General features: G+C 58.7%; 33 protein-coding genes. 26 read left to right on the forward strand and 7 right to left on the reverse strand.

Translation table 11 applies throughout. The features are described from left to right. From Q0J60_RS07665 to Q0J60_RS07695, 7 genes are all read left to right on the forward strand, one after another. The coding region (locus tag Q0J60_RS07665) for a ferrous iron transporter B (protein WP_294440232.1) at positions 1–2,323 on the forward strand (2,323 nt) is incomplete at its 5' end. A 148-nt stretch (positions 2,324–2,471) separates the two neighbouring features. Then, positions 2,472–2,681, forward strand: a complete 210-nt coding sequence (locus Q0J60_RS07670) for a FeoB-associated Cys-rich membrane protein (RefSeq protein ID WP_294440235.1) — start codon at positions 2,472–2,474, stop codon at positions 2,679–2,681. Positions 2,682–2,986: 305 nt separating this feature from the next. Continuing rightward, positions 2,987–3,418, forward strand: coding sequence for a metal-dependent transcriptional regulator (locus Q0J60_RS07675; protein WP_294440236.1), 432 nt, complete (start codon positions 2,987–2,989; stop codon positions 3,416–3,418). A gap of 339 nt (positions 3,419–3,757) precedes the next feature. Next, positions 3,758–4,438 (forward strand): FAD-dependent thymidylate synthase, encoded by a 681-nt coding sequence (gene thyX, locus Q0J60_RS07680; RefSeq protein WP_294440238.1) that lies wholly within the window; start codon positions 3,758–3,760, stop codon positions 4,436–4,438. Beyond that, positions 4,438–5,718, forward strand: a complete 1,281-nt coding sequence (locus Q0J60_RS07685; protein ID WP_294440241.1) for a DUF1385 domain-containing protein — start codon at positions 4,438–4,440, stop codon at positions 5,716–5,718. Before thyX ends, Q0J60_RS07685 begins: the two co-directional genes overlap by 1 nt. 541 nt (positions 5,719–6,259) lie before the next feature. Further along, on the forward strand, positions 6,260–8,254 hold the full coding sequence (locus tag Q0J60_RS07690) for a type IIA DNA topoisomerase subunit B (protein WP_294440244.1): 1,995 nt from the start codon (positions 6,260–6,262) through the stop codon (positions 8,252–8,254). Between the two features lie 91 nt (positions 8,255–8,345). After that, positions 8,346–10,592, forward strand: a complete 2,247-nt coding sequence (locus Q0J60_RS07695; protein ID WP_294440247.1) for a DNA gyrase subunit A — start codon at positions 8,346–8,348, stop codon at positions 10,590–10,592. 294 nt (positions 10,593–10,886) lie between these two features. Here the strand turns inward: Q0J60_RS07695 and Q0J60_RS07700 are convergent, their stop codons facing one another. Further along, positions 10,887–11,438 carry an N-acetyltransferase gene (locus Q0J60_RS07700; protein ID WP_294440249.1) on the reverse strand — a complete coding sequence of 184 codons (552 nt, stop codon included), beginning with the start codon at positions 11,436–11,438 and terminating at the stop codon, positions 10,887–10,889. Between the two features lie 93 nt (positions 11,439–11,531). Then, the gene (locus Q0J60_RS07705; protein WP_294440250.1) at positions 11,532–12,617 is read right to left on the reverse strand and encodes a hypothetical protein; all 1,086 of its coding nucleotides are present in this window, start codon (positions 12,615–12,617) and stop codon (positions 11,532–11,534) included. A 176-nt stretch (positions 12,618–12,793) separates the two neighbouring features. Between Q0J60_RS07705 and Q0J60_RS07710 the strand changes: the two genes are divergently transcribed. After that, entirely contained in the window at positions 12,794–13,189 is a 396-nt protein-coding gene (locus Q0J60_RS07710; protein WP_294440252.1) for a Fur family transcriptional regulator, read from the forward strand. 39 nt (positions 13,190–13,228) lie between these two features. Here Q0J60_RS07710 and Q0J60_RS07715 read toward each other — a convergent pair whose 3' ends face one another. After that, positions 13,229–13,993 carry a mechanosensitive ion channel family protein gene (locus Q0J60_RS07715; RefSeq protein ID WP_294440255.1) on the reverse strand — a complete coding sequence of 255 codons (765 nt, stop codon included), beginning with the start codon at positions 13,991–13,993 and terminating at the stop codon, positions 13,229–13,231. 162 nt (positions 13,994–14,155) lie between these two features. On the opposite strand from Q0J60_RS07715, the gene Q0J60_RS07720 reads away from it, so the two are divergent. From Q0J60_RS07720 to rpsA, 5 genes are all read left to right on the forward strand, one after another. Continuing rightward, positions 14,156–14,638, forward strand: coding sequence for a DUF523 domain-containing protein (locus Q0J60_RS07720; RefSeq protein WP_294440259.1), 483 nt, complete (start codon positions 14,156–14,158; stop codon positions 14,636–14,638). 125 nt (positions 14,639–14,763) lie between these two features. After that, the gene (locus Q0J60_RS07725) at positions 14,764–15,357 is read left to right on the forward strand and encodes a hypothetical protein (RefSeq protein ID WP_294440261.1); all 594 of its coding nucleotides are present in this window, start codon (positions 14,764–14,766) and stop codon (positions 15,355–15,357) included. 183 nt (positions 15,358–15,540) lie between these two features. Further along, positions 15,541–16,212, forward strand: coding sequence for a response regulator transcription factor (locus tag Q0J60_RS07730; protein WP_294440263.1), 672 nt, complete (start codon positions 15,541–15,543; stop codon positions 16,210–16,212). A gap of 66 nt (positions 16,213–16,278) precedes the next feature. Beyond that, complete coding sequence (locus Q0J60_RS07735; protein ID WP_294440265.1) at positions 16,279–18,168, forward strand: HAMP domain-containing sensor histidine kinase; 1,890 nt, start codon at positions 16,279–16,281, stop codon at positions 18,166–18,168. A gap of 268 nt (positions 18,169–18,436) precedes the next feature. Next, positions 18,437–19,636, forward strand: coding sequence for a 30S ribosomal protein S1 (rpsA, locus tag Q0J60_RS07740; protein ID WP_294440267.1), 1,200 nt, complete (start codon positions 18,437–18,439; stop codon positions 19,634–19,636). Between the two features lie 1,085 nt (positions 19,637–20,721). Here rpsA and Q0J60_RS07745 read toward each other — a convergent pair. After that, entirely contained in the window at positions 20,722–21,708 is a 987-nt protein-coding gene (locus tag Q0J60_RS07745; protein WP_294440269.1) for a TetR/AcrR family transcriptional regulator, read from the reverse strand. 295 nt (positions 21,709–22,003) lie between these two features. Here Q0J60_RS07745 and Q0J60_RS07750 point away from each other — a divergent pair, with 295 nt between their 5' ends. The 7 genes from Q0J60_RS07750 to pflA all read left to right on the forward strand — a co-directional run bounded on the left by Q0J60_RS07750 (position 22,004) and on the right by pflA (position 30,329). Beyond that, positions 22,004–24,007: an FAD-binding protein gene (locus Q0J60_RS07750; RefSeq protein ID WP_294440272.1), complete on the forward strand. Its 2,004-nt coding sequence runs from the start codon at positions 22,004–22,006 to the stop codon at positions 24,005–24,007. Positions 24,008–24,228: 221 nt separating this feature from the next. Further along, positions 24,229–25,488: a tRNA 2-thiouridine(34) synthase MnmA gene (gene mnmA, locus Q0J60_RS07755; RefSeq protein ID WP_294440274.1), complete on the forward strand. Its 1,260-nt coding sequence runs from the start codon at positions 24,229–24,231 to the stop codon at positions 25,486–25,488. Positions 25,489–25,503: 15 nt separating this feature from the next. Continuing rightward, on the forward strand, positions 25,504–26,094 hold the full coding sequence (gene coaE / locus Q0J60_RS07760) for a dephospho-CoA kinase (RefSeq protein WP_294440276.1): 591 nt from the start codon (positions 25,504–25,506) through the stop codon (positions 26,092–26,094). A gap of 17 nt (positions 26,095–26,111) precedes the next feature. After that, the gene (locus Q0J60_RS07765) at positions 26,112–26,684 is read left to right on the forward strand and encodes a hypothetical protein (RefSeq protein WP_294440278.1); all 573 of its coding nucleotides are present in this window, start codon (positions 26,112–26,114) and stop codon (positions 26,682–26,684) included. A gap of 411 nt (positions 26,685–27,095) precedes the next feature. Further along, positions 27,096–29,261 carry a formate C-acetyltransferase gene (gene pflB / locus Q0J60_RS07770; RefSeq protein WP_294440279.1) on the forward strand — a complete coding sequence of 722 codons (2,166 nt, stop codon included), beginning with the start codon at positions 27,096–27,098 and terminating at the stop codon, positions 29,259–29,261. Positions 29,262–29,275: 14 nt separating this feature from the next. Next, positions 29,276–29,527: an autonomous glycyl radical cofactor GrcA3 gene (gene grcA3 / locus Q0J60_RS07775; RefSeq protein WP_294440281.1), complete on the forward strand. Its 252-nt coding sequence runs from the start codon at positions 29,276–29,278 to the stop codon at positions 29,525–29,527. Further along, entirely contained in the window at positions 29,514–30,329 is an 816-nt protein-coding gene (gene pflA, locus Q0J60_RS07780) for a pyruvate formate-lyase-activating protein (RefSeq protein ID WP_294440282.1), read from the forward strand. The genes grcA3 and pflA overlap by 14 nt, the downstream gene beginning before the upstream one ends. A gap of 47 nt (positions 30,330–30,376) precedes the next feature. Here pflA and Q0J60_RS07785 read toward each other — a convergent pair whose 3' ends face one another. Continuing rightward, positions 30,377–31,075 carry a Crp/Fnr family transcriptional regulator gene (locus tag Q0J60_RS07785; protein ID WP_294440284.1) on the reverse strand — a complete coding sequence of 233 codons (699 nt, stop codon included), beginning with the start codon at positions 31,073–31,075 and terminating at the stop codon, positions 30,377–30,379. Between the two features lie 16 nt (positions 31,076–31,091). Continuing rightward, complete coding sequence (locus Q0J60_RS07790; protein ID WP_294440287.1) at positions 31,092–32,282, reverse strand: MFS transporter; 1,191 nt, start codon at positions 32,280–32,282, stop codon at positions 31,092–31,094. Positions 32,283–32,510: 228 nt separating this feature from the next. Here Q0J60_RS07790 and Q0J60_RS07795 point away from each other — a divergent pair, with 228 nt between their 5' ends. The 4 genes from Q0J60_RS07795 (at position 32,511) to tnpA (ending at position 37,131) form a co-directional block, all read left to right on the forward strand. Further along, a complete protein-coding gene (locus Q0J60_RS07795; protein WP_294440288.1) occupies positions 32,511–35,048 on the forward strand; it encodes a molybdopterin-dependent oxidoreductase in 2,538 nt (845 codons plus the stop codon). Positions 35,049–35,067: 19 nt separating this feature from the next. Next, positions 35,068–35,637, forward strand: coding sequence for a 4Fe-4S dicluster domain-containing protein (locus Q0J60_RS07800; protein WP_294440290.1), 570 nt, complete (start codon positions 35,068–35,070; stop codon positions 35,635–35,637). A gap of 15 nt (positions 35,638–35,652) precedes the next feature. Continuing rightward, complete coding sequence (locus Q0J60_RS07805) at positions 35,653–36,441, forward strand: DmsC/YnfH family molybdoenzyme membrane anchor subunit (RefSeq protein WP_294440292.1); 789 nt, start codon at positions 35,653–35,655, stop codon at positions 36,439–36,441. Between the two features lie 231 nt (positions 36,442–36,672). Continuing rightward, complete coding sequence (tnpA, locus tag Q0J60_RS07810) at positions 36,673–37,131, forward strand: IS200/IS605 family transposase (RefSeq protein ID WP_294440293.1); 459 nt, start codon at positions 36,673–36,675, stop codon at positions 37,129–37,131. Positions 37,132–37,293: 162 nt separating this feature from the next. Here tnpA and Q0J60_RS07815 read toward each other — a convergent pair whose 3' ends face one another. Continuing rightward, positions 37,294–38,427 carry a DUF697 domain-containing protein gene (locus Q0J60_RS07815; RefSeq protein ID WP_294440295.1) on the reverse strand — a complete coding sequence of 378 codons (1,134 nt, stop codon included), beginning with the start codon at positions 38,425–38,427 and terminating at the stop codon, positions 37,294–37,296. 344 nt (positions 38,428–38,771) lie between these two features. Between Q0J60_RS07815 and Q0J60_RS07820 the strand changes: the two genes are divergently transcribed. Both Q0J60_RS07820 and Q0J60_RS07825 read left to right on the forward strand, forming a co-directional pair. Beyond that, a complete protein-coding gene (locus Q0J60_RS07820) occupies positions 38,772–40,238 on the forward strand; it encodes an RNA-binding domain-containing protein (protein WP_294440299.1) in 1,467 nt (488 codons plus the stop codon). 63 nt (positions 40,239–40,301) lie between these two features. Beyond that, a partial coding sequence (locus Q0J60_RS07825; protein ID WP_294440297.1) for a DEAD/DEAH box helicase family protein occupies positions 40,302–40,756 on the forward strand: 455 nt, incomplete at its 3' end.

Genomic DNA, 40,756 nt, shown 5'->3' on the forward strand with positions numbered 1-40,756 from the left:
CGGCAATCCGAACTGCGGCAAGACCACGTTGTTCAACAGTCTCACCGGCGCATCGCAGTACGTGGGCAACTGGCCCGGCGTGACCGTCGAGAAAAAAGAAGGTAAATATGTACGCGACAAGAGCGTGACCCTCACGGACTTGCCGGGTATCTATTCGCTTTCGCCCTATTCGCCCGAGGAAATCGTCAGCCGCGACTACCTGATCGACGACCGCCCCGATGCCGTCATCAACCTGGTGGACGCCACCAACCTCGAGCGCAACCTGTATCTCACCACGCAGATTGTCAACCTGGGTCTGCCCGTGGTGGTGGCCCTCAACATGGCCGATCTGGTGAAGAAGAATGGCGACAGGATCAACGTCGCCAAGCTGTCCGATCAGCTGGGTTGCCCCGTGGTGGAGATCAGCGCCCTCAAGAACACCGGCATCGATGAGTTGATGCAGGAAGCCGTGAAGGTTGCCACCGCAAAGACCGCCGCCGATCCTAAGATTCGCTTCGATGCCGCGGTGGAAGACGTAATCGGCCAGGTGGAGAAGCTCGTCGAAAACGTGCCTGCGCACCTGACGCGCTGGTACGCCATCAAGCTTCTGGAAGGCGAGCAGCGCACGATCGACTCCATCAAGCCTTCCGCGGCCGTGCTGGACAAGGTCGCCAACCTGCGCAGCGGCCTGGAGCAGCAGTTCGACGACGACGCCGAAAGCATCGTGACCGCCGAACGCTACGACGCCATCGCCCACGTGGTCGACGAAACCGTCAAGCGCTCCGGCAAGCACCTGACCACCACCCAGAAGATCGACCGCGTGGTCACCAATCGCTGGCTCGGCCTGCCCATCTTCGTGGTCGTCATGTTCTTCGTGTACTACATCGCCGTCACGCTGGGCGGCGGCGTGGTCACCGACTGGGCGAACGACGGCATCTCGGGCGACGGCTGGCTCTATACCGGCACCGAGGCCTACGACACCGCCGTCGCCGACTGGGAAGACCAGGTGGCCGCGGCTGAAGAGGCGGGCGACGAGGCACTCCTTGCGCAGCTTGCCGAGGAAGAGCCCGACCCGTCCGATGGCTCCTATGGCTTGTGGATTCCGGGCCTGACGCCCATCATCTCCGGCGCGCTCGAATCCGCCGGTGTGGCTGCATGGCTGCAAAGCCTGATCGTCGACGGCATCGTCGCCGGCGTGGGCGCCGTCATCGGCTTCATCCCGCAGATGATTCTGCTGTTCCTGATGCTGTCGTTCCTGGAGGGCTGCGGCTATATGGCACGCGTCGCCTTTATCATGGACCGCATCTTCCGCAAGTTCGGCCTTTCGGGCAAAAGCTTCATCCCCATGCTCATCGCGTCCGGCTGCGGCGTGCCCGCGGTCATGGCCACCAAGACCATCGAGAACGAACGCGACCGCCGCATGACCATCATGACCACCACGATGATTCCCTGTGGTGCCAAGCTGCCCATCATCGCGTTGGTGTTCGGCGCGCTGGCCGGTCAGGTGTCCGATGACGTGTGGTACGTGGGCCCGATGTTCTACTTCATGGGCGTCGCCGCCATCATCATCTCCGGCATCATGCTGCGCAAGACCAAGATGTTCGCGGGCGAGGCCACGCCGTTCATCATGGAGCTGCCGCAGTACCACGTGCCCACCGTGCGTTCGGTGCTCATGGCCACGTGGGAGCGCGTGCGCAGCTACATCATCAAAGCCGGTACGATCATCTTCCTGTCCACGATCGTGATCTGGTTCCTGATGAACTTCGGGTTCTACGAGGGCTCCTTCGGCCTACTTGATACCGAGATGCCCGATTACATCCAGTACAGCCTGATGGCTGGCCTGGGCTCCATCATCGCCCCCATCTTCGCGCCGCTGGGCTTCGGCGACTGGCAGGCGACCGTGACCTCCATCACCGGCCTGGTGGCCAAGGAGAACGTCGTCGCCACCGTGGGCATCCTCACCAGCCTGGATGCCAGCGAGACCGACCCCACCACCTGGACCGCCTTCGCCGCCATGATGGGCGGAAGCGCGCCGGCGATCATGGCCTTCTGCGCCTTCAACCTGCTGTGCGCTCCGTGCTTTGCTGCCATCGGCACCATTCGTCGCCAGATGGCCTCGGCCAAGTGGACCTGGTTCGCCATCGGCTACATGACCGTGTTCGCCTATGCGGTCGCGCTCATGATCTACCAGTTCGGCACGCTGCTTGCTGGTGGCGGGTTCGGCATCGGAACCGCGTTTGCACTCGTGGTGCTGGCCGCCATCCTGTTCCAGCTGTTCCGCCCCATGCCCAAGTACGGCGAGAAGGAATCTTCCGTTCCTGCCGGCGCTGTCGAGGCGGCGTAACCCCTGATGATTCGGGCCCGTCCATCGGGCGGGCCCCACTTTCGCCCTCGGCATTATGCTCAACCAGGGCCGCCGCCTGCGCCGCGGCTCTGCTTGAACAAAATGCCGCGTACGCCCAAGGCGTGCGCGCCCGAACCAAGGAGGTTCCATGCTTACCATGAATTTCGCTACGGCCGTGGTTCTTGCCATCGTGGTCGCCCTCGTGTGCTTGTCTATCCGCACGCTTCGCAAGAAGGGCACGTGCGGCTACAAGAAGCATTGCGGCGGTTGCTCGGGGTCGTGCTCGGAATGCCCCACGTGTTCGGCCGCCGACTCGCTTGCCGACGAAGTGCGCCGACGTCTTGCGGCTGCGCGCTGACGGCTGGTTTCTTGGGCGTCTTCCGCTTGAACCTTTTGTTTACCCATTGGGCCCGGAGCCGAATCACCTTCGGCGTACCAGCACACCCCCTTGCTGAGGCACTGACACACCTTCGACGCTTGTCGATATCGCCGATCGGTTCGCGAGGCCCCTCTGAGATATACGTCCGGCTGTTTCTGCGGCCGGACGTTTTCATTCGGGTGTGGTAAAGTTGAACGATTGAATTATCGCGCATGCGACAACGGGCGGGCGTTCGCGCGCCACCTGGCGGCATACCCGACGGTCGGGAGAAAGAGGGTACCCAGATGACCGATTTGCAGACCGGAACCATGCTTGAATCGCGCCATGAGCCCCTGAGCCATTCGCTCGAGGACTACCTGGAGGCCATCGTCGATTTGTCTGGCGGCGTGAACAATCCCGTGCGCGCGGTGGACGTGGCGAACAAGCTCGACGTGTCCAAGGCGTCGGTGTCCAAAGCAATGTCCACGCTGAAGGAGCGCGGGTACGCCGAGCAGCCCTATTACGGCGATATCACCCTGACCCAGAAGGGCTTCGAATACGGTTCGGCCATCTGGCATAAGCACAACCTGCTGTTCCGTTTCCTCACCGAGGTCGTGGGTATCGACCCCGAGACCGCCAACTACGAAGCCTGCCAGATGGAGCATGGCATCAGCGCCGAATCCTTCAAAAAATGGGAGGCGTATCTCGCCGGAATGGGCATCACGAGCGATAAATAGGCTTTTTGCACGTGTGCCTGAGCCAACCCCTTCGTTTGTTATGGTTTTTTTGTAGGCAGGCCGAGTGCCGTAGAATCGGGCGCGCCGCTGAGTTAAGAAACGATTTCTTAGAATCGGTCATTCGGTAAATTCCTGCAAAACCGCAGCAAACGAAGGGGTTTTGCATTTCGCAGAACGATTCGGGGGAGGGGGTCAGCGCCCCCCCCCTCTTTTTGCGCATGATGTTGCGTTCGCATTCTGGTTTGCATCTGAAATATGTGTTGCTGATCGCCACGCCAGCGCGTTAAGGCAAACGCGTCGGGTATGATTGCGTGAACGAAAACGTAAAAGGGGGAACCCATGCATGTAGAACTTCTGTACCACACTCCCGATCCCGAGCGCGCGATCGCCACGGCGGCGCGCCTGTGCTATGCGCCCGTCGGTGCGTCCGAGTTGATGGAAACCATGTCCGAGGACCGTGTGAAAAGCGTGCTGTCCACCATCATGAAGAGCGGTCATTTCTCCACGCTTGAGCACGCAAGCTACACGTTTGCCGTGGACGGCGTGTCGCGTGCGCTGACCCATCAGCTAGTGCGCCATCGCCTGGCGAGCTTCAACCAGCAGTCGCAGCGCTATGTGAAGTTCAAGAACGGCGTAGACGTGGTCAAGCCTGAGAGCATCGCGCAGAACGAAGAGGCGAGCGTCCTGTTCGACCAGGCCATCGACGCTGCTGTGGAGGCGTACAAGAAGTTGCTCGAAGCCGGCGTTCCGGCCGAGGACGCGCGTTATCTGCTGCCCAATGCGGCCGAGACCAAGATTGTTATCACGATGAACGTGCGCGAGCTGCTGCACTTCTTCGAGCTGCGCTGCTGCAACCGCGCGCAGTGGGAGATTCGCGAGCTGGCGTGGAAGATGCTGGAACTGGTGCGCCCCACCGCTCCGTTCGTCTTTCTGGATGCCGGTCCGTCGTGCGTGCGCGGCACCTGTCCCGAAGGTAAGATGACCTGCGGCAACCCGTACCCGAAAGTGGTGCGTGACTAGTGCCTGGGCAAAGCGACCTCAAGCGCGCGTTCGCTGAAGACGGCGCGCTGAAGACCCATGTGGGCGGCCAGGCGCTTATCGAAGGCGTGATGATGCGCGGCAAGTTCAACTGGGCTGCCGCCGTACGCGAACCCAGCGGAAACATCTATATCGAGGAGCACGACCTCGCCAGCGGCAAAAAGAAGAATGGCTGGCTGTATTGGCCCGTCATCCGCGGCTGCCGCGCGTTCGTGGAAAGCCTCGTCTTGGGATATAAGGCGCTAGAGATTGCCGCGCTCCACGCATATGCTGAGGTGAGTTCCGACGATTCGCCGAACGCTGGAGAAGCCCCCGTTAACTCTTCGACGACCCGCGAAATGTCGACGCACAGTGCGAGTGAGCCAGAATCCACTTCTGAAAAGCGTGCGTTTTCCTGGAAGGATGACTTTGGCAATCCCGATGAGGTAATCGACGCGTTGGGCGCGCAGCGCACGCTCGAAGTGGTGTGCGAACCTGCGCCTGAAGGCGAAACCGCCGACGAAAGTGATCGGGTCGACGCCATTTCGTCGTTTTCGAACGCTGCTTCTGAGGAGTCGCCGGTTGCTGCTTCTGAACCCGAGGAAGAAGAAACTGTTGAATTCGGCAAGAAGGAAATGGCGATTTCCATGGCGCTCGGTTTGGTGCTGGGCGTGGTGCTGTTCATCGTGGCGCCGGCGTTCATCGCCAACCTCCTGGTGGGCGAGTATGACGCGCATACGCTTGCGTGGAACATCGTGGACGGCATCGTGCGCGTGGCTATCTTCGTGTTCTACATCTGGCTGATCGGCCGCATGCAGGACATCAAACGCATGTTTGGCTACCACGGAGCCGAGCACAAGACCATCCACTGCTACGAGCACGGTCTGCCTCTCACGCCCGAGAACGCCCGCAGCTTCCCGCGTCTGCACGTGCGTTGCGGCACGGCGTTTCTGATCATGGTGATGATCATCGCCATCTTCGTGTACACCATCACGCCGCTCAACGCGCTCATCGCCGCGTGGGGTGTGCCCGATGGGTTCGCTAAACTGGCGTTGGTCATCGTGGTACGCATTCTACTTATGCCCGTGATTGCCGGTATCAGCTACGAAATCACGGTGAAGTGGGCGGGCAGCCATCCCGAGAACCCACTGGTCAAAGTTATTCTTTGGCCCGGCATGCAGATGCAGAAGCTCACAACGCGCGAGCCCGATGATGACCAGATCGAATGCGCGATTGCGGCCATGCAGAAGGTGCTTGAGCGAGAAGAGCGAGAGGCCGCGTAGCAAAGGGGGAAGGGGAAGGGGAAGGGGAAGGGATGCATTCCCTTCCCCTTCCCCCTTTGGAACCCGCCGCGCTCTCGCGCGCAGAGATCGGGAACTAAACACGCCACTGGCGTGTTTACTCCTCGTGCCAGCGCGCATGGGACACCGGATGATTGAGGCTTCATTGCCCACAAAGCGGGCATCGCTTCGCTCGCCCGCGGCTCGAGAGCGCGGTTGAGGCTGGGGCACCACCAAGTGCCCCGGGCTCTCTCGGTTCGCGCTTCGCGCGGTGGGCTTCGCTTCGCTCGCCCGCGGTAGTTTGCTTCGTTAGCCTCTGGGGTATCGTTCTAATTTACGAACGCATGTCCGATGCTTTTGTGGTGGTGTTGTTTTGGTCGGCCTGGTGTTGTGGTAAAGTTTCAGGCTTGAACACACTACCCGTTCACGCGGTCTTCTGTCACAGCGCTGTCGCATGGCGCATGCTGGTGACGTCCGCGCGCGGGTTGCGCCGCCTAAGAGGGCGCTGATTTCCACACGAAACACGATTATCGAAAGAGCGAGCATGGCAAAAACCACGGCCAATTACGGCAACGACAGCATTCGTCAGCTGAAAGACGAGGAACGAGTACGCCTGCGCCCCGCCGTCATCTTCGGATCCGACGGCTTGGACGGCTGTGCGCACGCCGTGTTCGAAATCCTGTCGAACTCGGTGGACGAGGCTCGTCAGGGCTATGGCAACCTCATCACGCTCACCGCATTCGCCGACGGCTCCATCCAGGTGGAGGACAACGGCCGCGGCTGCCCGCTTGACTGGAACCCCACCGAGAAGCGCTTCAACTGGGAGCTCGTGTTCTGCGAGCTGTACGCGGGCGGCAAATACAACAACAACGCCGGCGGCGACTACGATTTCTCGCTGGGCACCAACGGGTTGGGTTCCTGCGCCACGCAGTATGCCTCCGAGTACATGGATGTCACCGTTTGGCGCGACGGCAACAAGTACCAGCTGCACTTCAAAAAGGGCAAGGTGGTCGGCGCCAAAAAGAAGGCCCTGCAGGTTGAGCCCACCGATGAGGCCCGCACGGGCACAACCATCAAATGGCGCCCTGACCTGGAGGTGTTCACCTCCATCGATATCCCGCACGAGTGGTACCGCGAAACCATGCGCCGTCAGGCCGTCGTCAACGCCAACGTCACGTTCCGCCTGCGCCTTGAGGGCCCCGACGGCTTCACCGAGGAGGAGTTCTGCTACCCCAAGGGTATTGAAGACTATGTTTTGGAGAAGGTGGGCGCCAATTACCTGACCGAGCCCTTCTTCATCCAGGCCGACCGCCGCGGCCGCGACCGCGACGACCTGCCCGACTACAACGTGAAGATCACGGCGTGCCTGTGCTTCTCCCGCACCTTTCAGATGCAGGAGTACTATCACAACTCGTCGTGGCTGGAAAACGGCGGCTCGCCCGAGAAGGCCGCGCGCAGCGCTCTGACCAGCGCCATCGACGCGTACATCAAGCAGCAGGGCAAATACAACAAAAATGAGAGCGCCATCAAGTGGCAGGACGTGCAGGACTGCCTGGTGCTTGTGACCAACTGCTTCTCAACGCAGACCTCCTACGAGAACCAGACGAAGAAGGCCATCAACAACCGCTTCATCCAGCAGGCGATGACCACATTCTTCAAGGAGCAGCTGGGCACCTACCTCATCGAGAACAAGGCCGCTGCTGACAAAATTGTGGAGCAGGTGCTCATCAACAAGCGCTCGCGCGAAAACGCTGAGAAAACGCGCCAGAGCATCAAGACCAACCTGCAGCAGAAGACCGATATGGCCAACCGCGTGCAGAAGTTCATCGACTGCCGCTCGAAGGATAAAACCCGCCGCGAGGTCTACATCGTGGAGGGCGACTCGGCGGCGGGCGCCATTCGCACGTCGCGCGACGCCGAGTTCCAGGGCGTAATGCCGGTGCGCGGCAAGATCCTCAACTGCCTGAAGGAGGATTACGCGCGTATCTTCAAGTCGGACATCATCATGGACCTGCTGCGCGTGCTCGGCTGCGGCGTGGAGGTCAACGACCGCCGCATGAAGAACCTCGGCACGTTCGATCTGGACAGCCTGAACTGGAGCAAGGTCATCATCTGCACCGACGCCGACGTGGACGGCTACCATATTCGTACGCTGATCCTTACGATGCTCTATCGACTCGTGCCCACGCTCATCAACGAGGGCTACGTCTACATCGCCGAATCGCCGCTGTACGAGATCAACTGCAAAGAGAAGACATATTTCGCCTACACCGAGCTTGAGAAGAACAACATCCTAAAGGAGATCGACGGGCAGAAATGTTCGATCAACCGCTCCAAAGGTTTGGGTGAGAACGACCCCGACATGATGTGGCTCACCACCATGAATCCCGAAACGCGCCGCCTGATCAAGGTCAAGCCCGAAGAGGTCGCCAAGATGGAGTCGATGTTCAACCTGCTGCTGGGAAACGACGACGAAGGCCGCAAGCGCCACATCGCTGAGCACGGCAAGGAATACCTCGACCAGCTCGACCTGCAGTAACGCGTCTCTAGCTGAGGCGCGCCCCGCGCGAAACCCCGAATCCGCTGTGCGGTTCATAAGATAAGCCCGCCAAACATACCAAGGACGAATCGTGGCCAAGAAGAAGAAAACCGAACCGAAGAAGAAGCACGTAGACAACCCGAACGTGATCGGCCTGCACTCCGAGGTGGTGGAGCAGCCCATCACCGAAACGCTCGAGTCGAACTACATGCCGTATGCGATGAGCACCAACGTCTCGCGCGCGTTCCCCGAGATCGACGGATTCAAGCCGTCGCACCGCAAGCTGCTCTACACCATGTACAAGATGGGCCTGCTCAACGGCGCGCGCCAGAAGAGCGCGAACATCGTCGGCCAGACGATGAAGCTCAACCCGCACGGCGATTCCGCCATCTACGAGACCATGGTGCGCCTGGCCACGGGCAACGAGGCGCTGCTCATGCCGTTCGTGGAATCGAAGGGCAACTTCGGCAAATACTATTCCGGCGACCTGAGCTACGCAGCCTCGCGTTACACCGAGGCCAAACTCTCGCCCATTTGCGCCGAGATTTTCAAGGATATCGACAAGGACCCGGTCGACTTCATGGACAGCTACGACGGCACCATGAAGGAGCCGCGCCTGCTGCCCACTACGTTCCCCAATATCCTGGTGTCGGCGAACAAGGGCATCGGCGTGGCCATGGCGTCGGACATCTGCGGCTTCAACCTCAACGAGGTGTGCGAGGCCACGATGCATTTCCTCGACGACCCCGAATGCGATCTGCATGAATACATGCCTGCGCCCGACTTCTCCACGGGTGGCGAGATCATCTATCGCCGCGAGGAGATGGACCGCATCTACGAAACGGGCACTGGCAGCTTCCAGATTCGCTCGCGCTGGCGCTACCTGCCTGACGAGCGCATCATCGAGGTGTATGAGATTCCCTACACCACGAAGACCGACATCATCATCGACCGCATCGTGAAGCTTTCCAAAGAGAAAAAGCTGCCCGAAATCGCCGATATCCGTGATGAGACCGACCTTTCCGGTCTGCGCATCGCCATCGACGTGAAGAGGGGCACCGATCCTGAGCAGCTTATGGCGAAGCTGTTCCGCAGCACCACGCTGCAGGATTCGTTCTCGTGTAACTTCAATGTGCTCGTTGATGGCTATCCGCGCGTGATGGGCGTGCGCCAGATTCTGCACGAGTGGGTCAACTGGCGCGTGGATTCGACGCGCCGTCGCATTAACTTCGACCTGGGCAAGAAGACCGACAGGCTGCACCTGCTTCACGGTCTTGAGGCGATCCTGCTTGACATCGACAAGGCAATCGAGATCATCCGAAACACCAAACTCGAGGTGGAGGTTGTGCCCAACCTCATGAAGGGCTTCGACATCGACGAGGTGCAGGCCGAATTCGTTGCCGAGATCAAGCTGCGCAACATCAACGAGGAATACATCCTGAACCGCACGAAGGATATCGCCAAGCTCGAGGCCGACATCGCCGAGCTCAAGGATACGTTGGGCAGCGAGAAAAAGATCAAGAAGGTCATTCGCGACGAGCTTGCCGCAGTGAACAAGAAGTACGTCACGCCGCGCAAGACCGGCCTGGTTTCGCCGAGCGAGGTCGTTGAGGTGAACCTTGAGCCCGAGGTCGAAGAGTACCCCGTGACCATCATGGTGTCGCGCGAAGGCTACTTGAAGAAGCTGACCGATCGCGTGCTGCGTGCGGCCACGTCGCTGAAATACAAAGATGGCGACGAGCCGTTCATCGAGTTCGCGTCCTCGAACACGCATGAGCTGCTCGTGTTCACGAACCAATGCCAGGTATATAAGTGCAAGGTGGCGCAGTTCGAGGATACCAAGTCGGCCCAGCTGGGATCGTTCTTGGCCACCGATTTGGAGATGGCGCCCGACGAGAGCGTAATTTGGGTCATCGACCCGGAGGACTACAAGGCCGACGTGCTGTTCGTGTTCGAGAACGGTCGCGTCGCGCGCGTCGCGCTGTCGGGCTACGCCACGAAGACCAACCGCAAGAAGCTGAAGAACGCGATTTACGGCGGCAGCAAGCTCCTGTTTGCCACCGTGCTCAAAGAGGACCGCGACGTGGCCCTCGTATCGAGCGACTATCGCCTGATCAACTTCAACACGTCGCTTCTGAGGACGAAAACGACCAACAACACCCAGGGCGTGCAGGCGCTTACCGCCAAAAACGGCCGTATAGTGACCATGGTCGGCAAAGCAGAAGAATTCATCGGCGGCACAGCGCAGGTCGAAAAATTCCGCGCCGAAAAGCTCCCATCATCCGGCGCCCCCATGAAAGAAACCGACATGAAGAGCCTGTTTGACTTGGAAGACTAGGAAGCTCGCGGCCGAGCGAAAGCGATGGCCGCCCGCGCGAAGCGCGGACCGAGAGAAAATGAGGCACTTGGTGGTGTCTCTTGCTCAACCCTAGCAGCGAACTGCGGGCAAGCGAAAGCGATGCCCACCCCGGTGGGCGATGAAGCGCCGATTGGCCGGTTTCCCATGCGGACTGGGGCAGTAAACACGCCAGTGGCGTGTTTAGTCCCTGACTTCTGCGCGCGAGAGCGCGCCGGGGTTCCAAAGGGGGAAGAGGAGAGGAAACATCCTCTCCTCTTCCCCCTTTGACCAGTTCTAAGCCTTCTTCTCCATGATGTAATCATCCATAATAAACCCTTCGCCAATGTCGGTCTCAACGGAGTCAATCACCTCAAATCCCTTGGCGAAATAAGCACGTGTGCCCAGCTCGTTGTGCTTGTTCACAGTCAGATACATTGCGCGCAGTTCCTCGTCGCGGCAAAGTGCGTCGTAGTGCTCGATGGTGCGGGAGCAATAGCCGTGTCCGCGGGCGCCGGCAAGCAGGTAGATTTTGGAAATGAAGAAACGGTTCGTCTCGGGCTCGGTGTGGCCGCCCGTGTATCCCGCGATGCCGCGTGCGAACCACGGCGCGCAGGCCTCGTCGGCGCCTTCGGCGGTCAGTTCGTCATCCACCACGAACCAGTAGCGGTAGTCGTGCTCGGCCATATCGCGTTTGATGGCTTCGAGCGACTGAAAGTTCTCAATCATGTATTCGGTCTGAGCCTCGCCGATGAGCGCCGGCCAATACTCGCGCCAGATTTGCCCGGCAAGCTTCGCCAGATCTTCGACCTCTTCCGGCGTGGTCACCTGATGAAACGTCACTGCCATAGCGCCTCCTTAACTCTCAATAAGGCTATGGTAAAGCCAAAAGTCTCTCAAATCCGGAATGGCATTCCGGATTTGAGAGAAAATCGAGCCGATTTACGCCAGAATCGCGTCGATCATGCGGTTTTTCAGGCGGTTGACTGCTTCAAGCTTCCAGGCAGGGTAATCCATGCCTGGGTCGGCGTATTCGAAATCTTTGAGCGTGAGCAACTTGGTGCGGATGGCGGGCGTTATCAGCTCGCGCGCAATGGCCACGAAATCCGTACCGATCTTGGGTCCGATTATACTCACGTAGGTGTCGAAATCATCCATTTCCATCATCATGGGCAGGCACGCCATGTTGTGGTCGAACAGCGGAGCCATGTGCAGCACGCGGCCGGTCGCGTTGTCCACGAGGAACCCGTAATTGCCCGCATGACGGTCCACGTTCGCCATCACGGCATCCATGACAATCATCTCGCGGAAGCGCTCCTCGGAATCATGCTGCTGGCAGAAATCGAGCATTGCGCGGACACCAAAGGGCTTGTCAAAGAATCGGTGAGCCGACACGAAGCCTATATCTTCTGATGTGAACAAGGGGCATTTGCTTGCCAGCTTCCCATGGAATCGCACGATGCTATAGGGCACGTGATCGATGTGCGCTGCAGAAAGTAGCTGAGCTGCCAAGACCTCCGAATATGGCTCGAATCCCGTGTTCGCGTAGCCTGTCGAGCCTCGTTTAAGAAGCGAAATCTGGCCGTTCTCTCTGATCCAGCACTTAGCGAATGACCCCGATGTGGCGAACTCCGGCGAGGTGGGGGATGCGGCGCGGCCGTACATGCCGGTGCCGTCGAAAGCGATGCGCGCGATTACGTCATCGAATGGGTTGCGATAGAGCGAGACGTCTTCCCAGTTCAGCTCTTCGTCGGCGCGTTTCATCCAGAAGGTGTCGGTGAGCGAAAGGCAGCGCGCCATGCCTATGAAGTCATGGCGCGTAGTGAGTCCCAGTTCACGCATGAGCTTTTCGATGGACACGCGATGCTTCGCTATTTGGCGTCCGTCAATCCAATCATTGATATCTATAAATCCATGGGGAAGATAAGGGTCAAATCGGTTTACTTCTTCGTAATAGTACTCATCGATGTCTTTATGCTCTTCGTACGTTGCGACGATGACCTCCTTGTTCATCAGCTGATACAGCATGGCACACCTCCTTTCGTGGGTCGTTTTGCTGCTGACCCGCATTATACGCGACAATTATGCGGGTCCCGTTCTTTCGCTGGGCCGTGATGAACGCTGCGTGAAGAATAGGTGCAGGCGGTGCGGGGAGTTTTGCCTGAACTTGACGAAACCGCGGGCGCGCCATACCCTTATCAGTAATGGTTACTAATAAGCGAAATACCGTTCAACGAAGCCTCGTCCTGGACGCGGTGCGCTCCATGCGCAATCATCCCACGTCGGCCGAGGTGTATGAGCGGGTGCGCGAGAAGCACCCGTCGATTTCGCGTGCCACGGTGTACCGCAATCTGGCGGTGCTTGCCGAGGGCGGCGACATCGTGCGCGTGAAGGTACCGAGCGGCGCCGATCATTATGATTTCCGCGAAGACGCTCACTTCCATGCCGTGTGCCGCGAGTGCGGCGCCGTGTGCGACGTTGACGTGCAGCCGGGCGTGGACGCATTCGCACACCTGGATGCCCACGGTTTTCAGGTGGAGGAATGCTCCGTGGTGTTCTCGGGCCTGTGCCCCGCATGCGCAGCGAAAGCCGCGGAATAAGCGCTGGTAGGCGGCTCATCTCCCTGGCGTGCGCTCTTCCTAGCGCGTCTCGTGTGCGATGGCACGCACCACGGCGTCGGTGGCGGCACCGGTCTTATCCGCATCTTCGATACGCATGACAATGGAGCCGCGGAATCCGTACTCAGTGATTTCAGAGAAAAACACAGCGGGCTCTTGCGTAACGGGCGATACTTCCTCGGCGGCAATTTGAGCCGTTTTCTTCAGCGCCTCGGCGATTTCGTCCATCGAGCGGTCGCTGTTGGTGACGGCGAACGGCACCTTGAGCTGCGTGGCGGGCGGCAGCTTCACCAGCGCGGTTTTGGAAATCACGGAATTGGGGATAATCACCGTCTCGCCCAGCTTCGTGCGGATGGTGGTGTGACGCCAGGTGACGTCCTGCACCACGCCCACGTCGCCGCCCACGTCGATGTTGTCGCCCGGCTGCACGATTTTCATGAACGTCATCTGGATGCCGCCGATTAGATTGGACAGCGTGTCTTGGAAGCCCAGCGATATGGCGATACCTCCAACGCCCAAAGCTGTGACCAGCGCGTTCGGATTGATGCCAAAGCAGGAGTCCAAAACGATGGATCCGCCCACGATCCAGATGACCGCACGCACGATGTTGATGATGATGCTGGAGGAGGGCAAGGGATTGTTGTCCCAGTCGAGGAACGTCTTTAGGCCCTTCTTGGCCAGGTGCGATACGAATGCGGTGACGGCGATGATGACGGCGGCCCAGAAAATGTCGCGCACCCATTCCTGGGAAAGCACGGTTTTTATTTGCTCGAAAATGGCTTCCATGCGTTTGCCTTCCGCTTGCGTTCTGCCGCATTGTGTTTCGCGGCATTCAGAGGTGTTCCGATTGTTCAGGTCGAAGCTTATCACGACTGCCGTTGACGCATGGTATTCTTGCGTGCAATCGGCAGATTGAATGCTGAAGGCGTACGTGCGGAAAGGGGGCTCATGGAAGATTGCACAGTCGATAGCGTCACTAAGCCGGCCGTTGCGGTGAGCGCGTGCCTCTTGGGCGAGCGATGCACCTGGCGAGGCGGCGATAACGCGTTGCCTGCGGAAACGCTTGCGCGACTGCGCGAGGCGTGCGCCATCGTTCCCGTGTGCCCCGAGGTTCAGGGCGGGCTTCTCACGCCAAGACAGCCTTCCGAAATAATGGGAGGGCGCGTGGTGTCGAAGGCGGGCGAAGACGTGACAGCCCAGTTTGAGGCGGGCGCCGCCGTGGCGCTCGTCGAGGCGCAGGCGGCGGGATGCCGGTTCGCACTCCTTAAAGAGAAAAGCCCCTCTTGCGGGTTCGGACGCATCTATGACGGCACGTTCTCCGGCGTGCTGGTGCAGGGCAATGGCGTGGCAGCGCGGCTCTTCGCCGATGCGGGCATCGAGGTCTTCGGTGAGTCGCGCGTGGGCGAGTTGCTCGAGCGCAGAGGCGAATAGCGACTTTCCGCCGTTTGTCTCTCAGCTTTCTCTCAGGTTTCTTCTCCATTATATGCAGCGTAGTCAGGAAGGCTCGAACGGGAGCCCGGAAGGCCGGGACCGATGCAGATGGGAGATGAACCACCATGTTGAAGACCGCTAACCTCAAGACCAAAATCGCCCTGGTAGCAGGTGCTGTGATCGTGTGCGTGACGGTATGCACAGGATATGCCGTGGCGGACGGTATGCGCCAGGCCGAGATCCAGAAGCAGGAAGAGGCCAAGATTCAGCAAGAGCAGCTTGCGGCGCAGGAAGAGGCCGAGAAGCAGGCCCAGGAAGAAGCCGAGGCAAAGAAGGCCGCTGAACAGGCCGAGGCCGAAAAGAAGGCAGCGCAAGCGAGCGAAAAGGACGACGACGCCGATGATCGTGGCTCCGCTAAGGCGTCCTCCGCTCCCGCTAAGAGCGCCCCAGCTCCGGCAGCTGCGACGGCGTACAACGATTCTGCCTACGGCGACTCTCCTTACGATGACCGCGACGACGGAGTGAGCGACTACGGCAAGGGAAGCGACTCGCCTTATGACGATCGCGACGATGCCAATTCGCCCTACGACGCTCGCGATGATGCCGCCTCGCCCTACGACGATCGCGACGACGACGGCGATTCCGCTTATGACGACGGCGACTCCGCCTACGACGATGACGATGACGACGACGATGGCGATTCTCGCTACGACGACTAACGACGCCGCGCTCCAGCGAGACATTACACTGACGGCATGACTCGCAATGTAAAACTTCATCCTCGCATGAGGCGGGCTCGCGGAAAGCGAGTCCGCCCACTTTATAATGGAAGTCGACTGGCGCGAGCGTCAAGGGATTCGCGTCATGACGACACCGGCTGGATAACCCGGATGGAGGCCGCCATGCGCATCCTGATCGTAGAAGACGAAAGCACGCTCGTCACATATCTCAAGAAGAGCCTCGAGGCGGAGGGCTATACGGTTGATGCCGCGCTCGACGGCGACACCGGCCTCGAGCTCGCCCTTTCCGGCTCGTACGACGCCATCACGCTCGACATCATGCTTCCGGGCATGAACGGCTATTCCGTGTGCCGCGAAATTCGTAAAGCCGGCATCTCCACCCCTGTGCTCATGCTTACCGCAAAAGACGGGGAATACGACGAGGCGGATGCACTCGACATCGGGGCGGACGATTTTCTTCGCAAGCCGTTTTCGCTGGTGGTGTTAGTTGCCCGCATCAGGGCGCTTGTGCGGCGCGGCGGAGCGGCGCGCGGCTCTGAATTGCGTGTGGGGGATTTGGTGCTCGACCCCGCGAAAAGGTCCGTCTCTCGTGCGGGAACCTCCATCGAGCTCACTCCGCGGGAGTTTGCACTTCTGGAATACCTGATGCACAACGTCGGCCAAGCGCTCTCAAAGGCGCAGATTCTTGACCACGTATGGAGTCCTGGCTTCATGGGCGACGAGAACGTAGCCGAAGTGTACGTGCGCTATCTCAGGAAAAAGATCGACGATCCATTTGGAAATCCGCTGATCAAAACGGTGCGCGGGGTGGGGTATCGAATCGAGGAAGATTAGTTCTCAGCATCGGCAAACGTGCGCAAAGCGGGAAATGGGAACCATGGATGAAAGGAGGATGCTCCTATGAAGTTCGGCCCCCGAAGCATACGAGGCAAAACCGCCTGCATCGCCGTGGGCGTTACCGCTGCAGCAATGGCGTTGACCGTGGCTGCCGTGGCATTTGCGGCTCAGGCGGCGTTCGTAAACTCCGTGTCGGACACGCTTGAATCGCGCGTCGACGAGGTGGTCCGGCAGATTCAGGACGGCTCGCTTTCCTCTTCCATTTCCGCTACGGGGTCGGACCTCGTGCAGGTCATCGACGAGAACGGCCAGGTGGTAAGCGCAAGCGAATGGGCGCAGGGCGTTTCGGCGATGACCCAAGGAGGTGCGCCCGTGGGCGAGACGTCCGCGCACGAGCTGGACGATCTAGAGCTGAAGCGCACGCAAGAGGCGCAGAACGTGACGGTAATCGAGGTGCATATGGACAAGGAGGACGACTCCAAGGGCGATGACGATTCTGCTGCCGAGGACGCTTCCAAGAGCGAACCCGCGTCCGATGATGCCGCGGAGGATGCGCCGGCGGCTGCTCCGCAAAGCGCTCCCGCAAGCCCCGCGCCCGCAAATCCCACTCCTGCCCCTGCAAACCCTGCTCCCGCGCCCGCCTATGATGGCGACTCGGGCTATGGCGACGGCGATTCGGGGTACGGCGATTCCGGCGGCGACTCGGGATACGACTCTGCGGTCGGGGAAGGAATCGCGCATTTCGTAGGAATGCTTTTCCGCGTGGCGTCCGACATCGCGGCGGCAGTTGACGACGTGGAGCTTGGAGTGTCCCGCGCATGGGCGGCTGATGCCGCGGCACAGGATGCCGCGACGGAGGGCGCAGATGCGCAACCAAGTCAGGATGCCGCAGGTAAAACGGCAGATGAAGGAGTCGTTCCTTCCGTCGAGTCGTCGATTCGCGCTACCGATCTATTCGGGAATGCCGGGCCGTTCCTCATGGTCGAGCGCGGCGTCGTCACCGGCGAAGGAACCATGACGGTCGCCGCCATGGCGTCGCTCGCTCCCGCGTATGAGGCTGCCAAAACCGCAGCCGTTTTGCTCGCCACGGCGTTCGCCGTGTTGCTCGTATTTGTGGCGGCTCTTTCATGGATGCTCGCCGCTCGCACGCTGCGTCCGGTGGAGCAGATGAGGGCGGCGGCGGATTCCATCTCGATCGGCGACCTTTCCGAGCGGATTCCCGTTCCCGAGAAGGACGCCGACCTGTCGCGACTCGCTGGGACGTTCAACGCCATGCTTGCCCGCCTGGAGGCTTCGGTGGCGGAGCAGCGTCGATTCGTGTCGGATGCGTCTCATGAGCTCAAAAGCCCTGTTGCCGCCATACGAATCATGCTGGAGACCATGCGTGATCACCCCGACGCGGTGGACGTGAATGAACTTCTTGACGATCTTATGGGCGAAAACGAGCGCGTGAGCGGCATCGTGAGCGACCTTCTGCTGCTAGCGCGCCAAGACGAAGGCGTGTCGCGTTTGAACAAAGAGCCGATCGATATATGCGATTTGCTTTACGAGGAAGCGGCTCTTCTCAAGGGGCGCACGACGAGCGAGGTAGACGTGTCAGACGTGCAGCCCGTGGTATGCTCCGCCGACCATGAGGCGCTCAGCCATGCGGTGCGCAATCTGATGGACAATGCAGCGCGATATGCCAAGACGCGCGTGAAGGTTTCCTGCGCCCAGGCGGGCGATGCCGTGCGCATCACGGTAAGCGATGACGGGAAAGGCATTGCTCCAGAGGACCGCGAACGCGTGTTCGGGCGCTTCGTGCGTCTTGAGGAGGGGCGCTCGCGCAAAGAGGGAAGCACCGGGTTGGGCCTTGCTGTGGTCAAGACGGTCGCTGAGCAGCATGGCGGGACCGCCATGTTCGTCGAGCCGGAGCTCGGAGGCGCTACGGCTGTTCTCGAGATTCCCTCCTAGCGGTGGTCTACAGCCAACGACGTCGCGTCACCTTCGCCCAGTTCGCTGCGCTTATGGATACCCCGTGCAAAATCCGTGTGAAACGCGCCGTCCGCTCGCAGATTGCCGGGGGTATTCGAAGGGGCCTGTGATACAATGCAACAGCTTGTCTGTAACAGGCAGACAGCCCCGTCTCGAATAGGCGAGCGGGTAGGTAACTGTAGGCCCCCGAGACATATTGAACGTAACCAATGTGACGAAGGGTCCCCGTGCTTGAAAGGGGTCCGTTTTGACCGAAATCAAGAACACGTCCGTCATCGACTTCGAGGACATCTCCGACGATCAGATGAACCAGATGATCGATGGCACCCTGACCGAATTCGATGAGGGCGATCTGGTTCAGGGCACTGTCGTGAAGATCGAGCATGACGAGGTTCTGCTCGACATCGGGTTCAAGAGCGAAGGTGTTATTCCTTCCCGCGAACTCTCCATCCGCAAGGATGCTGATCCCTCTGAGATCGTTGCTCTGGGCGACGAGATCGAGGCTCTGGTTCTCCAGAAGGAGGACAAGGACGGTCGTCTGATCCTGTCCAAGAAGCGTGCCGAGTACGAGCGCGCCTGGATTCGCGTCGAAGAGAAGTTCAAGGCCGGCGAGAACGTCACTGGCGAGGTCATCGAGGTTGTCAAGGGCGGCCTGATTCTGGACATCGGTCTGCGTGGCTTCCTGCCTGCTTCCCTGGTCGACCTTCGTCGCGTCAAGGATCTGGACATGTACCTGGGCACCGAGGTCGAGGCCCGCGTCATCGAGATGGATCGCAACCGCAACAACGTCGTTCTGTCCCGCCGCGTGCTGCTGGAGGAGGGCCGCAAGAACGAGCGCGCCGAGATCCTCAGCAAGCTCACCAAGGGCATGCGCCTCAAGGGCACCGTTTCCTCCATCGTGGACTTCGGCGCCTTCGTGGACCTGGGCGGCATCGACGGTCTGGTTCACATCTCCGAGCTCTCTTGGAACCATGTCAACCATCCCTCTGAGGTCGTCAAGGTCGGCGACGAGGTTGAGGTCGAGGTTCTCGACGTTGACCTGCAGCGCGAGCGCATCTCCCTGGGCCTGAAGCAGACCCAGCCCGATCCCTGGCTGAAGCTTGTCGAGAGCTACCCCGTTGGCTCTATCGTGGACGGCAAGGTCACCAAGATCGTTCCCTTCGGCGCTTTCGTCGAGCTGGGCAACTCCATCGAGGGCCTGGTGCACATCTCCGAGATGGCCAACAAGCACATCGACACGCCTGCTCAGGTCGTGAAGGTGGGCCAGGAGGTCAAGGTCAAGGTTATGGACGTCAACTCCGAGCGTCGTCGCATCAGCCTGTCCATGAAGGCCGCCGCTGCTGAGCTGGGCATCGAGATCGAGGTCGACGAGACCATCCAGGCTCCCGAGCCCCGTCAGCCCAAGAAGAAGGCCGAAAAGGCCGAGAAGGCTGCCGACGCCGAATAACTTGGTGCAATAAACGCTGAGCAATTTGGTGCATACGTGCCGAACGATTCGGCGCAATTAACGTCGAACGATTTGGCGCGACGAGCTCATCGTAGGATGCCCCGGCTTCGCCATGAAGCCGGGGCATCTTTACGTTCTGCCCTGCCATCTCCCCTTGGCATCTCGTCGCGACTTTGAATTTCTTTCTTTTCCTCTTGATTCTTGTGCCTTCGGACGTTTGGGTGCTTGCTCGGTATAAAAACCTCCTTATTGGCGAAGAAATGAAGGTCTGAGTCCAAAAATGCGCTTATTTGCGTGGTGAAATGTATCCCTGAATGCCGCTTTGCCGCAAAAGTCTTAATACGTCTGCCTCAAGAATAATAATGATCTCGCAGTATGCTTCTATTTCTTAAAACGTTGGATGATTGGTGCTCCGATTGGTGAACATGCGGTTAGCCAATAAGGCCATTTTTATACCCGGGGTGCTTAAAGTTAGCCAATAAGGCGGTTTTTATGCCGACGGCTTGGAATCTAGGCAGGTGAGTCCTTTTGGCGTTTGCGACGAATGCTGCGACATGCATACCACGAATGTCGCTGCACGCTTGCCGCTAATGCTATGTCGCGCTAATAACGAGTGCTACAAATGCTGCGAATAGTATTAAATTGAGGGTGGCGTGCTAAAAATCTCGAGAATAGTATTCCGAGCACTGCTATCCGCCAGGAATGTGAGTTCTGTGAGTGTATTTATCTAATTTAAGAACAATGTTGAACAGGAAAGATATTTTCTAGCACCATAGATGTGTGCCGAATTTTGCACGCTTGCTTCTTGATGGCAATACTATTCTCGCTGTTTTTAGCCGAGGCATGGCGGAACGATACTATTCTTGCCATTTGTAGCGGCGGAGCACGGGTTGGCGGCGGTGCACGGGTTGGCGGCGATACGCGACTTGTCGGCCGCCGTATGCTGCCCGCATGTCTTTACTCCTCTGGCGTGCCAATCACGGGACGGAAAACGGGTGCTTGCGTGCGAGGGCATCTTGCCTTACCCCTCTGGCATGTCGATCACGGGGCGGAAATCGGGTGCTTGCGTGCGAGGGTATCTTGTCTTACTCCTCTGGCGTGTGCCAGTCGCAGGGATCGGGAGCAGCTAGGTTGCGAATGCCGGCGATGATGATTTCAATGCCGTCGTGAAACGCCTGGTCAGAGTAGGCTTTATCGGCGGTTTCAAACCATGAAGGACGATCTTCAAGGGCTGTTTCGCGATGCTGCTCCATCTCGATGCCGTCTTTGATATCAAAGCCTGAGAGAAATGCGTCGATGATGCGCCAGGCGCGCATGAGGACGTCATCCGGTATTCCCTGATTGTGGTGAAGGCTTTGGATGCGGTTGGTGTGATTGATGAGTCCGGCGTCAAGTGCTGAGGACTGGATCAAGTGCAAGTGCGCACGTGGATGGGCATGAAAGACATTTCGAATCGAAGCGGTTGTGCGGCGAATGGTGTCGTCCCAACGTTCACCTGGAATAGGATCAGCGTCGACCTCTTCGAATGCGAGCGCGAGCACGGCCTGTTTAATCTCGTCAATCGACTCGTAATGACGATAGAGCGCCATGGGCGTTTTGTTGAGCGCCTTTGCCAGTTTACGAATCGTGAGGTTCTCGATGCCATCTTCATCGGCAAGCTCAAGCGCTTTCCTGCGAATGATGTCTCTCGTCAAGCGCTCGGGTGTCTGGACGCTGCGCTCGTCTTTATTGGCGCCGGGGCGATCGGGAGTGGGCATGACGGATTTTTCTGTGGTTTGGGCCGCAAACTGCTGGCTCAGTTGCCCTGTGAACTGCTGATTTGATCGTGCTGCGGTTTGCTGCTTTAAGTCTTGCTGCACTAGCTGTTTTGTAGCTAGCTGCCTGTGCTGCTCTGTAGTTTGCTGCTCAAAATAATGTTCGGCTTGCTGCTCCAACTGCTTTGCGTCCTGGTTTTTTGCCTGTTCCGCGGTTTGTCGTTTCGACTGCGCTTCGGCTTTGTGCGAATTCTGCATGGTTCCTCGATGGTGCTTGGAAATGATGTTTGTCCGAGGATGGTAGCAGGTATTGCCCATCAGTGCCTCGCTTTCGGCCGAACTAGCAAAATTCCTCTTGCGCTCCGAATGTGTACATTGTACACTTTCCGCAACGTGTACATTGTACACAAGGAGGGAATTGCGGAGATCTTACAGCGGGCGATACGGTGAAAGTGCCGCAGGACGGGGCAGAAGACTGGGCGGTCATATGCGTGCTTAAAGCAAAGCATTTTGATGCCATACGTTCTTTGCCTTACATGATCTGCGTTGCTGGCATTGAGGAACTCGTGCAAGCTGTCTTCGCAAGGCAACCAAAGAGAGGGGATGAGTCAGGATGATGAAATCTGACGAAACCAAGTACTCCTTCACGCGCAGGAACTTCATGAAGGGCGCTCTTGCCGCTGCTGCCGCCATGGGTGTGGGCGCGGTCGCCGCCGGTTGCTCGCCTACGGGCGCCAGCGAAGGTGCTGCGGAGGGCGCTGCCGAAGGTGCTGCCGAGGGAGCCGCAGAGGGCGCATCTACCGCCGCCGCTGATTACCAGAACATCTATGCCGACGGCGTGAACCTCATGCCCGGCCGCAAGGCCGCATGCCCCGGCCCTCGCGGCCCCGTGGCGTTTGAGGCGCGCGAGATCGGCGACGACGAGATCCAGCGCGAAGAGGATTTCGAGGTGGTTGTTGTGGGCGCCGGCGTGGGTGGCCTGATCGCTGGCCTCAAGGCCGCCGACATGGGTGCCAACGTGCTCATCCTTGAGAAGATGACCAAGGGCCGCGGCTGCTTCGAGTGCTTCGGCGCCGTGGGCGCGAAGTGCCAGGAGGGCACCAAGATCGACAAGACTGTGCTGCTTGACGAAATCTATCGCGGCGCTTACTACCGCACGCGCCCTGAGCCCGCGCGCACCTACGTCGATCGCTCCGGCGAGGCCACTGACTTCTGGCAGGAGATGCTGGACAAGGGCGCCAATGGCTTCGTCATCACCAAGGTCGAGCAGGCCCCTTCCACCTGCGGCTTCCCCGCGATGACCGACCTCATCGACAGCGAGCTGGGTTTCTACGATTCGCCCGCTCTGCCGCCTGACGCGGGCGTGCGCTCCGGCCTTTCCGGTATCTACGTGTGCCTGGAAATGCAGGACGTGGCCAAGACTGCGTACGACACCATCGACATGCGCTTCTCCACGCCTGCCGTGCAGCTGACCACGGACGATTCTGGCGCCGTGACCGGCGTCATCGCCAAGGATGCTGACGGCTACTTCAAGGTCAACGCTGCTAAGGGCGTCATCATGGCCACCGGCGGCTACGACTGCAACCCCGAGATGATGCAGGCCTGGACGCGTCCCGAGGATTACGCCAACTCCAGCTGGTGGAATCCGGGTTGGGGCACCACGGGCGACGGCCATATGATGGGCCTCAAGATCGGCGCTCAGATGGACCCCATTCCGCAGCCGGTCATGAACTTCCGCTGGGGCACCCCTGACTCCTTCGCCGCTTCCGACACGTGGAGCGCTGTGGGCCTGGGCATCCTGGTGAACGGCCGCGGTAAGCGCTTCGTGCGCGAGGACGCTCCGTTCCAGGTGGTGTCCAACGCCCAGAACGCTCAGCCTGCCTACGGCAAGAACTGCTGGTACATCTTCGACGAAACCATGGCAGCCGACATGGATATCGAGGGCTATGAGGCCAAGAGCTGGCTGTTCGAAGGCTCCACGCTTGAGGAGCTGGCCGAGGCCGCCGGCATCGATCCCGAGGGCCTTGTCGCCGAGGTCGAGCGCTACAACGGCTTCTTCGATGCCAAGAAGGATGAGGACTTCGCTCGCGATCTGAACGCCGCTATGCCTATCACCGGCAAGACGTTCTACGCCTTTACCACCAACAGCAACATCCTCGCTACGGTGGGCGGCCTGTGCATCGACGGCAACTGCAGCGTTCTGGATATGAACGACAACCCCATCAAGGGTCTGTATGCGTGCGGCAATGCGTCCGGTAGCTTCTTCTCGGGCAACTATCCGCGCCACATTCCCGGTACGTCCATCGGTCGCGCCGTCACGTTCGGCTTCGTTGCGGCTGAGAGCGCCGTCAACGGCACGCTGGGCGAAGGCCCCAAGCTCGACGGCAATGCTGCTGCGCTCGCTGTGTACGGCGAGGGCCCCGCAGTGACCGAGGAAGAGATGGCCTCCTATGAGGACATGGGCGATTGGAACCCGTTCAACCCGGTTCATGGCGGCAGCACCCAGTACACGCCTGAGCAGCTGGGCGGCATTCCGGACGCCTGCGACAACTGCCATACCTATGGCGCCGGCGAGCCCACGGTTGCTGACGGCATGACCTGGAAGGCCGAGCAGTAAGCAGCGTACGCTCGACTTACTGAATGGCGCAAGCAGGCGCTAGCGCAATGTTTGGCTGAGCCCTTCGTTTGTCTTATCGACTCAAGCGCGGCCCCTCCCTCCCCATAGCCGCGCTTTGACCGACTAAGAACCGCCCTTCGGGGCGGTTCTTTGCGTATGGGGTGTGAATTGAATAGCGGGCGCATTCCTTGCGCTAGAATGCCCGTATGAATCAAGAATCCATGCATACACAAAAGAGGGCTTCGGCAGGGCGTCGCGTCGTGCTGGGTATGAGCGGCGGGGTGGACTCGTCTGTCGCTGCTGCGCTGCTGCAGCAGGCGGGTTACGAGGTCGTGGGCGTGACATGCCTGTTTGCGGATGACGAATCAAGCCGGGCGGCGGTTGACGATGCCCGTGCTGTGGCGGAGCGTTTGGGCATCCGGCACGCGGTGTATGACGCTCGCGTTTTGTTCGACGAGTGCGTTATCCAGGATTTCGTGGAGGGCTACGCGTGTGGCATGACGCCCAGCCCTTGCGTGGGGTGCAACGCCCGCGTCAAGATTCCGGCGCTTTTTGCCGCCGCCGAGCAGGCGATGGTTTCGGCGACGGCTGACGCGGATGACGGCGCGAACGCCGACATCGCGGATGCTGCGGATAGCGCCCCCGATTTCTTCGTCGCTACTGGCCATTATGCGCGTGTGACACGCCGCCGCAATCGCTTCGCTATCACCTGTGCGGCTGACGCCGCCAAAGACCAGTCATACATGCTTTCCATGCTCTCGCAGGAGCAGCTTTCCCGGCTCCTGCTTCCCCTGGGCGACATCGAAGGCGGCAAGCCCGAGGTTCGTCGCATCGCACAAGATCTGGGGCTTCCCACGGCGTCGAAGTCGGACAGCCAGGATATCTGCTTCATCCCCGACGGCAACCATCTGGCGTTTCTCGAGGCGCACGGCGTGGCGGCAGCACCGGGCGATATCGTGACGCGCGACGGGCGTGTGGTCGGTCAGCACGATGGGCTGTTCCGCTATACCATCGGGCAGCGCAAGGGGCTGGGTATCGGCGGCGCCCCCGAGCCGTATTACGTGGTGGGTAAGGATGCCGCCCGCAATCGCCTGATTGTGGGTTTCGCGCACGAAGCGCTCATCGACCGCGCGTATGTGGCGCGCATGAACTGGCAGTCCATATCGCCGGAAGAGCTGGCTGTCCGCTTTGCAGAGCGAGGGCCGCTCGCGTGTTCGGTAAAGCTGCGCTACCGCCAGCATGCCGTCCCGTGTCGCCTGGTGCCCGCCGGCATGGAGGGCGACATGGGGCTCGCGTTCGTGAACAGCCGCGGCCTGCAGTTCAGGCCGGTTGGCGTCGAGGGCTCGGTTCCGGCGGCAACCGCCTTGCTCGACGAGCCGCAAACGCCCACGGCGCCGGGGCAGTTCGCCGTGTTCTACGATGGCGACGCCGTGCTGGGCGCAGGCGTTATCGAATCTGTGCGGCTGGCGGAACAAGCATAAGGAGGAGTGCATCACATGACGACGGCGGCTTTGATTGGCGGCATCGGATCGGGCAAATCGACCATCTCAAGCATGTTCGCGCAACTGGGTGCGGGCATTATCAGCCTGGATACCATCGGCCATTACGTGCTTACCATGCCGGAGGTCAAGTTCGATTTGGCGCGCACGTTCGGCGCGGGTATTTTCGACGAGAAGGGCGAGGTGGTGCGTCCGCGTCTGGCGCAGGCCGCTTTCGACACGCCCGAGCATACCGAATGGCTCAACGGCATCACGCACCCCGCCATCATGAAGGAGTGCCGCCGTCGCATCAAAGAGCTTTCGCAAATCCATCCCGTGGTGTTGGCCGAGGTCACCTCAGGTGAGATTTCCCACAAGACGCTTCCCTGGGCAGACGTGATTGTTGCGGTGAGCGCTCCGGAGGACATGCGCATCGCACGCGCGGTTGAGCGCGGCGAGCAGACCGAGGCTGACGTGAAGGCGCGCATCGCCTTGCAGCTCACCGACGAGGAGCGCGAGGCGGTGGCCGATTACGTGATTCACAACGACGGCTCGCTTGAAAGCACGCAGGCGCAGGTGCAGGAAGTCTGGCAGGCGCTTACGCGATAACGATAGACGGAGGACGCATGGCTGAATACGGAACGGCCAATTTCATTCGCACCGATTCGTGGCGCCCCGGCTGGGTGCGCTACATGTATGTCGACGTGGAGGAGTATCTGGCAGATTCCATTTTCGAAACCTATGGCGTGAACCCGAAATACGCCAACGGCGAGTATTTCTATCCCGGCACGCCGTACGTGCTCGCCGAGTGCCGCGTGCGGGCCGCCGAGGCGGCGCAGTTCGAGGAATGCATGGGCATGCTTGAGCGAAAGGCCCTGCTCAAAGGCTATGCGGATTATCCCGCCATGTGCAAAGAAATCCTGGGGTTCGGTGCCGAGGAAGAGGCCATGGACGCCTACGAGAGGTCGTCCAGGCAAACCGACCATCTGCGCGCAATCGCCGAGGGCGACATCGAGGATCCCACGTTGACCCACGCCCAGGAGGCGCGCATCAAGGAAGCGTACCGCACGTACGACGAATACGAGTTCGATATCTGGGCCAAGGGCTTCTACGCCGGCGGCTACGCGACGCAGCGCGCCAAAGCGCAGCCGGCGGATGAGGACGAAGCCGACGCCGTCGAAGACGGGCCCAGCCGATAGCCCGCACCGGCTCTTGCCGCCTTTAGCTCGGTTCGGCATGACCCTTTTCGACATACGCATACATATCCCGTCATTTTTACGCTAAAACGCGCCCAAAAACGCAATTTCAACGTCGAAATGACGGGATTTCTAGAAGGTGCGGCTTGCGCAATCGGCTGCTCTGCGATGCGCAGGCTCTCGGTGCGTGGAGACGGCGTGCAGTGCCCCTGCGCCATCTCAACCACCTGTTGATTGTGCTATTCTGCTCTGAAATCATCGGCGAACGGCTGTTTTGCATACGTGAACGGTTTTATGCGACAAAATAGCCCGATTTGTCTCGCATGTTGCTTTCTTGCCTGCGTCTGCCGCAGAGCGGGTTGCGCATGTGCCATCGCACGTTTTTGGCGTGCGCAAGTTGAGGAGTGTGAACGCATGCAGGAACTGCACCAAGCCCAATCGAATGTTGGCGCATGGGATGGATTCGTTGGCGGCATCTGGCAGAACGAAGTGGATGTGCGCGACTTCATCCAGCGCAACTATACGCCGTACGAGGGCGACGAGTCGTTCCTTGTGGGCCCCACGCAGCGCACGACCGACCTTTGGAATGACGTGCTGGCTCTTCTTGAGGAGGAGCGCAAGCGCGGCGGTGCGCTCGACATGGACACCGATGTGGTGACCGGCATCACTTCTCACGGCGCAGGCTATATCGACGCCGCGCACCCCGAGCGCGAGACTATCGTGGGCTTGCAGACCGACGCTCCGCTCAAGCGCGCGCTGCACGTGAACGGCGGCATTCGCATTGCCGTTCAGGCCTGCGACCAGCACGGATACAAGGTGGACCCGCAAATCGTGGACACCTACACCAATCACCGCAAGACGCACAACGCCGGCGTGTTCGACGTGTACACGCCTGAGATGCGTGCCTGCCGCAGCGCCCACATCATCACGGGCCTGCCCGACGGCTACGGTCGCGGCCGCATCATCGGCGACTACCGCCGCGTGGCGCTGTACGGCGTGGACTTCCTCATTCGCGACAAGGAGCGCCAGAAGGCCTCCACGCCCAACGTGATGACCGAGGAGAACATCCGCGATCGCGAGGAGCTTTCCGAGCAGATTCGCGCGCTCAAGGCGCTCATCGAACTGGGCCGTATCTACGGCTTTGACATTTCGCGCCCGGCGGCCAATACCCAGGAGGCTATCCAGTGGATCTACCTGGCGTATCTCGCGGCCACCAAGGAACAGAACGGCGCCGCCATGTCTATGGGCCGCACCACCACGTTCGTGGACATCTACGCCGAGCGCGACCTGGCGCGCGGCACGTTCACCGAGGAACAGATTCAGGAGTTCGTGGACCACTTCATCATGAAGCTGCGCATGATCAAGTTTGCGCGCACGCCCGAATACCAGGAACTGTTCAGCGGCGACCCGCAGTGGGTGACCGAATCCATCGGCGGCATGGGCGTGGACGGCCGCACGCTGGTCACCAAGACCGCGTACCGCTACCTGCATACGCTCGAGAACATGGGCACCAGCCCCGAGCCCAACCTGACCGTGCTGTGGAGCACGCGCCTGCCGCGCGCGTTTAAGGAATTCTGCGCGCGCACGTCCATCGCCACCTCGTCCATCCAATACGAGAACGACGACCTCATGCGCGTGTATCACGGCGACGACTACGCCATCGCCTGCTGCGTGAGCTCCATGCGCATCGGCAAGGAGATGCAGTTCTTCGGCGCCCGCGCCAACCTGGCAAAATGCCTGCTGTACGCGCTCAACGGCGGCGTGGACGAAATCACGAAAAAGCAGGTGGGTCCCAAGTACCGTCCCGTCGAAAGCGACACGCTGGACTACGACGACGTGATGGGCAAATACCTCGACATGATGCAGTGGCTGGCGGGCGTGTATGTGAACTCGCTCAACATCATCCACTACATGCACGACAAATACTGCTACGAGGCCATGCAGATGGCGCTGCACGACGCGCACGTGCACCGCTGGTTCGCTACCGGCATCGCCGGCCTTTCCGTGGTTGCCGATTCGCTGAGCGCCATCAAGTACGCGAAGGTCCATCCCGTGCGCGACGAGGACGGCGTGATCGTCGACTTCGAGATCGAGGGCGATTTCCCCAAATACGGCAACGACGACGACCGCGTGGACCTGATTGCGCGCGACGTGGTGCATCGTTTCATGGGATTCATCCGCATGAACGATACGTACCGCAATTCGGTGCCCACCACGAGTGTGCTCACCATCACGTCCAACGTGGTGTACGGCAAAAAGACCGGCTCGACGCCTGACGGCCGCAAGCGCGGCGAGGCGTTTGCGCCGGGCGCCAACCCCATGCATCATCGCGATTCGCATGGCGCCATCGCGTCGTTGGCCAGCGTTTCCAAGCTGCCGTTCCGCGATGCGCAGGACGGCATTTCCAACACGTTCTCCATCGTGCCGGGGGCGTTGGGCAAAGAGGACCAGATTTTCTTCGGCGATTTGGATTTGGACGATGTGGACTGGGCGAACGATGTGACGTTCGAGAACGCCACGTGCGGTGCGTGCTGCGATGACCCCAGCGCACCTGAAGGCGCAATCGACGGTGACCGATAGGGAAGAGGGCAACAATGAAGATCGAAGAGGTTTCGCAGGCGCAGACCGACAATCTGGTGAGCATGCTGGACGCGTATGCCGAAAAGGGCGGCCATCACCTGAACGTGAATGTGTTCAACCGTGAGACGCTGTTGGACGCTCAGGCGCACCCCGAGAAGTATCCGCAGCTCACCGTGCGTGTGAGCGGCTACGCCGTGAACTTCAACAACCTGACGAAAGAGCAGCAGGACGAGGTGATTTCGCGCACCTTCCATGAGGGCATGTAGCGGAAATATACACTCAATCGAGACCTTCGGAACGGTTGATGGGCCGGGGGTTCGGTTCGTTGTGTTCGTGCAGGGCTGCCCTATGCGGTGCGCGTATTGCCACAATCCCGACACGTGGAAGATGGGCGAGGGGCGCGAAGCAAGCGTCGCACAGCTGGTGGACGAATTCGAGCGTAATCGGGCGTTCTACCGCAACGGTGGCATCACAGTGACGGGCGGCGAGCCTTTGCTGCAGCCGCAGTTCGTGGGCGAGCTGTTCGCCGCCATGCATGAGGCGCCGGGCGGGCGCGTGCACACGTGCCTGGATACGAGCGGCTTCGGATGGCTACCCGGCAAGCCGGAGCGATTCGAAAAGCTTCTGTCGGAATGCGACCTCGTGTTGCTCGACGTGAAGCATTCCGATGCGGAGGCGCACAAGTGGCTCACCGGATGCGATTTGGCACCCGTGCTTGCATTTGGCGATGAGTTGGCGCGCCGTAGCATTCCCGCGGTCATTCGCCATGTTGCCGTGCCCGGCATCACCGATTCCGAAGAAGAGTGCGAGCAGCTTGGTCGCCTCATTGCGCCGTGGCGCAACGTGGTGGGCCTGGAGGTTCTTCCATATCACACCATGGGTGTTGAGAAGTACGCAGAACTGGGTAAACCGTATCCCCTCGAAGGCACGCCCGCCATGGATAAAGCCCGCATCCCCGCCTTGCGCCAAGCCATCCTCCGCGGCATGAAAATGAGACGAACTGGCTTGTCGGAAAGGCAGACCAGAAGAACAGCTAGCAAATCCCTAAAAGGTGCTAGACGATCTTAATGTTCCTCGCATTTGCTAAATCGTATTCCTTGTAACGTAACGAGAGGTTATTCGCTGGCAACCAGGTTTTCCGCCACACTTCTCAGCTTTTCAAAATCAATGATGGCAAGGTAGCTGCGCTGTTTATCGATGCATCCGGAGCGTCGCAGCGAAGTGATGGCATTGGCAATTGAATTGACGTGTACTCCTAGCATCTCGGCCAACTCGGCATTGCTGAATGGGAGCAGCGCCGGTTCGTGATTTGCTCCGAATTCATGGGCAAGATTGAGCAACAAGGCAGCGAAGCGTTGGAGCACGGAGTAGATGGAGGAGTTGACAGCTTCGCGCGTTTCAAGCGCCAGCATGGAAAACAGATACTGGGCCATAGCATAGCAGGCATCTCCGTTTGCCTGGAGGTATCTGCTAAAATCTTGGGCATCTATGACTACCACGGTTGATCTCATGGATGTTCTGGCATTCAGAATTGACGATTTGGGGCCCTCTTCTTGAAACTCCTGAAAGCCGAGTAGTGTTCCTGCTTTATGGAGGAAGATGGTTTTCGCATAGCCGTCCGCGCTATTACTCGAGAGTTTCACGAGGCCTCGCTGCACGTAGAACGTAGAGCGAATGCCGTCGCCTTCGCGAAACAGATATTCGCCCGCCTCAAGCTCCAGCACTTCGTAGCGGACGAGATTCTCTGCAATCATGCGTTCAACGACGGTTTTGAGTTGCGGGTGAATTGCAACGAAAAGATTAATTGCCTCCACGGTTACCCCCCTGTTTTTAAACCCCTTGTTTCGCGTGGGTATTGTAGCTTACGACCCAAATAATGATGCATGTGACGGCAAGGGCGGAGGCAAAAATGAAGGCAATGCGGAGCGAAATTCCTGACTGAAGTATTATTCCCGCCGCAAGGCTTCCTGCCATCATGCCGAGGTCAAGGCAACTTTGTTGAACCGAAAAAAGAAACCCGGCGGTTTGTCCTTCGCGTCGCAGCCCCAGTTCTGCAGTGAGTGCAGTGGTGGAGCCAAAATAGCCTATTCCCAGTGTGACTGCTCCGATGCTCATGCATGCCTCAGATGCCAATGTCGCGTTAGTTGGTGCGCATCCCAATAGCGCCATGCCACAGAAATAGAGGCAGCCGAGGATGGTGATTGAGCACCGTGCGCCATACCGCATCAGCAATTTGCTTGCCATAGGGCTTCCGAGCAATCCGCCGATGCTTGCAAAAGTGAGCAGAAGACCGCTGTTAATGCCGGGGAGTACCTCTTTCATAAACAAGGGACCAAATGTGAGCACAATGCTGTAGCCAAACGCTAATGCGAATGGAAAACTAACGAGGGGCAGTAGCTCGCGCGGAATATGCGTGCCAATTGTGTCGGTTGCTTTTTCGTGCGCGGAACGATGGCCGTTGTGAAGCGGAATAAGCAGCAATAAGCCTATAAACGCCAAAAATGACAGAATGCCGAAGAACGGTCCATAGCCGAATGTCCCAATTGCCGGGAACAAAGCTGCAGGCATAATCATAAGCGAAGCCGTGGAAAGGAAACGTACTATGCCTATGCGACGCGGGCAGCTATCCGAATCGGAGCAAGTTGTGATGTAGTGAGCAACATTGGGGTGGTATGCGGCAAGCCCTATCGCCTGCAGCAGGCGCAGCGCAACAACGAGTGCAACGCTATTGCAAAGCGGAAGGAATATGCTAGGAATGCAGAATCCAGCTGCACCTGCAATGAGCAATGGCTTGCCGCCGTGACGGTCGGCAAGTGGGCCGAGGGCAATCCGAAGCAGTACGGCAAGAAAAACAAACAGGCAGTTTTGTACGCCTGCTACCAATGCGCTTCCGCCGATGCTGAGTATGAACTCCGACATCGCCGACGTGGTTACATTGTTGAATCCGTAAATCAGAAATGCGGATATGAACAGTAATCCCATATCAGACGACGGAATTGTCGCAAACCGTTGCTCCCCCATATTGTGCTGCCTCCTCCATGACAGAATTATATACAGTGCGTCTTACCGGCATCTTCAGGGGAATACACAAAAATGTGTGCTCGGGAACAATGCTGAGTACTTGCCATAATCCTGAATTCCCGTCTCTAATCCTGGAGGTAGACACACAGTCATGAGTGGCGGCGTTTTGGCGTCGAACGTAACCTTTCGGCATCTTGTCCAATTCGATTAAGAAGGGGGAGTGACAAGATGACGGAATACAAGGCGGCGCAGCCCGAGTTCTTCATGAAGGACGGGAAGATGAACCGTCGTACGTTCATCAAAGGGGTCGGTGCCATTACCGTTGCTTCCGCATTAGGTTTCGCGACAAATCCGAGCGTTGCAGAAGCTTCCAAGGGCGAGGTGCCTGCTGGTGAGGGGGAGAAGTCAGTTCATGCGGTATGCACGGTCAACTGCACGTCCCGCTGCCATCTGCAGGGTACGGTGCGCGATGGCAAGCTTATTCGCGTGGAACCGGGCGATATGCCTGGTCGTCCGGGATACGCAAATGCATGCCTGCGTTCGATGAGTTATATTCAGCGCCTGCAGGACGAGAATGCGCGCGTTATGTATCCCATGAAGCGCACCGGAGAGCGTGGCAGCGGCGAATTCGAGCGCATCACCTGGGACGAGGCCATCGATCTTATCGCCGAGAAGCTCAATGCAGTTGTGGAGCAGGACCCAAAAAATGCTTCGTTTTATTCGTTCACGGGCGACCTCGGAAAAATGTCGTGGGAGGCTCCTACGCGTTTTGCGGGATGTCTGGGTGCAACCACGTGGGACATCGAGGGCATAATGGGCGACCATGGTGCATCTATGGGCATGACTATGGTGTTTGGTACGCATCGCGGTGCGCACGACTCGCGTGACTACCTTAACTCCAAGCTGCTCATTTGCTGGGGACGTAATGTGGCCGATACGCATACTTCTGAGCTGCGCGATTACGTTGCCGCGCGCAAAAACGGTGCGAAGGTTATCGTGATCGACCCGCGTCAGTGCTCAACGGCGGCAATGGCAGATGAGTGGATCGCCATCAATCCGCAGACCGATCCTGCGTTGGCTTTGGGCATGATGAACTGGATTATCGAAAACGACCTCCATGCGAAGGACAAGCTGGTGGAGGAGTCCGTGGCGCCCTATCTCATTCGTGAAGATAACGGGCGATATCTGCGCATGGTTGACGGCAAGGTTGTAGACAGCATCGAAGAGGACAGCGCCGAAGAGGGCTCCATCGGCACTGCTCCGGCAGCTCAGGGCGCTGCGGGGGCGGGCGCTAGTAGCTACGTGCTGTGGGATGAGCTTACGGACGGCGCCGTTTCTGCTCCCGATGCGGCCACCATCAAGTCGGGCGCTGTGAGGCCGGCGCTTTCTGGCACATTCACGGTGGACGGCGTTGAGTGCCGAACTGCTTTCGATCATTTGGTCGATAGCTGCAAGGAGTATACGCTGGAGCGCACCTCCGAGATTTGCGGAATCCCTGTCGAGACAATCGAGCGTCTTTCCCGCGAGTATATCGAAGCTCAACCTGCCGCCATTCGTATGGGCCAGGGTATGCAGCGCGTGTACCATTCCTATTCGCCATTCCGCACCGTGGCAACGCTCGCCATGGTTGCGGGATATATCGGAGTTCCCGGCGGTGGCGCGTCTCACGCTGGTGGCACCGCCACCAATAAGCCTGTTGCAGGGTACGTTGGCCCCGTATACGACTTCACTGATTGGTCGGATACCGGTAAGCAGGCAAACCTGCTGCCTTCGTCGCAGGTGTACAACGCTGCAGTGAACCGCGACCCGGTGGGCATCGATTTCATGTGGATTGCTAACTCCAACTTCATCAACATGTCCCCCAATTCTAACTACATCATCAACACGGTGTTACCCGCGATTGATTTCATCGTGACTGTGGATCCCTGGTGGACGTGGACGGCGAAGTATTCCGACGTGGTGCTGCCGGCTACTACGTACTGGGAGCATTGGGATCTTATTGACCGTAGCCCTTGGGCTATGTTCAACCAGCCTTCCATCCAGCCGATGGGCGAGAGCAAGTCCGACGTTGAAATCATGACCATGCTGGCAAAGAAATGCGGTGTCGAGCAATACTGGGATAAGACCGACGAGGAGTGGGTCCGCCAGTTCGTAGGCACTGACCACCCTGCGTGGGACGATTTCGATTGGGATCGTGACGTTGTGGAACAGGGCATTTACGGCCGTTCGGACGCAATCTACGACTCTGCCATCGTGTACGCCGATGGTACGGGGTATCAGACCGATACGGGAAAGTTCGAATTCTATACCGAGGCAATGCTTGAGTTTAATGATGAGGTCCCTACGTGGAAGCCTCCTCTGGAGGATCCGCGCCAGGGAGAGCTGTCCGAGAAATACCCTCTCGTGTTCATTCAGTACCATGACCGACTCAACGTTCATACTCAGCATATTTTAAATCCTGCGCTCGAGGTGGTTCAAGATGAGCCTCTGCTGCAGATGAACCCCGTGGATGCCGCTGCGCGTGGCCTGTCCCACGGCGATGTGGTGCACGTGTTCAACGATCGCGGCGACATGAAGATTCGCCTGTTCGTCACCGAGGGCATCATCCCCGGCACGGTGGCAACGCAGAGCGGATGGACCCCCGATTACTTCATCGAGGGCTGCTATCAGAACCTTTCTCATCTCACCATCTGCGACGCTGAGGAAGCTTATAGCATGACGAATTCGGCGTTCTACGACATCCTCGTCGAGGTCGAGAAGGCATAGGCGAAAAGGAGTGACGACAATGGCTGAAACGAAACGCTTCGGCATGGTTATTGACACGCGGCACTGCGTCGGATGCCAGACCTGCACGATTAGCTGCAAGATTTCCAACGAGGTGCCGGGTTCCGCTCACTGGAACCATATGGAAAGCCTTACGGGCGACGTGCTTTACCAGCCCACGGGCACATTCCCCCATCCGGTGCTGGGGTTCCGTCCCATGCTGTGCAATCACTGTGACGACCCCGCTTGCGTGCGTAACTGCCCTTCGGGCGCGATGCAGAAAGATCCCGAAACCGGCATCGTGTCGGTTGACCAGAATGTTTGCATTGCCTGCGGATATTGCGACTGGGTGTGCCCTTACGGCGCACCGTCGATGGATGACGTGAATCACGCCATGTCCAAGTGTAATTTCTGCGCAGAGCGCGCCGCGAAGGGCGAAGAGCCGTTCTGCGTGGCCAGCTGTCCGGCAAATGCCCGTATTTTCGGCGATTTGAACGATCCCGAAAGCGAAGTGAGCAAGCTTATTCACGAACACCACGGTGAGCAATACCTGCCTGAGGCAGGAACCAGCCCGTGTGTCTTCTATATCTAAGGCAGGTGGTCAACAATGTTGGAGATTCTCCCTCTGCTCGTTTTCACGACATTTGGCGGCATTGCCGCAGGCGCTTATGTTATGAATGCGTTTGGGCTGATTGCGGGTTCTTATGAAGCAAAATCCTCGAGCGATGAGGACGGTCGCGCATGGCTTTTCCCGCTGGTGTGCATTGCACTTCTGGGCGTGGGCCTCGTGGGCACGCTTATGCATCTGGGACAGCCGCTGCGCTTCATTAACGGTATGATGCATCCCAGTTCCATGATTTCTCAGGAATCGTACTGGGCCATCGCGTTTGGCGTTGTGATGGTTGTCGATTTGGCCCTGTCCAAGGTGAAGGGATCTTCTTTCGCAGCGGTGCGCGTAATTGGCGCCATTGCGGCATGTGGGCTGATGGTGGTTACCGGTCTTGCGTATCAAGCGTGCGCTTTCATTCCCGCCTGGTCAGGCGTCATCACGATTCCCTTGTTCATTGTGGGCGATCTTGCCGTGGGTGCTGGATTGTGCCTTGTTTTTGCCAAAAGCGAAGGCCTGGTGCGTGCGCTGCATGTGGGCAATATCGCGGTATCCTTCGGTTGGGTCGCGGTGGTGTTTGGCTATGCGATTCACCTGGTTGGCATCGGCGCTGATGTGGCGCTGGTTGCTGCGGGCGCCGTCATTGGTCCCGTGGCAGCTGCGGTTGTTTCCGCTCTTGCTCTGAAGGGTGCGCTTGCCGATAAACCTGCATCCTGGGCGGTGCTTGCGTGTTCCGCTATTGGCGTTCTGCTGGTGCGCGGAGCATTTTTCGCCATCGGCATTCTCTAAATCTGATTGATAATTTACGCTACATCCCTCCCCGAGAGCCGCGCAAAGGGTTTGCTTTGCGCGGCTTTTTGTTAATGGCTTCAGCCTGCCCTCTGCGCCGAAGGCGCGAGAGGCGGAAAACCACCCGCTTCGCGGGTGGACGGCGAACGGCTTTACAAACCCACCCTCCTGCCGGATATTGACGATTGTTCAGGCCGTCAAGAATCCGAGCAGGAAGGATGGTGGTCGGCTATGGCCCAGAAGGCCTACAGCCTTTCGCACACGAAGTGGATGCGCGAGTACCACATCGTGTTCACGCCGAAGTATAGGCGCAAAGTCGTCTGCAACCAAATAAGGGAGGACGTCGGGGACATCCTCAGGAGGCTGTGCGAGTACAAGGGCATCAAGATAGTGGAGGGGCACCTCATGCCCGACCACGTGCACATGCTGGTGGAGATACCCCCGAAGTACTCGGTCTCGAGCGTGATGGGGTACCTGAAGGGCAAGAGCTCGCTCATGATCTTCGACCGGCACGCGAACCTGAAGTACAAGTTCGGCAACAGGAGGTTCTGGGCGGAGGGCTACTACGTGTCGACCGTCGGGCTGAACGAGGCCACGATCGCCAAGTACATCAGGGAGCAGGAGGCGGCGGACATCGCGCTGGACAAGCTGAGCGTCAAGGAGTACGAGGACCCGTTCAAGAGGAAGTGACGCGCCCGGCACGCCGGTTCGACCGGCTGCCACGGGTCAAATGCAGTCGGGCCTGAACGAAGTTCGGGCCGGGGACTTGAGTCCCTGGCCCGGGTCCCTAGGGTTACACCCTAAGAGCAAACCACCCGTTTACACGGGTGGTTTTGATTGCTAATGCGTTGGCTACTTCTGCGGATTCGCCTGCGTATAGCCTGATTGTTGAGGCTGAGCGATTGGGCGAGTTGGCGCATCGGCTTTTCGCGGCATGCGGAAGCGAGTCTTTTTCTCGGTAATATCTTCGCGGAAATCCGCGATACATTCTACGGTGGCGTCCTTGAGCCCCGTCAACTTTTCCATAGTGCCATCGCGAAAATCCGCCATCTGTTTGACGGCGGCGTCACGTGCGTCGGCAGCTTTGGCCGCCGCTGCGTCGCGTGCAGCTCCGGCCGCAGATGCCATAGCTTGGCGCAAATCGTCTAGCAAACCGCAGCTCTTCAGGAACGAGAGCGCTTCGCCATACGAATTCCGGCGCAGCTCACGCATATCCGCCGGCCCATCTTCGGCGAGCAGCAGCGCCTTGGTTATCATGCCCACGCGCACTGTAAGATACGCGTTCGCCGCGCCCTGCGCCGCGGAGGAAAGTACCACGCTCGACGCCGTAATCGCTGCGTTTCCGCCGATGAGCGCCACGATCTCTTCGAAATCCATCTCTTCCAGACCACCTGCTATAAGCGTTGCCTTCATCGCGCGCACGTACAGGCCGAACAGTGCGGGCGCCGACGGGCGATAGCCGCAATCCTCAACGATGCCGCGCACCATGCGCAGGTTTACTGCCAAGACCGAGATCATGTCGAAGGCGGGCGTCTGCGAGATGGCGGTAGTGGTGAACGACGTCTTGGCCGCTTCTTTGATGCGCAGGTCGACCGCGGGCGTAAGGCTTGCTTTGTAATGCGCAACAAACTCGGCGACGGAGACGTCGTTCGCGCCGGACGGCAGGCACTTTCTCATTTCCTCGGGCACATTGGCGCGCTGCAGGTTTTCTTCGAGCATGTGCAGGTATTTCCTTCGCGAACGCTCGCTGCCTTCATGCAGTTTGTACAACCCAAATACAGGACGGCTGAAGGTGCAGGCGATGGGGTAGGCGATGCCTGCCATTACGAGCACGAGAATAAGAAGATAGAAAATCACGCCAAGAATCCAGTGTGCTGAAGATAGCTGGTTCCCTAAAGAAACCACGCTTCCGATAAGTGCGAGCACAACAAGCAATCCGAATGCTGCAACGGGAAGGGCGATGCGGGCGCTGATCTTGGTCTCCATGGCGAATCCTTCGTGGTTTGAGCTGGCAAATGCGCTATACGCTTATTCTATGGCTTGATGCTAACAGCATGAGGAATTGCTATCGACCGGTTACGCGTCTTAAGATTTTTTTCCACTTCCTCCTCTGGTTCGGTTACTCCATTCGGCAAAGTTGCTCTTCCTAATTATTGTTAGGCGATGATTGCCGGATGGGTAGCGTTTCATGTTTGGGCAAAATGAGCTCCAAAGATTTCTTACTTTCGGGCAACCGTTCATGATTCAATCCTATTAACGAACATATGTTCACTTTTAAAAGGCAATGCGATATCATGTAGCGATAGATAATTATCAATGCATTGGCGGTGATGGAAGTGGCGATTAACGAACTTCTTTCTGGCGAATCCCAATATGTCGAATACAAACGCGAGCGGTCGCAAAACGCGAAAAGCTACGTGAAAAGCATTGTCGCTTTTGCCAATGCTCGTGGCGGAACGATTTTGTTTGGAGTGGATGGCGAAACCAATGAAATAGTAGGCGTGCCGGACGATACGTTGTTCGAGGATATGGATGCCATCTCGAACGCCGTCATGGACTCGGTCGAACCTCCCATTATCCCAAACATTTACATAGAGAAGGTCGAAGGCAAGAATCTCATTGTTGTCGAGGTTCCTTATGGGCAGAAATGCCCATATTTCATCAAGTCGGAAGGGCTTGAACGTGGTGTATATGTCCGCGTCGGGGCAACCACGCGGCCCGCTGATTTGGAATGGTCAAGAGAGCTTGTTTTAGAGAATGCCCCTGGTGGGTACGATCGCACTATTCGTCGCGGGTACGAAGTGAGCGATGAGTCTATTGAGACGCTATGCGACAAGATGTTTAACGTGGCTCTTTCGCGATGCAGGTCCGACGAAGAGCGTGAAAGCGTGCGGCGTGTTTCTGTGTCGCAGCTTTTGTTGTGGGGAGTTCTGAAGGAGCGTGAGGGGGAGATTCTTCCTACGGTTGCTTTCTCGCTGCTTTCCGGCGACGGCGAGGTTCACGCTTGGGTGCAATGCGGTATTTTCCGGGGAGAAACCCGATCGGTGTTCATCGACAGGCGTGAATTCGAAGGAAGCGTAATTGATCTGGTCGAACAGGCGTATCAATACGTGCTTGCAAAGATTAATATGGGCGCTGATTTAGACGGTTTAGTTAGGCGAGACGTGTACGAATTGCCGATGTGGCCTGTGCGCGAGCTCATTACGAATGCGATTTTGCACAGGTCGTATCTTGAACCGGGTGCAACTCAGGTTGCCCTTTATGATGACAGGCTGGAGATATCATCACCTGGCGGTATTGTGCGCGGCTTCACAATGGAGAAGATGCTTTCTGGAGGGTCAAAACCCCGTAATGAGGCGTTGGCGCAAGCGTTCCGATACATGAAGCTTGTCGAGGGCTGGGGCAGCGGCGTGCCGCGCGCGGTTAAAGAAATCGAAGAGTACGGTTTGCGCACGCCGGAATTCAAGGATATTGACGGGTTGATTCGAGTCAATATCTTCAGGAGACAAGAACATTTCCGGCAGGTTCCCCATGTTAATAAACCGATAGAAACCGATAGAAAACCGATAGAAACCGATAGAAAACCGATAGAGGGCAAGACTAGTAAATCGCAAGGGGAGCGAGAGCGGATTGTTTTAGAATTCATTCGCAAGTATGGATCCGCCAGCAATTCCGATTTGGCAGAGCAGTTGGGGCTGGGCCCGGATAGAACCAAAGCGGTGCTGCGCGAAATGGTAAAAGAAGGCTTGTTGAAGAAAACGGGTGAAAAACGCTACACTCGCTACTTATTGCCGTAATAGTACGATTATGTTTTGCCGTCAGGCAACGAGTATGCCATGGAACGGAAAAGGGGCGTATAAATGTCCACCCATCTTCAGAATATCGAGGGCGCCGTTATGGAGGGGAAGCTCCCCGACGTGCGCCTCGCCTCTACGCCGTTCAAGGTGGTAAGCCCCTATGAGCCAAGCGGTGATCAGCCCCAGGCCATCGAGAAACTTGCCGAGGGCATCAACCGCGGCTTGCGCTACCAGACGCTTCTGGGCGTCACCGGCTCGGGCAAAACGTTCACCATGGCAAAAACCATCGAGGCCGTGCAGAAGCCCACGCTGGTCATGGCACCCAACAAAACGCTCGCCGCGCAGCTGGCCGCCGAGCTCAAGGAGTTCTTCCCCAATAACGCCGTGGTGTATTTCGTCAGCTACTACGACTACTATCAGCCGGAGGCCTACCTCCCGTCGACGGACACCTATATCGAAAAGGACCTCTCGATCAACGCCGAGATCGAAAAGATGCGTCTGCAAACCGTGGCAACGCT

Source organism: uncultured Slackia sp., assembly GCF_944321625.1.
Lineage (GTDB): Bacteria > Actinomycetota > Coriobacteriia > Coriobacteriales > Eggerthellaceae > Slackia.

Bases quoted from the DNA above. Each gene is read 5' to 3' on its own strand.
- Q0J60_RS07670 (WP_294440235.1), top strand. From the start codon at position 2,472: ATGCTTACCATGAATTTCGCTACGGCCGTGGTTCTTGCCATCGTGGTC.
- Q0J60_RS07675 (WP_294440236.1), top strand. From the start codon at position 2,987: ATGACCGATTTGCAGACCGGAACCATGCTTGAATCGCGCCATGAGCCC.
- thyX (WP_294440238.1), top strand. From the start codon at position 3,758: ATGCATGTAGAACTTCTGTACCACACTCCCGATCCCGAGCGCGCGATC.
- Q0J60_RS07690 (WP_294440244.1), top strand. From the start codon at position 6,260: ATGGCAAAAACCACGGCCAATTACGGCAACGACAGCATTCGTCAGCTG.
- Q0J60_RS07700 (WP_294440249.1), bottom strand. From the start codon at position 11,438: ATGGCAGTGACGTTTCATCAGGTGACCACGCCGGAAGAGGTCGAAGAT.
- Q0J60_RS07705 (WP_294440250.1), bottom strand. From the start codon at position 12,617: ATGCTGTATCAGCTGATGAACAAGGAGGTCATCGTCGCAACGTACGAA.
- Q0J60_RS07710 (WP_294440252.1), top strand. From the start codon at position 12,794: ATGGTTACTAATAAGCGAAATACCGTTCAACGAAGCCTCGTCCTGGAC.
- Q0J60_RS07715 (WP_294440255.1), bottom strand. From the start codon at position 13,993: ATGGAAGCCATTTTCGAGCAAATAAAAACCGTGCTTTCCCAGGAATGG.
- Q0J60_RS07720 (WP_294440259.1), top strand. From the start codon at position 14,156: ATGGAAGATTGCACAGTCGATAGCGTCACTAAGCCGGCCGTTGCGGTG.
- Q0J60_RS07725 (WP_294440261.1), top strand. From the start codon at position 14,764: ATGTTGAAGACCGCTAACCTCAAGACCAAAATCGCCCTGGTAGCAGGT.
- Q0J60_RS07730 (WP_294440263.1), top strand. From the start codon at position 15,541: ATGCGCATCCTGATCGTAGAAGACGAAAGCACGCTCGTCACATATCTC.
- Q0J60_RS07735 (WP_294440265.1), top strand. From the start codon at position 16,279: ATGAAGTTCGGCCCCCGAAGCATACGAGGCAAAACCGCCTGCATCGCC.
- Q0J60_RS07745 (WP_294440269.1), bottom strand. From the start codon at position 21,708: ATGGGCAATACCTGCTACCATCCTCGGACAAACATCATTTCCAAGCAC.
- Q0J60_RS07750 (WP_294440272.1), top strand. From the start codon at position 22,004: ATGATGAAATCTGACGAAACCAAGTACTCCTTCACGCGCAGGAACTTC.
- mnmA (WP_294440274.1), top strand. From the start codon at position 24,229: ATGCATACACAAAAGAGGGCTTCGGCAGGGCGTCGCGTCGTGCTGGGT.
- coaE (WP_294440276.1), top strand. From the start codon at position 25,504: ATGACGACGGCGGCTTTGATTGGCGGCATCGGATCGGGCAAATCGACC.
- Q0J60_RS07765 (WP_294440278.1), top strand. From the start codon at position 26,112: ATGGCTGAATACGGAACGGCCAATTTCATTCGCACCGATTCGTGGCGC.
- pflB (WP_294440279.1), top strand. From the start codon at position 27,096: ATGCAGGAACTGCACCAAGCCCAATCGAATGTTGGCGCATGGGATGGA.
- grcA3 (WP_294440281.1), top strand. From the start codon at position 29,276: ATGAAGATCGAAGAGGTTTCGCAGGCGCAGACCGACAATCTGGTGAGC.
- pflA (WP_294440282.1), top strand. From the start codon at position 29,514: ATGAGGGCATGTAGCGGAAATATACACTCAATCGAGACCTTCGGAACG.
- Q0J60_RS07790 (WP_294440287.1), bottom strand. From the start codon at position 32,282: ATGGGGGAGCAACGGTTTGCGACAATTCCGTCGTCTGATATGGGATTA.
- Q0J60_RS07795 (WP_294440288.1), top strand. From the start codon at position 32,511: ATGACGGAATACAAGGCGGCGCAGCCCGAGTTCTTCATGAAGGACGGG.
- Q0J60_RS07800 (WP_294440290.1), top strand. From the start codon at position 35,068: ATGGCTGAAACGAAACGCTTCGGCATGGTTATTGACACGCGGCACTGC.
- Q0J60_RS07805 (WP_294440292.1), top strand. From the start codon at position 35,653: ATGTTGGAGATTCTCCCTCTGCTCGTTTTCACGACATTTGGCGGCATT.
- tnpA (WP_294440293.1), top strand. From the start codon at position 36,673: ATGGCCCAGAAGGCCTACAGCCTTTCGCACACGAAGTGGATGCGCGAG.
- Q0J60_RS07815 (WP_294440295.1), bottom strand. From the start codon at position 38,427: ATGGAGACCAAGATCAGCGCCCGCATCGCCCTTCCCGTTGCAGCATTC.
- Q0J60_RS07820 (WP_294440299.1), top strand. From the start codon at position 38,772: ATGGAAGTGGCGATTAACGAACTTCTTTCTGGCGAATCCCAATATGTC.